The organism is Histidinibacterium aquaticum (genome assembly GCF_008710275.1).
Taxonomy (GTDB): Bacteria; Pseudomonadota; Alphaproteobacteria; order Rhodobacterales; family Rhodobacteraceae; genus Oceanicola; species Oceanicola aquaticus.
Map to the genome: position 1 here is coordinate 1 of NZ_VYQE01000005.1, position 54,125 is coordinate 54,125.

Annotated in this window: 55 protein-coding genes and 1 tRNA gene (1 of these 56 running past the window's edge); 19 read left to right on the forward strand and 37 right to left on the reverse strand. The window is 66.6% G+C overall.

Annotated features, from left to right (window positions below; translation table 11 throughout):
• Nucleotides 1-302: 302 nt before the first annotated feature.
• The 18 genes from F3S47_RS15345 to F3S47_RS15430 form a co-directional block, all read right to left on the reverse strand.
• Nucleotides 303-920 (reverse strand): Crp/Fnr family transcriptional regulator, encoded by a 618-nt coding sequence (locus F3S47_RS15345; protein WP_223877847.1) that lies wholly within the window; start codon nucleotides 918-920, stop codon nucleotides 303-305.
• Between the two features lie 1,104 nt (nucleotides 921-2,024).
• Entirely contained in the window at nucleotides 2,025-2,255 is a 231-nt protein-coding gene (locus F3S47_RS15350) for a DUF1328 domain-containing protein (RefSeq protein WP_150446186.1), read from the reverse strand.
• A 1,451-nt stretch (nucleotides 2,256-3,706) separates the two neighbouring features.
• The gene (locus F3S47_RS15355; RefSeq protein WP_150446187.1) at nucleotides 3,707-6,382 is read right to left on the reverse strand and encodes a hypothetical protein; all 2,676 of its coding nucleotides are present in this window, start codon (nucleotides 6,380-6,382) and stop codon (nucleotides 3,707-3,709) included.
• Complete coding sequence (locus F3S47_RS15360; RefSeq protein ID WP_150446188.1) at nucleotides 6,382-7,785, reverse strand: hypothetical protein; 1,404 nt, start codon at nucleotides 7,783-7,785, stop codon at nucleotides 6,382-6,384. The genes F3S47_RS15355 and F3S47_RS15360 overlap by 1 nt, the downstream gene beginning before the upstream one ends.
• On the reverse strand, nucleotides 7,778-8,170 hold the full coding sequence (locus F3S47_RS15365) for a hypothetical protein (RefSeq protein WP_150446189.1): 393 nt from the start codon (nucleotides 8,168-8,170) through the stop codon (nucleotides 7,778-7,780). Before F3S47_RS15365 ends, F3S47_RS15360 begins: the two co-directional genes overlap by 8 nt.
• A gap of 33 nt (nucleotides 8,171-8,203) precedes the next feature.
• Nucleotides 8,204-8,428, reverse strand: a complete 225-nt coding sequence (locus tag F3S47_RS15370) for a hypothetical protein (RefSeq protein ID WP_150446190.1) — start codon at nucleotides 8,426-8,428, stop codon at nucleotides 8,204-8,206.
• Complete coding sequence (locus F3S47_RS15375) at nucleotides 8,425-8,643, reverse strand: hypothetical protein (RefSeq protein WP_150446191.1); 219 nt, start codon at nucleotides 8,641-8,643, stop codon at nucleotides 8,425-8,427. The genes F3S47_RS15370 and F3S47_RS15375 overlap by 4 nt, the downstream gene beginning before the upstream one ends.
• On the reverse strand, nucleotides 8,640-8,882 hold the full coding sequence (locus tag F3S47_RS15380; protein ID WP_150446192.1) for a hypothetical protein: 243 nt from the start codon (nucleotides 8,880-8,882) through the stop codon (nucleotides 8,640-8,642). The genes F3S47_RS15375 and F3S47_RS15380 overlap by 4 nt, the downstream gene beginning before the upstream one ends.
• Nucleotides 8,883-8,908: 26 nt before the next feature.
• On the reverse strand, nucleotides 8,909-9,394 hold the full coding sequence (locus F3S47_RS15385; RefSeq protein ID WP_223877848.1) for a DUF5681 domain-containing protein: 486 nt from the start codon (nucleotides 9,392-9,394) through the stop codon (nucleotides 8,909-8,911).
• Nucleotides 9,391-10,482 carry a bifunctional DNA primase/polymerase gene (locus tag F3S47_RS15390; RefSeq protein WP_150446193.1) on the reverse strand — a complete coding sequence of 364 codons (1,092 nt, stop codon included), beginning with the start codon at nucleotides 10,480-10,482 and terminating at the stop codon, nucleotides 9,391-9,393. Before F3S47_RS15390 ends, F3S47_RS15385 begins: the two co-directional genes overlap by 4 nt.
• A complete protein-coding gene (locus tag F3S47_RS15395; protein WP_150446194.1) occupies nucleotides 10,479-10,709 on the reverse strand; it encodes a transcriptional coactivator p15/PC4 family protein in 231 nt (76 codons plus the stop codon). Before F3S47_RS15395 ends, F3S47_RS15390 begins: the two co-directional genes overlap by 4 nt.
• 97 nt (nucleotides 10,710-10,806) lie before the next feature.
• On the reverse strand, nucleotides 10,807-11,193 hold the full coding sequence (locus F3S47_RS15400) for a hypothetical protein (RefSeq protein ID WP_150446195.1): 387 nt from the start codon (nucleotides 11,191-11,193) through the stop codon (nucleotides 10,807-10,809).
• Between the two features lie 106 nt (nucleotides 11,194-11,299).
• Nucleotides 11,300-11,485, reverse strand: coding sequence for a helix-turn-helix transcriptional regulator (locus tag F3S47_RS15405; RefSeq protein WP_150446196.1), 186 nt, complete (start codon nucleotides 11,483-11,485; stop codon nucleotides 11,300-11,302).
• 83 nt (nucleotides 11,486-11,568) lie between these two features.
• Nucleotides 11,569-12,204, reverse strand: a complete 636-nt coding sequence (locus F3S47_RS15410; protein ID WP_150446197.1) for a hypothetical protein — start codon at nucleotides 12,202-12,204, stop codon at nucleotides 11,569-11,571.
• Nucleotides 12,204-12,488: a helix-turn-helix transcriptional regulator gene (locus F3S47_RS15415; protein WP_317978265.1), complete on the reverse strand. Its 285-nt coding sequence runs from the start codon at nucleotides 12,486-12,488 to the stop codon at nucleotides 12,204-12,206. The genes F3S47_RS15410 and F3S47_RS15415 overlap by 1 nt, the downstream gene beginning before the upstream one ends.
• Nucleotides 12,485-13,720 carry a tyrosine-type recombinase/integrase gene (locus tag F3S47_RS15420; RefSeq protein WP_150446199.1) on the reverse strand — a complete coding sequence of 412 codons (1,236 nt, stop codon included), beginning with the start codon at nucleotides 13,718-13,720 and terminating at the stop codon, nucleotides 12,485-12,487. The genes F3S47_RS15415 and F3S47_RS15420 overlap by 4 nt, the downstream gene beginning before the upstream one ends.
• 352 nt (nucleotides 13,721-14,072) lie before the next feature.
• Nucleotides 14,073-15,137 carry a hybrid-cluster NAD(P)-dependent oxidoreductase gene (locus F3S47_RS15425; RefSeq protein WP_150446200.1) on the reverse strand — a complete coding sequence of 355 codons (1,065 nt, stop codon included), beginning with the start codon at nucleotides 15,135-15,137 and terminating at the stop codon, nucleotides 14,073-14,075.
• A gap of 5 nt (nucleotides 15,138-15,142) precedes the next feature.
• Nucleotides 15,143-16,378: an aromatic ring-hydroxylating oxygenase subunit alpha gene (locus F3S47_RS15430; protein ID WP_150446201.1), complete on the reverse strand. Its 1,236-nt coding sequence runs from the start codon at nucleotides 16,376-16,378 to the stop codon at nucleotides 15,143-15,145.
• 139 nt (nucleotides 16,379-16,517) lie between these two features.
• On the opposite strand from F3S47_RS15430, the gene F3S47_RS15435 reads away from it, so the two are divergent.
• Nucleotides 16,518-17,399 carry a LysR family transcriptional regulator gene (locus tag F3S47_RS15435; RefSeq protein ID WP_150446202.1) on the forward strand — a complete coding sequence of 294 codons (882 nt, stop codon included), beginning with the start codon at nucleotides 16,518-16,520 and terminating at the stop codon, nucleotides 17,397-17,399.
• Nucleotides 17,400-17,401: 2 nt separating this feature from the next.
• Here F3S47_RS15435 and F3S47_RS15440 read toward each other — a convergent pair whose 3' ends face one another.
• A complete protein-coding gene (locus F3S47_RS15440) occupies nucleotides 17,402-18,040 on the reverse strand; it encodes a TetR/AcrR family transcriptional regulator (RefSeq protein WP_150446203.1) in 639 nt (212 codons plus the stop codon).
• A gap of 115 nt (nucleotides 18,041-18,155) precedes the next feature.
• On the opposite strand from F3S47_RS15440, the gene F3S47_RS15445 reads away from it, so the two are divergent.
• Both F3S47_RS15445 and F3S47_RS15450 read left to right on the forward strand, forming a co-directional pair.
• Nucleotides 18,156-20,192, forward strand: coding sequence for an NADH:flavin oxidoreductase (locus F3S47_RS15445; protein ID WP_150446204.1), 2,037 nt, complete (start codon nucleotides 18,156-18,158; stop codon nucleotides 20,190-20,192).
• 122 nt (nucleotides 20,193-20,314) lie between these two features.
• Nucleotides 20,315-21,637 carry a UDP-glucose dehydrogenase family protein gene (locus F3S47_RS15450; protein ID WP_150446205.1) on the forward strand — a complete coding sequence of 441 codons (1,323 nt, stop codon included), beginning with the start codon at nucleotides 20,315-20,317 and terminating at the stop codon, nucleotides 21,635-21,637.
• 134 nt (nucleotides 21,638-21,771) lie between these two features.
• Here the strand turns inward: F3S47_RS15450 and F3S47_RS15455 are convergent, their stop codons facing one another.
• Together F3S47_RS15455 and eutB are read right to left on the reverse strand one after the other, a co-directional pair.
• Nucleotides 21,772-22,755 carry a cyclodeaminase gene (locus F3S47_RS15455; protein ID WP_150446206.1) on the reverse strand — a complete coding sequence of 328 codons (984 nt, stop codon included), beginning with the start codon at nucleotides 22,753-22,755 and terminating at the stop codon, nucleotides 21,772-21,774.
• Entirely contained in the window at nucleotides 22,748-23,746 is a 999-nt protein-coding gene (eutB, locus tag F3S47_RS15460) for a hydroxyectoine utilization dehydratase EutB (protein ID WP_150446207.1), read from the reverse strand. Before eutB ends, F3S47_RS15455 begins: the two co-directional genes overlap by 8 nt.
• Before the next feature lie 158 nt (nucleotides 23,747-23,904).
• Between eutB and F3S47_RS15465 the strand changes: the two genes are divergently transcribed.
• The 4 genes from F3S47_RS15465 (at nucleotide 23,905) to F3S47_RS15480 (ending at nucleotide 28,006) form a co-directional block, all read left to right on the forward strand.
• Nucleotides 23,905-25,452 (forward strand): alkaline phosphatase, encoded by a 1,548-nt coding sequence (locus F3S47_RS15465; RefSeq protein WP_150446208.1) that lies wholly within the window; start codon nucleotides 23,905-23,907, stop codon nucleotides 25,450-25,452.
• Nucleotides 25,453-25,609: 157 nt separating this feature from the next.
• Nucleotides 25,610-26,029 carry a hypothetical protein gene (locus tag F3S47_RS15470; protein ID WP_223877849.1) on the forward strand — a complete coding sequence of 140 codons (420 nt, stop codon included), beginning with the start codon at nucleotides 25,610-25,612 and terminating at the stop codon, nucleotides 26,027-26,029.
• Nucleotides 26,022-26,699, forward strand: coding sequence for an ABC transporter ATP-binding protein (locus tag F3S47_RS15475; protein ID WP_150446210.1), 678 nt, complete (start codon nucleotides 26,022-26,024; stop codon nucleotides 26,697-26,699). Before F3S47_RS15470 ends, F3S47_RS15475 begins: the two co-directional genes overlap by 8 nt.
• Nucleotides 26,696-28,006, forward strand: coding sequence for an FtsX-like permease family protein (locus tag F3S47_RS15480; protein WP_150446211.1), 1,311 nt, complete (start codon nucleotides 26,696-26,698; stop codon nucleotides 28,004-28,006). The genes F3S47_RS15475 and F3S47_RS15480 overlap by 4 nt, the downstream gene beginning before the upstream one ends.
• Here F3S47_RS15480 and F3S47_RS15485 read toward each other — a convergent pair.
• Nucleotides 28,003-28,956: a LacI family DNA-binding transcriptional regulator gene (locus F3S47_RS15485; RefSeq protein ID WP_396280116.1), complete on the reverse strand. Its 954-nt coding sequence runs from the start codon at nucleotides 28,954-28,956 to the stop codon at nucleotides 28,003-28,005. The genes F3S47_RS15480 and F3S47_RS15485 overlap by 4 nt on opposite strands.
• Before the next feature lie 184 nt (nucleotides 28,957-29,140).
• Here F3S47_RS15485 and F3S47_RS15490 point away from each other — a divergent pair.
• From F3S47_RS15490 to F3S47_RS15500, 3 genes are all read left to right on the forward strand, one after another.
• Nucleotides 29,141-29,217, forward strand: a tRNA-Arg gene (locus F3S47_RS15490).
• Nucleotides 29,218-29,291: 74 nt separating this feature from the next.
• Nucleotides 29,292-30,200 (forward strand): AEC family transporter, encoded by a 909-nt coding sequence (locus tag F3S47_RS15495; RefSeq protein ID WP_150446213.1) that lies wholly within the window; start codon nucleotides 29,292-29,294, stop codon nucleotides 30,198-30,200.
• 138 nt (nucleotides 30,201-30,338) lie between these two features.
• Nucleotides 30,339-31,049 (forward strand): Crp/Fnr family transcriptional regulator, encoded by a 711-nt coding sequence (locus F3S47_RS15500; RefSeq protein ID WP_150446214.1) that lies wholly within the window; start codon nucleotides 30,339-30,341, stop codon nucleotides 31,047-31,049.
• Here F3S47_RS15500 and F3S47_RS15505 read toward each other — a convergent pair.
• The 3 genes from F3S47_RS15505 to F3S47_RS15515 form a co-directional block, all read right to left on the reverse strand.
• A complete protein-coding gene (locus F3S47_RS15505) occupies nucleotides 31,024-31,698 on the reverse strand; it encodes a sensor histidine kinase (RefSeq protein ID WP_150446215.1) in 675 nt (224 codons plus the stop codon). The two genes, F3S47_RS15500 and F3S47_RS15505, sit on opposite strands and share 26 nt — an antisense overlap.
• Nucleotides 31,699-31,797: 99 nt before the next feature.
• Complete coding sequence (locus F3S47_RS15510; RefSeq protein WP_150446216.1) at nucleotides 31,798-32,502, reverse strand: winged helix-turn-helix domain-containing protein; 705 nt, start codon at nucleotides 32,500-32,502, stop codon at nucleotides 31,798-31,800.
• Nucleotides 32,474-32,755 carry a hypothetical protein gene (locus F3S47_RS15515; RefSeq protein ID WP_150446217.1) on the reverse strand — a complete coding sequence of 94 codons (282 nt, stop codon included), beginning with the start codon at nucleotides 32,753-32,755 and terminating at the stop codon, nucleotides 32,474-32,476. Before F3S47_RS15515 ends, F3S47_RS15510 begins: the two co-directional genes overlap by 29 nt.
• Nucleotides 32,756-32,914: 159 nt before the next feature.
• On the opposite strand from F3S47_RS15515, the gene F3S47_RS15520 reads away from it, so the two are divergent.
• From F3S47_RS15520 to F3S47_RS15535, 4 genes are all read left to right on the forward strand, one after another.
• Nucleotides 32,915-33,487, forward strand: a complete 573-nt coding sequence (locus F3S47_RS15520) for a hypothetical protein (RefSeq protein WP_150446218.1) — start codon at nucleotides 32,915-32,917, stop codon at nucleotides 33,485-33,487.
• Nucleotides 33,488-33,619: 132 nt separating this feature from the next.
• Nucleotides 33,620-34,249 carry a ribonuclease HII gene (locus tag F3S47_RS15525; RefSeq protein WP_150446219.1) on the forward strand — a complete coding sequence of 210 codons (630 nt, stop codon included), beginning with the start codon at nucleotides 33,620-33,622 and terminating at the stop codon, nucleotides 34,247-34,249.
• Nucleotides 34,250-34,336: 87 nt separating this feature from the next.
• Complete coding sequence (locus tag F3S47_RS15530; protein ID WP_150446220.1) at nucleotides 34,337-35,440, forward strand: site-specific DNA-methyltransferase; 1,104 nt, start codon at nucleotides 34,337-34,339, stop codon at nucleotides 35,438-35,440.
• Nucleotides 35,441-35,572: 132 nt separating this feature from the next.
• The gene (locus F3S47_RS15535) at nucleotides 35,573-36,208 is read left to right on the forward strand and encodes an NAD(P)-dependent oxidoreductase (protein ID WP_150446221.1); all 636 of its coding nucleotides are present in this window, start codon (nucleotides 35,573-35,575) and stop codon (nucleotides 36,206-36,208) included.
• A 3-nt stretch (nucleotides 36,209-36,211) separates the two neighbouring features.
• Here F3S47_RS15535 and F3S47_RS15540 read toward each other — a convergent pair whose 3' ends face one another.
• The 3 genes from F3S47_RS15540 to mutY are packed head-to-tail and all read right to left on the reverse strand — an operon-like array spanning nucleotide 36,212 to nucleotide 39,454.
• Entirely contained in the window at nucleotides 36,212-37,141 is a 930-nt protein-coding gene (locus tag F3S47_RS15540; protein WP_150446222.1) for an NADP-dependent oxidoreductase, read from the reverse strand.
• Nucleotides 37,142-37,200: 59 nt separating this feature from the next.
• Nucleotides 37,201-38,334, reverse strand: coding sequence for an alkane 1-monooxygenase (locus F3S47_RS15545; RefSeq protein WP_150446223.1), 1,134 nt, complete (start codon nucleotides 38,332-38,334; stop codon nucleotides 37,201-37,203).
• Between the two features lie 58 nt (nucleotides 38,335-38,392).
• A complete protein-coding gene (gene mutY / locus F3S47_RS15550; protein ID WP_150446224.1) occupies nucleotides 38,393-39,454 on the reverse strand; it encodes an A/G-specific adenine glycosylase in 1,062 nt (353 codons plus the stop codon).
• Between the two features lie 64 nt (nucleotides 39,455-39,518).
• On the opposite strand from mutY, the gene F3S47_RS15555 reads away from it, so the two are divergent.
• Both F3S47_RS15555 and F3S47_RS15560 read left to right on the forward strand, forming a co-directional pair.
• A complete protein-coding gene (locus tag F3S47_RS15555) occupies nucleotides 39,519-40,031 on the forward strand; it encodes a DUF721 domain-containing protein (protein WP_223877850.1) in 513 nt (170 codons plus the stop codon).
• Between the two features lie 39 nt (nucleotides 40,032-40,070).
• Nucleotides 40,071-40,817 (forward strand): DsbA family protein, encoded by a 747-nt coding sequence (locus F3S47_RS15560; RefSeq protein WP_150446225.1) that lies wholly within the window; start codon nucleotides 40,071-40,073, stop codon nucleotides 40,815-40,817.
• Nucleotides 40,818-40,875: 58 nt separating this feature from the next.
• Here the strand turns inward: F3S47_RS15560 and lpxK are convergent, their stop codons facing one another.
• The 7 genes from lpxK to F3S47_RS19465 all read right to left on the reverse strand — a co-directional run bounded on the left by lpxK (nucleotide 40,876) and on the right by F3S47_RS19465 (nucleotide 48,661).
• On the reverse strand, nucleotides 40,876-41,862 hold the full coding sequence (gene lpxK / locus F3S47_RS15565) for a tetraacyldisaccharide 4'-kinase (protein ID WP_150446226.1): 987 nt from the start codon (nucleotides 41,860-41,862) through the stop codon (nucleotides 40,876-40,878).
• A complete protein-coding gene (locus F3S47_RS15570; RefSeq protein WP_150446227.1) occupies nucleotides 41,862-43,028 on the reverse strand; it encodes a 3-deoxy-D-manno-octulosonic acid transferase in 1,167 nt (388 codons plus the stop codon). Before F3S47_RS15570 ends, lpxK begins: the two co-directional genes overlap by 1 nt.
• 5 nt (nucleotides 43,029-43,033) lie before the next feature.
• A complete protein-coding gene (locus F3S47_RS15575) occupies nucleotides 43,034-43,279 on the reverse strand; it encodes a DUF4170 domain-containing protein (protein ID WP_150446228.1) in 246 nt (81 codons plus the stop codon).
• A gap of 58 nt (nucleotides 43,280-43,337) precedes the next feature.
• Nucleotides 43,338-44,120, reverse strand: coding sequence for an inositol monophosphatase family protein (locus tag F3S47_RS15580; RefSeq protein WP_223877851.1), 783 nt, complete (start codon nucleotides 44,118-44,120; stop codon nucleotides 43,338-43,340).
• Nucleotides 44,107-45,453, reverse strand: coding sequence for a TldD/PmbA family protein (locus F3S47_RS15585; RefSeq protein ID WP_150446230.1), 1,347 nt, complete (start codon nucleotides 45,451-45,453; stop codon nucleotides 44,107-44,109). The genes F3S47_RS15580 and F3S47_RS15585 overlap by 14 nt, the downstream gene beginning before the upstream one ends.
• A gap of 66 nt (nucleotides 45,454-45,519) precedes the next feature.
• On the reverse strand, nucleotides 45,520-47,064 hold the full coding sequence (locus F3S47_RS15590; protein WP_150446231.1) for a DUF2125 domain-containing protein: 1,545 nt from the start codon (nucleotides 47,062-47,064) through the stop codon (nucleotides 45,520-45,522).
• Nucleotides 47,065-47,143: 79 nt separating this feature from the next.
• Nucleotides 47,144-48,661 (reverse strand): DUF2125 domain-containing protein, encoded by a 1,518-nt coding sequence (locus F3S47_RS19465; RefSeq protein WP_191090214.1) that lies wholly within the window; start codon nucleotides 48,659-48,661, stop codon nucleotides 47,144-47,146.
• A 127-nt stretch (nucleotides 48,662-48,788) separates the two neighbouring features.
• Here F3S47_RS19465 and F3S47_RS15600 point away from each other — a divergent pair, with 127 nt between their 5' ends.
• Nucleotides 48,789-49,538 carry an SDR family oxidoreductase gene (locus F3S47_RS15600; protein ID WP_150446422.1) on the forward strand — a complete coding sequence of 250 codons (750 nt, stop codon included), beginning with the start codon at nucleotides 48,789-48,791 and terminating at the stop codon, nucleotides 49,536-49,538.
• On the opposite strand, the gene F3S47_RS15605 is transcribed toward F3S47_RS15600, so the two are convergent.
• Nucleotides 49,535-49,846 carry an HNH endonuclease family protein gene (locus F3S47_RS15605; protein WP_150446232.1) on the reverse strand — a complete coding sequence of 104 codons (312 nt, stop codon included), beginning with the start codon at nucleotides 49,844-49,846 and terminating at the stop codon, nucleotides 49,535-49,537. The two genes, F3S47_RS15600 and F3S47_RS15605, sit on opposite strands and share 4 nt — an antisense overlap.
• Nucleotides 49,847-49,886: 40 nt before the next feature.
• Between F3S47_RS15605 and F3S47_RS15610 the strand changes: the two genes are divergently transcribed.
• Nucleotides 49,887-51,089: a TIGR03862 family flavoprotein gene (locus F3S47_RS15610; protein ID WP_150446233.1), complete on the forward strand. Its 1,203-nt coding sequence runs from the start codon at nucleotides 49,887-49,889 to the stop codon at nucleotides 51,087-51,089.
• Here the strand turns inward: F3S47_RS15610 and F3S47_RS15615 are convergent.
• Nucleotides 51,052-51,966: a glutathione S-transferase family protein gene (locus tag F3S47_RS15615; protein WP_150446234.1), complete on the reverse strand. Its 915-nt coding sequence runs from the start codon at nucleotides 51,964-51,966 to the stop codon at nucleotides 51,052-51,054. The two genes, F3S47_RS15610 and F3S47_RS15615, sit on opposite strands and share 38 nt — an antisense overlap.
• Nucleotides 51,967-52,204: 238 nt before the next feature.
• Between F3S47_RS15615 and F3S47_RS15620 the strand changes: the two genes are divergently transcribed.
• Nucleotides 52,205-54,125 carry the 5' portion of a YjbH domain-containing protein gene (locus F3S47_RS15620; RefSeq protein ID WP_150446235.1) on the forward strand. The gene runs 200 nt beyond the window's last position, so the window shows 1,921 of its 2,121 coding nt (coding positions 1-1,921); it begins with the start codon at nucleotides 52,205-52,207; its stop codon lies beyond the right edge, outside the window.

The following is a 54,125-nucleotide window of genomic DNA, read 5'->3' on the forward strand; positions in this document are numbered from 1 at the left end:
GAAGAAAGGGGCGAGCTTGGCCATCTGCTCGTCGCTCAGCCAGAAAAGATCGCTCATGTCACCGCTCCGTTTTCAGAGCCGTGAATCACGCCGTACAGCGACGATCAATGGATCCTGACCCTAGGCACTTGCAGCATCTTGAACCTGGCGAAGGCAGATGAGCTCTCACCGTTTCGTCATCTTGCTCACCTAGGGCCACGTTCAGTGGGCGCTCATGCCAGTTCCCAAAGGTACGGCGTGCTTCCAATACTGCGGCGCGTCACGGGGCGTAAATTCAGCAATGCAGCAATGGCATGGCCAGCCTATCTCGCGAGTGGCACGCCCGTGAGCCGCTGATATTCCGCTTCAGGGACGCCATACATATCGGCACAGACTTCCTTGAGACCATCGCGATCAAGTATCCTGAGTGAGCCCCCGCTCGATTTTGTCGTACCGGCGTGCTCAAGCTCGTTCAGGGCAACGGTGACACCTGCCCGCCGGGCTCCGATCATGACCGAGAGAAACTCGTGGGTGAGCGGGATTTCATCACCATCCATACGGTCATGGCACATGAGCAGACAGCGGGCGAGCCGGGCAGAAAGCTTGAGTTTCCCGTTCGCCAAGACGGTGTGGGACGTCTGAATTTGGGCAGCTTGAACGTATCGCAGCAGGGCGTTGCGAAAGGTGGAGACTTCCATGGCTTCCCTGATGCGGGCGCTCTCGATGCGGTTCGCATGCCCCTCCACCTGGACTTCGGTCTTGTTCGGTGAACAGGAGTCTCCCATGACGACCATCATTCCGGTGAGACTCTCCCTTCCGATAATGCCCGCTTCAATTTCATACTCTCCCCGCCGGGACTGGACGACTATCGACAGCAGCCCCTCTTCCGGAAAGTAGACATATGGTATTGACTGCTGGGGTAGCTCGAGCTTCTGCGCCATGGTTAGAGCCACTGGCTCAAGGTGCGGCGTGAGAAGTGCCAGATGCTCAGCAGGCAACTCCGAGAGCACTTGATTTCTGTATTTTATTGGTCCCATTGGCCTTCCGAGCCTAGGGGCAACAGCACATGGCTATCAGCCGACCGCGCCCATGCAATCTACGGTCGATGAGTCCGCAGGTAGCTTGATCGTTCGCCTAATGACAGGGACGGGAGTCTTCTCCGGGCCGTCAGGGTACGGTTGTGTACATAATCTCTGTGCAGTCTCGATAAGTCCGCATGGGACAACAACGTGTTCGCTAGTCTTGAACGGTCGCTGAAGCTTGGTTCCAGTGTGCTCAAGCCCTCTTTGCTGCCACCTATGTCGGGCAGCTTTAGCAGTGGCGTGACGCCATTTGCCGTCTCTCCTAGAGCTCAGAGTCACGACAGTTGGATCGAGGTGGGCTCTTCCAAAAGAACCAATGACGCTTTCGTCTAGGACTCTGAAAATCTTGTTTCCGGGCTCAGCACCTCAAGCGGTAGCACCATCGGGAGTCTACTTCGAACGGTGTCCGGCTTGGTCCAAAAAGCCAATAGAGCCGTCTGAGGTATTGGCCTTGACGCAACGACGTCACTAGCCCGACACTGAAAGCTAGGTGGTTCGTGGCGATCATCAGTCGCTCCGTTGGGAACGGCGCGGGGCGGGCAATACAGAGGACGACAAGAAGTGTTCGATTCCCAGGGTGGGAGCAATCCGGGATGGGACGAGCGATGCAGCATCTGCGAGGACTCAGGGCAGGTAGTTGTTGCAGTTCCGATTATCCGCCTTACTGGACCACGATACGCTGTTCTCCTCTGCCGCAAGTGGTTCTTTGCATGTCACGCGAGAGAAGGTACGACATGCGGCCGAAATTTGCTTTCCGCGATGGTAACCCTCGTGCTGTGCGAGGGGCGAGAGTCCCTCGACGTGGCGCCAGTGACCTCTTGTCCGCTCTGTCCGCCTACCGGAAGCGACTAAGCACAACGATAGTCAGAACCCGATTTGCCGCTTTCAGGCTGGCGTATGGCACGCTGATGCCAGGGGCCAAACCACAGCCAAAGTTGCCATAGGCGTCGAAAGCGGTGAGGTTCAACCGGTCTCGGATTCCAAGGGCGCGCTCTCATCATCGGTGTGGGATCTCATGTCTTTCCGCTGTCGCAGCGACGCGATGCGTTGAGCCAGGAAGACGAAGATGAATAGTCCGGCGTAGACTGCAGCGATCAGCCTGCCCGCAGTCTCGGTGGCCCCACCGACGATCCCGCTGAAGCCGAAGACCGATGCGATTGCTGCAGTAAGGAGGAAGGTGACCTTCAGTCCCATATCGGTGCTCTCGCAACCCAGTAGACTTGGCGCGACAGCGCCGTCAGAGCGGAAGACGTTTAACAATGAGCTAACGCACGGCGCCTATAGTGGCCACTGCGACCTTTGTCCGATACCGCACAATCGACGCGGGCAAGGCCGCTTCACGTTGGGAGAACGTGTTGGCCATCGCTCGGTGGAGTTGCACGCTCCCGAACATCTTGTCGGACTCGCTGAAGCCGGAACCTAGCGAGTGCTGGTATGGCCATGACAAGCATGGTGTGATGAAGTCGATCTGTCCGAGGTGTGCTGCATGATTCGGCAGCCCGTCATGACCCAGCACACATCCGCTAGCGGCGCCGGGCAACCTTGACATGGTCTGTCTGCGACTTGTCTGACCCTGGTTCAGTTACATGGTTGATCGGGAAGAGGTTCACTGACCATCCATTTTCCTTGGGGGGAGGAGGAGAACGAAGCGGCCGACAAGTTGGAATGAGAGGAGCGATCACTAATGCCACTTTCATGGATGGAACATCGACCGCCGGACCGAGTCTTTAGCCGCTGCGAGCAGGCCACTGCCGAGACGCCCATTGGAGCAATCACACTCGAATGGCGAAGCTGGAGAGAGAACGACAGCCCTTCTGGCGAAATGCCTTGGGGGGAACTCGTTGTTGGGTCGGATCTCGAAGATGCGAAGGACAAGGCACAGGCGGCTTGGGACCGAATGATGCCAAAACTAGCTGAATTCGCGACTCTGCGTAGTGTCGAGGCCGAAGGAGCAACGAGACAGAAGAGCAGGCAACTCCAAAAGCTTGGGATGGGAGAGACTCCGGCCGAACTCGCAGAGAAAGTTGAGGGAATCGTCAACGCTGAAGGTTTTCAGCTCGGAGCTCTATCTTTCCATCAATCCTCTGGTCGGAAGGTCCTGACCTACAATTTTTGCGACTACGACAAATGGGAGACCACGCCGCTGGATGGGGACAGAGAAGTTTTCACAACCCCTATTAGGTCACGGAAAGCCAGTGTCGAATAGGCTGTGATCAAGCAGCCTTACTCCGGGAGGTTGAGACCATGTTTCCCTCCGGCCTATCTGTGCGAAGTCGAAGCCTGTGATCCATCCGCCAAGTCGAATTCGGGACAAGCCTGGATGAACGCCGCGCCGCTCTCGATCCGGCGGAAGTAGAAGGCTGTCGCGTCGCACCCGAAGCTCTTCGCGGTGCCTTGTGCGAACTCCCCGGAACCGACGTTTTCACGGCACCACCGGATGACGTCGTCTAGGCGGTTGCCGAGCCCGGTGTGCGGAACGACTATCTTGATCCGGATCGGGAAAGACAGGTCATCGCGCTGGCTGGACGGTATCGTGCGGCGAGTCATCAGAGTGCCTAGATGTGAGTGACGAGCCAGCAAACTGCCGTCACTCAGTGCCCTAGCCAAGCCGCACGTCGCGCCAGCCAAGCGCGTGCTTGCCCTCCCTACTTGATCTGAAGCTCCTCAAGGTTCTCGCTTCCGTTATCACCCACGCCACTGGCGACCACGCCACCCGCCAGATACGGCAACAGCCTCGGCATTACGTCCCGCTGGAGCCGGATCGAGTTCGCCTCGGTGAGCAGTGCCCTGAACATCTCCGGGTCCTCCACTGCATCGGCAAGGATTTGGGAGGACTTGTCCGTGAATAGCCGGAACGCGATTTCCCCCGCCCGGCCTGAGAAGATGTTGGCGGTCTGAAGACTGCCACCCATTGAGCCACCGGCCACCTCGCCGCCGAGACGGGCAGCCTGCACCCGGGCTAGGATTTCGAGCATCCGGCTTGTGGGAGCGCCCGAGAGCGTCGATCCGACATCGGCGGCATCGGTCCGCGCACGCTGAACGCGGGTGATCTCCTGGGCAATGCGCTGGAGCCGTCCCCGCTCTGCCGGGCTCAGTATGACGTTCATGGCGCGCGCCACCTGTGGATCGGCCAGCCGCGCGCTCAGTAGCTCGCCCTGAAGGCCTGTGCGCCCCTGCCGGGTTGCCGTCGATCCAGAGATCAGGAAATCAGCAAAAGACCCTTTAAGACCTGCCAGAGCCTCCCCGCTCGTGTCTTTGCGGGCCGCGTTGACAAGGAGTCGCGCATCCCGCGCGGCGTTGGGCGACGAGATGACCGCCTGGAAGGCTTGCTCTGGAGGACTGTCCAGATACCGCCCCAGGGCGCTCTGTCGGTTGTTCCGGCTCTGCCCAATGACATCGGCGATCCTTCCGTTGATACGCTCCGCGCTCTCGCCGTTGCGGATGGCTCCGAGGATTTCGTCTCGCAGGTCGGGATACTGGTTCAGGAGCGCCTGGTTGTCACGGAAGAAGCGGCGCGCCACCGGGAACGACCAGTTGCCGCTGGGGTCCTGGACCGCCTGCTGGAAGCGGTCCTTCACGTAGTCCTGGATCGCGGCCTCTGCCTGTCGACCGTCGCGCCCGTCGAAGCTGGCCGCCCGGTTGAGGTCACGGCTGGCGACGGCGGCTCCCTGTCGCCCCTGCCGCACGGTCCTGTCGAGCGTCATGGACGGATCAACTCGCGTGTCGCCGTCGATGGTGCGGGTCAGGATGTCGCCAACCGGCCCTTGGTCGAAGGTCTCGTGCAGCGCGGCCGAGTAGGCGCGTGCCTCGTTGATCGACTGCCCGATGCGCGTGCCGCCATCCACGGCCCCAAGGTCCTTGAGGACCGCGTCGGCGAGCTGGTTCGCGATGCGCGCCCGGTTCTTGTTCTGGTCGGTCCCGGCCATGGCGCTGCGGGCAACGCGGCGAAGCTCGGAGTAGAGGCCGTGCATCTCGGCCACCGTCTCGCTCTCGCCGAAGCCGCCCTCGTCCACGAGAAGCCTGCGAGCCACCTCGGGCATGTCGTTCTGCTGGGCTCGAGGAATGGTCTGGGCGAACTCCTGCGCCAGCTCCCGCGAGTAGGAAGTGTCGACGGTGGCCCCGCGCGGCACGGCATCCCAGAGTTCCCGCTCGCGCATCCTGGCGCCTTCCAGGGCCCGGTCGATTTCCTGTCGCACGATGGTGGAGTTCGTGCCCTCACCGGCCTGGTTGCCGAGGGACTGGATGCGGCGCTCGGCTTGGTCGAGCGCGTTCGCGGCGTCCTGGCGTAGACGCGTCGCGAAGTTCTGCCGCCGCTCTGTCAGGAAGCGCCGGGCGTCCTCGGTGTTGCCGCCCAGGTCCGAAACCTCCTGCTCAGCGCGTTGCGTGGCCTCCCGAGCGCGCTCGTCCATGCGGGCCCTGACGGTTGGGCTTTGCTCAACGGCAAGGCGCTCCAGACCCAGCATGTTCGGATCGCCCGTCTGCTGTGCCGGGGAGAGGCCAAGCGGGTTGTCGTTGGTCACCCGTCCGGCCAGTTCCTCGGCCCGCTCTTCGCCCCCGGCGAGGTTCTTCATGCGGCCCCGGGCAATCGCACGGGCACCGGTCGACGTGTAGGGCGCCATGGAGGACGTGAGCGCATCCGTGGCGCGCCTGGTAAGGGTTCCAGTGGGTCCATGCATCAGGGCCGCTCGTGCGCCCTGTAGCGCCCCCAGAACGCCGAGAGGGGCAGCAATGCCAGCGACGGCCTGCCCGGTAGAGCCAGCCCCCGTGTCTTCAGCAACCTGCTGCGCCCCCTGGGAGACAGCACTTGCGCCGACCTCGGCCGTTGCCCCGCCGGTGGTGCTCATGGACCTGAACATGTCGCTGCCGATCCGCCCCGCCGTGCCACCTGCACCCGCGAGCAGCTGCCCGAGCTTCGCGATGGGAACAATGGCCGCCATGCCCTCGCCAGCCCCGCGCTGCATCGCTTGCCACGCGGTGTCGGTGTCGCCCTCGGCAACCCCGATCCCGAGGCTACGCATTCCCTCGGCCGTGTTGTCGAACGGGTTGAAGACATCCCCGAAATTGGCAACGCCCCGGTTGAACTCCGCCATGACGCCGTTGTTGTCGGGGCGGCCACGGGCCACGACCCTCTGCGCTTCCTCTGCCGAGATGACTTCGGGCCGGTCTCGTCGGCCCGGGCGTTCGGGCAGGCTACTGGAGCGCCCGGCTACCCCCAGTTGCTGTGCGATTTCCTCGACGGTGCGCTCCTGCTCGGCGGGCGACAGGCTCTTGAAGTTGTCGTCCACGGTGACGGTCTGGTCTCCAATTGTCAGCTCGGCCATCAGTTCACACTCCACTCGATGCCGGAAGAGGTGCGCCCCGAGGTCTGGGGCTGCCCGCTGCCGCTGTTCAGCGCCTCGTCGAGCGCCTTGTAGTCTTCGAGGAGGGGGACGAGCCCATCCATGGCCGAGCGCGCTGCCTGGCGCTCCTGCGCGTTATAGCTACCGGGATTGTCGATCACCCGCTGGGCGGACTGCATGGCGCGCTCAATCTCGCGACGCATGTTGGCAATCTTGTTCCGCGCGCGGTCGCGGCCGGTGGCAATCTGGCCCGGCCTGACGGTCAGCTCATCGATCATCTCGCGGGTGAGGTTGGACGGTCGTCCCGGCCATTCCGCAGAGAGGGTCTGCACGGTGCGCGTGGCGAGGCTGTCGAGCATTTGCGCGCCCCGGTCGATCCGGGCGCTCGGCTGGCCGACCCCGATGCTGTCGAAGAGCGTGTTGATGATGCCCGCACCCATGCCGGAGAAGCCAAGGGCTCCCTCGACATTGGTGTCGTCAAAGGCATCGCTGGCCTCGACGTTAGTGGGTCCGGGCTGGCCCTGAACGCCCCCTGCGGCGGGCTGGATGACCTGCCCTGTGGTGCGGTCCACGACGAGACCGTCCTGGGTCATGTCGTATTGACCGTCCGCCAATTTGATCGCGGTCGCTCGATCGGCACCGAGCGTCGACATGTAGTCGGTGATCTTGGTCTCCCGGGCATTGGGGTCCTGGGGCGCTCCCTCCGGGTTACTCGGCGTGCCGTAGGTGTAGCCCTTGGTGGGGTCGTTCGGATCGTTCCAATAGGCACCAGATGGCAGGTTGGTTGTGCGGTCGGACATGGAGGCAGAGCCGCCGCCAATCGCGCTCTCGACGGCCTCGATTTCCCCTGTGAGACCGCCGATGATCACGCCCCGCTGATCCCAGGGACGCCAGTTGTCGCCGAGGATTTCCCGGCCGGTGGATGCCCAGTCTTCCGGGGACCGGATGCCGACCAGCTGAGCCGCGATGCGCTTTCCTTCCTCGGCCTCCGCCTCCAGGCCCGCGATGTTCTCACGCAGGTCCAAGTCGCGGAGGGCAATCTCCATCTCGCGGCGGGATTGCTCCCGGCTGACGCGGAACTGCTCTCGAGCCAGTCCAATCCGCTCGTCGGTCTGCCCAATCTGGCGCTCGGCCTGATCGATGCGCCGTCCGTCGTTGTACATGCCGTGGAGCACGTTCACCGCCTGGAGACCCTGTGGGCCTGCGGCGAGGAGCGCGTTCATCGCCTCTGGGTCCCCTTGCATCGCGGCTGCGCCATGCTGGGGGAGGAGCTCAGCGAGGGCGTTGCGGTTGCGCTGCTCCTGGACCTGCTGCCCAAGCGCCAGCGAGTTCGCGTAGCCGGTCATATAGGACTCGGCGAGGTTCGGAAGTCGGATCTCATTCATGGCTTTCGCCTTTCTGGTGCTGCTCGATGTGTTGCCCGTTCTGGGTCTTGAGGTCGGCCATCGCGGAAGCGAGGAGGTCGTCGGTGATCTCCTCGTCGTCCAGGACGGCTTGTGCGATTGCGGGGACGCGCCCGGTCAGGAAGGTCTTCAGGTCGTCTCCAGAGAGCTCTTCCGCCGGGCCCGATATGTCTGCCGCCGCGTGGGCACGCATGACGAAGCCGAGTTCGGCTTCCCCGTCTTCGGAGCTGAATTCGCCCCATGGAGCATGGATGCGAGCCAGGCGGCTGGACTTGTCCATGTTCACGACGCGGACGTAGATGGTCGGCATCCGGAACTCTTGGCCCGACTTGGCTTCAAGGTTGGTGAGACGGCGGGTCAGCGTCATGGCTGGCTCCTCGTGGGGCGCGGGGTCTGGTGTTCAAAGGTCAAAGCAATCGGCCTCCAACACCGCGATAGAGCGCCCCAGAGCTGCGGCGCGGTCGTGGAAGTCCGAAGTGCTCTCGCCCGGCTGCCGGGTCAGCCTCTCGCCCTTCGCGAAGGCCTCGATGTATTCGGGCTCGTCCTCGCCGATGCTTTCGACGAACAGCAGCACGAGGCCGCCGCTGGACTGCTCAAGCTTTTCCAGTCTGCTGCTCAGTCTCATGCTTCCAGCTCCTCGCAGACGCGGCCGAGGTAGGCGGTCGCGGTTTCGTCGGGCTGGCGGACAGGCATGGGGCCCGGAAGCACCTTCCGGGTTTCACTGGACCGAGCGGCAACGGCATCGAGGTACTCAGCGAGACGTCGGCGTCCCTCGCCAGGCTCCGGGACGCTGTGCGGCGTCTCTGCTTCGAGGTTGGTCAGTCTGCGTCTCAGGATCATGATCGGCCTCCATTCACTCCGATGCGGGAGGTGCTGGCGGCGACCGAGGCGAGAAGCTCGTCCAGGTCGCCGAGGAACATGAGGTGCGGGTGTCCGGCATCGCGTGTCGCCAAGAGCATCACGTCGTGCGGTTCAGCGATGTCGGCTCGAAGAGCATCGACCTCGCGATCCCGTTCGGTCTCGTTCATGCCGATGGGGTGGGCGACGATGGCGGTCAGTCCGGGTCGGTTGCCTTCCATCCGAGCCAGTCGTTTCGAGAGCGGGTTCATTTCTTGGCCTCCAGTGCAGCGATGCGCTGCTCGATGTCGGTGATCTCCAGCGTCTTCCGGTAGCCCTCCACCAGCACCATGACCGAGGCGGCCTCGGCTGGGGTCAGCTCCCCCTCGGAGACGGCCCTCAGGACAGCGGAGGCGGCCTCTGCGGCTTCCTGTGCGTTGGTCATGGGCGGCAAGTCGAACTGTACCGGCGCGTCCTTTTTCGCGGGCGCGATCCGTTCCAAGCAGAGACGGAGGGCCGTGGTGTCGCCATCGAGGGCAAGCTCGACTGCCTTTCGGGTCAGACCCTCGGCCTCGCCCTCCAGAAGCTCTTCGACGGCGCGGGTGATACGGTGGCGAGCGCCAGCGGGCCGTCCGGGATTGCCGGGTGCAAAGGTGCCGTCCGGGTTACGGCGATCCGTAGTCGAGCCGTTGTTACGGTCGGCGGGAGCACGGCAAAGCTGGTTGCGGCGGATCTGCAGCACATATGTAATCAATAAACCCCCTCCCCCTGTGCAGGGCGTAGCTGAGAGACGTTGCTTGCGAAGGCGATGGCGGGGTGAAGGCGCTTCAAGCGGTAAGACCGAGCGTGATGAGCGGCCCTGTGGCGGCTCGCGACCTCCAAGAGACCTGCTCCTTCGAGAGAGCGCCGAGCAGCGAGGAACCGACGCTCCGACAGGTCGGTCCGACCGGCGTCACGCATGCCCTTGAATGAGAGCGCGAAGGTCTTCCCGGCGATATGGCCGTGAAGCGTGACGAACAGGGCGATGGCGTCAGAGGCGTTCGGATACTCGGCCAGCAAATCCAAGGCATAGCGATGCACTCGGAACTCGCTGTTGCGGCCCATGTAGACCCTCCCCTCCAGACGGCAGGCCCACGCCCAGTCGGCAATCCTGCGAAGTTCCTCGTCAGGGATGCTGGCGGGGTCCTCGCACTCGTCGTCGCGGATGAAGGCGAGGTTGCCAAAGAGCTCGTCGGGGTCATCGACAGTCTCGACCATCTGGATCGCGACGACGCTGAGCGCATAGTTGCGCGTGCCTTTCTCGATCCCATGGCTACGTTGCTGTTGGCTCCGGGTCGGCAGTCGAAGCTCGGGCAGCCGGTCGGCGGCCAGGTCACCCTCTGCCGGGAAGTAGCAGCCGCCATCGCTCCGGACCGAACCTGGCCCGGCAACGTAGGCGTTCGCGCCGCGCTTGATGTCGACCGGAAGGCCTTCCTTGCGGAGGTTCGGAAACTGACCGGCCCCGCTGGCTCGGTAGTAGAGGTGCCGACCGCGCGGCGTGCGAACGTGGACGGGAGACCCGCCGAAGCGCGCCTCCATCTTCTCTATGAGCCCGGGGTCATCCACGTCGCAGTCGACCACCGCGAGGCCACCCAGTCGGATGCCGTAGCAGGTGGAGCCGTTGCGGTGCATCGGCGCGAGGATGCGCTTCAGCGGCAGCCGGGACTTGCCCTTGAAGCCGATGATCGGGCTCTTGCCGTCCTCCCCGCCACCGAGGGGCAGCAGGGAGTAGCCTGCTTGGTGCAGGCGCGCCATCTCGTCAGACGGGATGGCAGACGGGACGAGGCGAGGAAGAGCGGTCATGCTGCGTCCTCCCTCGACTCGGGCTGGGCCTCCTGCGCTCGCCGCAGGGCATTCAGCAGCTCGGGCAGAAGCTCCGCCTTGAAGGCGATGCCTTGCTTTCCTGGCCTCATCTCGTCCCCCGCGTCGTAGAAGACGCGGAGGTTGATCATGTCGTGTCCCTTGTATTCGTCGCGGGACACGCGCAGCTCTTCGCGAGCGTTCTTGCGGATGCTGGCAAGGACGGTCATCGGCACCGCCCTCCGAAGGCCAGTTCGGCCACGGCGCGAGCCGCAGGTTCGGAAAGAGCGTGACGCTGGCGGAGATGGCGGACGCGCTGATCATGGGTCATGCCGCCTCCGCCGTCTTGGGAGCCTGGGCGCCGAGGGTCTCGACCTGGGAGTGGAGCACGTACACACCATAGCGGCTGGGCGGGTCGTTGGTGTCGTCCTCGAAGAAGAGCGTCTCGATGTCGGCGCCGTGCTCTCGCTTGAGGACGTACACAACGTCGGACAATCTGACCGGCGAGGCGCAGTAGAGCGGCGAGCGTCGCAGGGCTTCGAGCACCTGCCGGTACGTGGCCGAAATGGCGCTTGTGGTCTCGTTGCCCTCGCGGTCGGTCAGCCTGTAGAGCCCGGCCGCGCGGGTGTTCGGCAGGTCCTTCCTGCGCATGATCCAGCGCGTGTCCGAGGGAGGGTGGATGCCTCTGGATTCCTTGAGTATTTCTGTGGTCATTCTGCTCGTCCTTGTTGATTGGACGGGCGGACTGCGCTATATCTCCTGTACCGCTACACGAGAATTGCGCCCCCGCCGCCCGATCCGGGTTGGTGGGGGTTTCTCGTTAAGCGGCGGCCGGTTGGCGGGCGTTCAGCCAGGCGACTATGTCGCCCTCACGCCAGGCCACGGCGCGGCGACCGATTTTCACGGGTTTCGGGAATTCGCCGCGCGCCATCATGTCGTAGATCGAAGAGCGGCTGAGACCGGTCATCTCTTCGACGGCGGGGCGGCGGTAGACTTGGCTGGGCATATCGAGGCGCTCCAAGGCGGTTTCGGCATGCCTTGGAAAATACGGTGCGCCTGCGCTCCATTCAGGTGCACCGCTTCAGGAGATCATGCCCCCAAATCGTCGTCCTCATTTTCGGAGAACGCACCCGCTACGCGAAGCCGCTCCATCTCATGGGCTTCCCACTTCTTGTGAGCGCGCTTCACGGTGTCCTCACTTACGTTAAACCTCTCCGCAACAATCGCATGGGCCTCCGACTTGGATATGCCACCGGCATCAGAGGCGCCTGCTCCGAGATAGGCTGCGATGGCTGCGCGAGCCAGCTGCCGTTCGCGCAGGATGTTTTGGAGCCTCTCTCGCTTCGGCTTCTTGCCTTGCCCGTGGCCTTCGAGATTGAACGCTTCGCCCATCGTCATACCAGACGGGCCTTCCAAATACTTAGCCCAAGCGTTGACGAGCATGTTCAAGACCGGAACAGGGATCATGACCCCTTCTTCACGCCATTGCTGGATTGGGTGATGCTCCATTATCGCCTCGTTCGTGAATCCGTGCTCGCTGTAGAGCGTGGCAATAGCCTGAAGGATCTCGAACGACGCCATCTCGTCTGGGATTTCACCTTCCTTCGAGGCGCCGAGAAGGTAGATGGACTTGGAGTTGTAGGCCTCAAGCGGCCAGTAGTACTCATCCCTCTGACGATTAAGAAACGCTTCGGAAAGCTTGGGTGGTGCTGGTCTTCGCCCCATCAATAGGTCCCCTCTGAACGCTCTGAGGCAATACTAGCGACCCAAATGCGGAGGTCGCCTTCACGCCAGGCGACCGCGCGCCGCCCGATCCTGACGGGCTTGGGGAACTCGCCCCTTGGCATCATCGAGTAGATGGTTGAGCGGCTGAGCCCCGTAAGCCTTTCGACCTCGGGACGGCGGAGCAAGCGTTCGGTCATGTGAAATATCCTCTTCATCAGAACAGGACCGAACCTAGAGCAGCGCGATTTAAGCTGCTTAAAAGCTTGGCGGAAATTCCGGGTCATCGCATGGCCACCACGTTGTCCGTCGCGGCTTCGACCGACTCGCCCTCGGTCACCATCGCTGCCCAGCGGTCGAGCACGCGCCTTCGATCAACGAGCTTGTGGGCCCGGTTGTAGACCCGAGCCACGGTGCTTGGTGCCGATCCTGTGGCGGAGTGATTCAGCACGCGATCCACGACGGCTTCGTCCTCGCCCGCTTCGACCATCGCCGTGGCGAAGCCGGTTCGGATGTCATGGAAGCGCCACGGCTCGAAGTCTGGCCCGAGCAGCTTGTCCAGCCGCGTCTTGACCTTGCTGAAGCCGGACACCGGCGTCCGCCCCGTGGTCGTGAAGAGCAGCTCTCCCTTGCTCTTGTCTCTCAGCGCTTGCAGCTCGCGAAGTGCCGGAGCGGAGAGGTGCACGATGTGCTCCTTCCTGTTCTTGACCGCTGTCGAGCCGTAGACGAGCGCACTTCGTATTAGGTCCACGTCCCTCCAACGAAGCTTGGCGATTTCGCTCCTGCGTTGCCCGGTCAGGACGATCAGGCGGAGAAGGGGCCCCCAGAGTGGCCCCATGTCGAAGGTCGCCTGATAGATGGCCCGAACCTCTTCGAGCGAAGGTGTCCTTTCGCGGGGCAGCTCGTTCACGGCATTGGCCAGGCCGACGCCAACGTGTTCGCTGAGATAGCCGCGCTGCCAGAGGAACTTGCCGAAGTGGGAGAGTGCCGACTTCATGCGGTTCGCCCGGACATGCGCTCCTTCTCCCGCCTTCCGGTCGATGGCGTGTTGGAAGAGCTGGCGCGTGAGCACCGTCACTGGCTCGTCCAAAACCTCCCTCAAGGCTTCCTGGATTGTTCGGAGGCGCTCATCGCCGCTCGACAGGTTGGATAGATGCAGGTCGTGGTACCTGTCCGCGACCTGACGAACCGACAGGGTCTGCTTCCGTCTCTCCTCCTCGGTCTTCTTCGCCTCGGCGGCTTGAGCCACCCGGTCGATTCCATGGCTGGCTTCGAGGGCAATCTCCTGCGCCGCCAGACGGGCCATCTTGAGCGACATCGGTGGGTAGGTGCCAAGCGTGTGCTTCCGCTTCGGGCCGCCTCTCACGCGTTTCTCGAACTGCCAGACCTTTCGGCCGGTCGGATAGACCCGCAGCCGAAGCCCTGGCTGGGCCTCATCGGCTATCTCCAGCCTCTCATCGCCCTCGACCTTCACGCTCTGAACGAACGTCTCGGTCAGCCTCCTCCTCAATGTCTTCATCCAATGCTCCTGCCTTCAAATCTGGCGGTTCCGCTCGGCCTTTCTGGCTGGGGGACTCTCGGGGGACAAAGCCACTCGGCTTCCCTCGGAACTCGCAGGACCAACCTAGACGCCGAGAGGGCCTAGGGCAACTACCTGAAATTAAAGACTTGTGAATGGCTTAGGGCATTTCTGGGCCTGTCTCGGAACATCTCGGAACGGACAGGAAGAGACAGAAAAATGCCGGGCCCGGTGACTTTTAATCAGTGGGTCGCAGGTTCGAATCCTGCACGGCTCACCACTGAAACCTCCGATTACCCATCTTCGACAAGCGCGAATGCGATGTCTCACGCCGGCTACACCGGCACGCGCCTCAGGCTTCGATCGCCACTTTCCCGATTGGGTTGGAGCAGCAGGCCAGAACGTAGCCCTCGGCGATGTCCTCTTCCGTGATGCCGCCGTTGTGGACCATGTGGATCTGGCCCTCGGTCTTGCGGACCTTGCATGTGCCGCAGACGCCGAAGGTGCAGCCGGAGGGGATGACGAGACCGGCCGCTCGGGCGGCGCCGAGGAGGGTTTCGGTCTCGGCGCATTCGACCGACTTGCCAGAGAGCGAAAACTCCACCTGCGCCTTGGCCGAGTCGTCGAGGGTGACGCCCTCGGGAAAGGCGTCGGTGGCGCCGACGGGGGCGTGGAAGCTTTCCTGGTGGTAGCGGTCCATGTCGAACCCCAGGCCCGCGAGGGCGTCGCGGACGGCCGTCATGAAGGGCTCGGGCCCGCAGCAGAAGACCTCGCGGTCGAGGTAGTCCGGGGCGGCGAGGCCGAGGAGGAGCTGGTTGAACTGGCCGCGATACCCCGTCCAGGGCTGGTAGCGGTCCGTCTGCTCCACCATCCAGGCCAGCTCGATGCCGGTGATGCGCGAGGCCATGTGCTCCAGCCGCTCGCGGAAGATGATCTCGGAGGGGCGGCGGGCGCAGTTGATGAAGACGATGTCGGGGTCGCGACCGGCGTCGTACATGAAGGTCGTCATCGACATCATCGGGGTGATCCCCGAGCCGGCCGAGATGAAGAGGTACTTGGAGGCCGGGTGGTCGAGGTGGGAGAAGGTGCCGCCGGGCCCCGCCGCCTTGAGCCGGACGCCGGGGCGCAGGTTGTCCAGCATCCAGCGCGTCCCGAGAGAGCCTTCCTGCGCCTTCACGGTGATGGTGAGCGAGGTCGGACGCGAGGGCGAGGAGGAGACGGTGTAGGTTCGGTGGAGCGGGCCTCCGGGCACCGGCAGCTCGAGGGTGATGAACTGGCCCGGCCGGTACCGGAAGAGCGCACCCGAGGGGGCCTGGAAGGTGAACGTTACCACGTTCGGCGCCTCGGGGAGGAAGGAGACGCACTCCAGCGGCTCGTCGTCGGACCAGAAGGCGAGCGTCGGGGTGAAGGCGTTCATGACCGTCACTCCGCGGCCACGGCGCGGGGCGCGAGCTCCCGGCGCAGGGTCTGAAGGTACCAGTCGACGAACTGGATGACGCCATCCTCCATGACCGGGCTATAGGGCCCGGGGACGTAGGCGGGCGAATTGATGCCGAGCTGGTTGTCCTCGACGATCTGCCGGTCCTCGTCGTTGGTCGCGATCCAGACCTCGGTCAGCCGATGGATGTCGTAATCGACTCCCTCGACGGCGTCCTTGTCCACGAGCCAGGTCGTCGCCACCTCGGTTTCCTGCGGGCCGATGGGTGTGACCCGGAAGGTGAGAGAGATGTCCGGGAGGAAGTGGTTCCAGGTTGACGGGTAGTGGAACTGCAGCAGCGTCCCCGCATCCGGGACAGAGACCCGCCCGAGCGGGCGGCGGGAAGCGGGCTTGAGGTCCATCGTGTAGCTGAGGGCGTTTTCCTGCAGTGGCGTCCGGGCGAGCCGGTACTGGCCGGCAAAGCCCGCCATGGCGAACCGGGAGGGTGCGCCCGCGGCCTCGCACTTGTCGAAATGGCGTTGCAGCTGCGGCGGGACCGATCCGTCGGCCGAGACGCCGGCGACGGCGGGGTCGAGAGGGAAGGACCGGCAAAGCGCGGGATGCGTGCCCGCGCAGTGGTAGCACTCGCGGTTGTTCTCCCAGACCAGCTTCCAGTTGCCTTTCTCGACGATGGTCGAGCTGTAGGCCACCTTGGCGCGGTGCAGGTCGTGCACCTCCAGGTAGGGGCGGGCGAGGTCGGCGAAGGCATCGAAGTCCGGCGGATCGTCCGCAAGGCAGATGTAGATCAGGCCCGCGAGTTCGCGCAGGTGAACCGGCCGGAGGTTGTGCTTCGAGGGATCGAAATCCGGCCCCATGTCGCGTGCCCAGATCAAGCGGCCGTCCAGCTCGTAGGTCCACTGGTGATAGGGGCACACGAGCTTGGCGACATGGCCGTCGCGCGCCTTGCAGATCACCGAGCCCCTATGGCGGCAGGAGTTGTGGAAGGCGCGGATCTCGCCGTCGGCCCCCCGGACGAGAACGATGTTGTAGGCGCCGATCTGCAGACGGGCGTAGGAGCCGGTCTTGGTCAGCTGGCAGGCCGGGATCGCGTAGAGCCAGTCCCGGTAAAAGATCGCCTGCAGGTCGTGCTGGTAGATGTCGGGGTCGGTATAGAAATCCCGCTCGAGCGAGTGCCCCGGTTCGTGCCGCGCCAGCAGGTCGGACAGGTCTTGGCTCGTCATCTGGATGCCTCCGCGACAGGTTATCTCACCTGTCGCGATGACCGGGGCGGGGAAGGCTATCAATAGCAAAAAAAGTCATCTTGGGTTACATTGATTCACCTGTCCTCTTCGCGGCACCGAGTGGCTGGAAAGCGACACCATGACCCGACCCTATGATCTTCCCTCCATGAGCGCGCTCGTCTGTTTCGAGGCGGCTGCCCGGAATCTGAGCTTCAAGGAAGCGGCGACCGAGCTGAACGTCACGCCGGCGGCGGTCAGCCACCAGATCAAGCGGCTCGAAGCAGACCTCGGCACACCGCTGTTCCGGCGGCAGCACCGGGGCGTCGACCTGACGGAGACCGGGGCCTATCTCTTCGTCGCGCTCCAACGAGGGTTCGAGGGGATCTCGGAGGCGGTGAGGGAGGTCCGCTACCCGGGGGAGGCGGAGGACGTGGTGATCCGGGCCACGACAGCCGTAAGTGCCTTCTGGCTGACGCCACAGATCACCGCCTTCTGGAAGGCCCGGCCGGACATCATCGTCTCGCAGATCGTCAGCGATGTCGCCGTGCCGACCGGCCGCGCCGATCTCAGCATTCACTACGGGATGCTTCCGGAAGACGATCCCGCGTGCATCCCGCTCTTCCATGACGACATAGTTGCCGTGGGGACGTCCGACTTCGCCGCCGCACGAAGGGTCTCCACCCTCGCCGACCTGCGCCGGGTGCCCCTGATCCATGTCGTCGCCGAAGGCACCGACTGGACCGGCTGGGCCGAGTGGCTGAACCACTTCGCGGAGGAGCCGCCCGCCGAGCGTGGGATCGCGGTCAACAATCACATGATCGCCCTGCAGCTGGCGCGCGACGGGGCAGGGGCGGTGCTCGGCTGGACCGGGCTCATCGGGCCGCTCCTGGAGTCGGGCGACCTCGTGGCACTGACGCCGGAGCGGATGCCCTCGCCCCAGACCTTCTACCTGCAGACCCACGAAAGGGCCTCGTCGCTGGCGCGGGTCTTCCGCGACTGGCTCGTCGCCTCGCAGCGATAGGCCTAGTCGGCCGGCCTGTAGTCGTGACGGGCGTGGAACCGCGCCAGTTCGTTCTCCGTGGCGGTCTGCCCGGTGAAAGTCTTCACGTAAGCCGGCATCCGCGGCATCCGCACCTCGAGGCTCTCGCGGATCTGCATCGAGATGTAGCCGATCTGGACGAGATAGACTGTCCGCGCCCGCACGTCCGCCTCCTCGGGGTCGTAGCCGAAGCGCGCGAACATGGCCCGGATCGCGTCCAGCCGCCGCTCGTCGGCCGCGGCCACGCGCGCCGTCACGGCGTCGGACCGGTGCGCCCAGCCGCGCACCGCCATGTCGAAGCGCGGCTCGAAGCGGCCCTCGTCGAGAAAGACGCTGATGACGTTCAGCACGGCCTCGGCGATGGTCTCGGCGTAGGCCTCGCAGCCGCCGACGAGGGCCTCGGTGTTCGACCTGTCCCAGTCTTCGAGCAGCGCGTCGAGGATCGCGGCGCGATCCTTGAAGAACCAGTAGAAGCTGGTCCGCGACAGGTTGAGCCGCGCGGCGAGCGGCTGGACCTTCACCGCGTCGAGCCCGGACTCGAGAAACGCGGCCCTGGCGGCATCGAGCCAGACCTCGCGCGATCCGCGCCAGCCCTTCTGATCCTGGATGTCGACCTCTTCCATTCGGGCAGCCTATCCGCAGGGCCCCGGAGCGACAACGCGAAATAGACATCGAAGAACGGATTATTGACACAACTGAACATTTTGTGGAATCGCTGCGTCAGCCAAGGAGGCCGCCATGTCGAACGACCCTCTCCTCCAGCCCTACGAGCTGAAGCATCTGACACTGAAGAACCGGCTGATGATCACCAGTCACGAGCCCGCCTACCCCGAGGACGGGATGCCGAAGGAGCGGTACCGCGCCTACCACGCGGAACGGGCGCGGGCGGGGGTGGCCCTAACCATGACCGCCGGTTCCGCGAGCGTTGCGCGGGACAGCCCGCCGGTGTTCAACAATATCCTGGCCTGGAAGGACGAGGTCGTCGGCTGGATGAAGCAGCTTACCGACGAGTGCCATGATCATGGCTGCGCGGTGATGATCCAGCTCACTCACCTCGGTCGCCGCACCCGTTGGGACAAGGCGGACTGGCTGCCGGTCGTCTCGGCCAGTCACGAGCGCGAGCCGTCCCACAAGGCCTTCCCGAAGATCGCCGAGGACTGGGACATCGCCCGCATCATTGAGGACTACGCCGATGCGGCGGAGCGCATGAAGGAGGCCGGCCTCGACGGGATCGAGCTTCAGGCCTACGGGCACCTGATGGACCAGTTCTGGTCGCCGCTCACCAACACGCTCGAGGGCCCCTACGGCGGAGATCTCGACAACCGGCTGCGGTTCACCTTCGATACCCTGGCCGCCATCCGCGAGAGGGTGGGCCCCGATTTCATCGTCGGCATCCGCTACACCGGGGATGAGGACCTGCCCGGAGGCCTGACCAAGGCGGACGGCCTGGAGATTTCGCGCCGGCTCAAAGCCTGCGGGATGATCGACTTTCTCAACGTGATCCGGGGGCACATCGATACCGATGCCGGGCTGACGGACGTGATCCCTGTGCAGGGCATGCGCAGCGCGCCGCATCTCGACTTCGCCGGAGAGGTGCGGGCCGAGACGAAGATCCCGACCTTCCATGCCGCCAAGATCCAGGATGTCGCCACCGCCCGCCACGCCATCGCCAGCGGCAAGCTCGACATGGTGGGCATGACGCGCGCCCACATGGCCGATCCCCACATCGTCGCGAAGATCATGCGCGGAGAAGAGGACCGCATCCGCCCCTGCGTCGGCGCCAACTACTGCCTCGACCGCATCTACCAGGGGGGCATGGCCCTCTGTCTGCACAACCCGGCGACGGGCCGGGAGCTGGAGCAGCCGCATTTGGTGCCGCAGGCCGGGACCCGGCGCCGGGTGGTGATCGTGGGCGCGGGCCCGGCCGGGCTAGAAGCCGCGCGGGTCTGCGCGGAGCGCGGGCACGAGGTGATCGTGCACGAGGCCGCCAACGACCCCGGCGGCCAGGTCCGCCTCACGGCCCAGACGAAGCGCCGGCACGAGATGATCCAGCTCGTGCAATGGCGGTTCGAGGAATGCACGCGGATGGGGGTGACCTTCCGCTTCCACAGCGTCGCCGACGCCGACACCGTGCAGGCGGACGCCCCCGACGTGGTGATCGTGGCGACCGGCGGGCTGCCGCACACCGAGGTGCTGGAGGAGGGCGATGCGCTCGTCGTCTCGGCCTGGGACATCCTCTCCGGCGACGTCGCCCCGGGCGAGAATGTGCTGATCTACGACGACGCCGGGGACTATGCCGCGCTCCAGGCGGCGGAGGCGATCGCCGCCACCGGCGCGAAGGTCGAGCTCGTGACCCGCGACCGCAACATCTCCTCCGAGGTCATGGCCATGTCGCTGACCCCTGCCATGCGCGAGCTGCAGAAGCGCGACGTGACCTTCACCGTCACCTGGAAGCTCGACGCGGTGCGCAGGGACGGCAACGCGCTCACGGCGACGCTCGGAAGCGACTACGGCGGGGTCACGCGCGAGCGGCGGGTCGACCAGGTCGTGGTGAACCACGGCACCCGGCCGCTCGACGACGTCTACTTCGAGCTGCGTCCGGCCTCCACCAACCAGGGCGAGGTCGACTACGAGGCCCTGGTCGAGGGGCGCGCGCAGGAGGTCCGGCGAAACCCCGAGGGCACCTACCAGCTCTTCCGCATCGGCGACGCGGTCGCGGCGCGCAACACCCACGCGGCGGTCTACGACGCACTGCGGCTCTGCAAGGTCCTCTGACGGGCCTCGCGTTGTTGCGGTGGCACCATCCGTCCCAACCGGCCCGCGAAGACTGCTTGTCGCTTGCGTTGCGGCCTGCCCTGAGAGAAAGAGCCGCACGGCGAAATCGAAGGGGTTAGGCCATGAAGATTGCGATGATCGGAACGGGGTACGTCGGGCTCGTCTCTGGCGTCTGTTTCTCGGATTTCGGTCACGACGTCGTCTGCGTCGACAAGGACCCGGGCAAGATCGACCGGCTGAACCGCGGCGAGATCCCCATCTTCGAACCCGGCCTCGACCGGCTGCTCGACAAGAACGTCGAGGCGGGGCGGCTCTCCTTCACGCTGGACCTCGCGCCCGCGCTGGACGGCGCGGATGCCGTCTTCATCGCCGTCGGCACGCCCACCCGCCGCGGTGACGGCCACGCCGACCTCAGCTACGTCATGGCGGCGGCGGAAGAGATCGCGAAGACGGCCACCGGGCATATCGTCATCGTCACCAAGTCGACCGTGCCAGTGGGCACCAACCGCAAGGTCGCCGAGACCGTGCGCGCGGCGAACCCGGACCTCGACTTCGACGTGGCCTCGAACCCCGAGTTCCTGCGCGAGGGCGCGGCGATCGACGACTTCATGCGCCCGGACCGGGTCGTGGTCGGCGTCGAGACCGACCGCGCCGCCGAGGTCATGTCCGGAATCTACCGCCCGCTCTACCTGCGGGACGCACCCATCGTGACGACCGACCTCGAGAGCGCCGAGATGATCAAGTACGCGGCGAACGCCTTCCTCGCGACGAAGATCACCTTCATCAACGAGATCGCCGCGCTCTGCGAAAAGGTGGGCGCCGACGTCAAGGAAGTGAGCCGCGGCATGGGGCTCGACAACCGCATCGGCAACAAGTTCCTGCACGCGGGCCCCGGCTACGGGGGTTCCTGCTTCCCCAAGGACACCAAGGCGCTCGCGCGGATCGGGCAGGAACACGCCGCGCCGATCTCGCTGATCGAGACGGTCATCAAGGTGAACGAGGACGTGAAGCGCCGGATGATCGAGAAGCTCTCCGAGCTCTGCGGCGGCTCGTTCAACGGAAAGCGCATCGCTGTGCTGGGCGTGACCTTCAAGCCGAACACCGACGACATGCGCGACGCGCCGAGCCTGACCATCGTCCCGGCCCTCGTCGGCGGCGGGGCCGAGGTCCGCGTCGTCGACCCGCAGGGCAAGTCCGAGGGCGAGCGCCTGCTGCCCGGCGTGACCTGGCACGACGATCCCTACGCCGCGGCGGAGGGTTCCGACCTGCTGGTGATCCTGACCGAGTGGAACGAGTTCCGCGCCCTCGACCTGGGCGAGATCAGGGGCCGCATGGCCACCGCCCGGTTGGCGGACCTGCGCAACATCTACTCCGCCCGCGACGCCGCCGATGCCGGCTTCGAGACCTATGTCTCCATCGGCCGGCCGGATCACGCTCCGGCCTGATCCCTCTTCTGGGGTCAAATATTCCTCGGGGGAGTCCGCGCAGCGGACGGGGGCAGACAGCCCCCTCCCGCCCGGGGATCGCCGGAGGCGAGCGCCGGGCTGACCGAGCGCGGCCGAAAGGCCGCTCCATGTTCTCAGGAGGTGACGCGTGTCCCGCCGCCCGACGCGCGCAGCGCCGCGAGCGCGCGGGTCGCTATGGCTGTGTCCTGCGCGCCGGTGCCCGTCAGGTCGCAGATGGTGATCTGCCTCGGATCGGTCCGTCCCGCGGCGCCTGCCACGACGGCGCCGAGTTCGATCGGGTCCTGCAACATGAGCCCGGCGGCCCGCGCCGCGCGCAGCTCTCCGAGGGCCGCGCACTGGCTGGCACTGTCGGCGACGTAGAGATCGGCCGCGGCCAGCGCCCCGGGCTCCAGTTCCGACTTGCCCGCCTGGTCCGATCCCATCGCCGTGACGTGCAGGCCCTTGTGGAGCCATTCGGCCCGCAGGACCGGCTCGGTCGCCGGGGTCGTCGTGACGACGAGCTGGGCCTGCGACACTGCCCGTTCGGGGTCGGTGACCACTTCCGCCTCGACGCCGGTGGCCTGGGCGATGTCACGGGCGCAGGCGGCGGCCTTGGCCGCGTCGCGGCCCCAGACGATGGCTCTGTCGTAGGGCCGGACGAGGTGGACTGCCTGCATCTGCAGCCGCGCCTGGACGCCGGTCCCGAGCACCGCGGCGACGGCGACATCCTCGGGCGCCAGGTGACGCGCGGCCACGGCCCCGGCGGCGGCGGTGCGCAGATCTGTCAGGTAGCCGTTGTCGAGAAAGACCGCCTGCGCGAGCCCCGTCGTCGCCGAGAAGAGCATCATCAGCCCGTTGAGGCTCGGCAGGCCGATCTTCGGATTGTTGAAGAAGCCGGGACTCACCTTGATGGCGAAGCCTTCGAACCCCGGGAGATAGGCTGTCTTGACGTCCACCTCCCCGTTCACCTCCGGCAGGTGCATGGACATGACCGGCGGCATGACCACGCCCTCTCCGGCCAGTGCGCGGAAGGCCGCCTCGACGACCTCCACCGCTTCGATGTCCAGCGGCAGGAGGCGGCGCAGCTCCTCTTCCGTCGCGATGACGATGTCACTCATACCTTCGGCCCTCGATAACGTAGTCTCCCAGGGTAATGCTCTGCCCCGTCACGATACGGGTGAAGAGATCCATGTCGCAATTCCGGCCCGTGATGACGGTCGCGGTCGGACCGTCGAGAGTGATCTTGCCCGCGAGGAGAGCGGAGATGCCCACGACGCAGGCGCCCTCGGCGACGATCCGGTCTTCCCAGTAGAGCGCCTGCATGGCGCGATAGATCTCCTCCTCGGTCACCAGCAGCGTCTCGTCGAGCAGGTCGCGGCAGAGCGCGAAGGAGAGGCGGTTCTGCGCGCCGATGCCGCCGCCGAGGGAATCCGCGAGGCTGGGCACCTCCTCGACCTCGACCGGGTGCCCCGCGCGGATCGACAGGTACATCGCCGCGCCACGGTCCATCGAGAGGCCGACGATCCGGATGTCCGGCCGGATCGCCTTGGCCGCCAGGGCGATCCCGCCCGCGAGGCCGCCGCCCGAGAGAGGCACGAGAAGAGTGGTGATGTCCGGCCGCCGCTCGAGGATCTCGAGCCCGATGGTGCCCTGTCCCGCGATCACCGCGGCATCGTCGAACGGCGGGATCTCGGTGAGGCCCTCTTCGGCGACGAGACGGTCCGCCTCGATCTGCGCGTCGTCCTGGCTGCGGCCGACGATGCGCACCTCCGCGCCGAGGGCCCGGATGCCGTCGACCTTCGTCTGCGGCACGAGTTCCGACATGCAGATCACCGCCCGCACGCCGCGTGCCCGGGCGGCGTAGGCCACGCCGCGCCCATGGTTGCCGGTGGAACAGCAGGTCACGCCTGGCGTGTCCTCCGGCAGGGAGGCGACCGCGTTGAGCGCGCCGCGCAGCTTGAAGGCCCCGATCGGCTGCATGTTCTCGAGCTTGAGCAGGACCTCCTGCCCGGTCAGCCGTTCGAGGAAGGGTGACGGGACGAGGGGCGTGTCGGTGGCGGTGGGGCTGATGGCCCGGCGGGCGGCGTAGATATCGGCAAGAGAAAGCATGTCACATGATATGACCTACGCGAGGATTCGGAGAAAGCCTGCTTCGCGGTTGCCGCCACGGAGGGGCGGCTGTCACTCAGCCGTTGCAAAACCGTCAAGCAGCTTTGACCCTTCGTCCCTAACCCCGGAGCGGCAATCCGATGCTCAAGGGGGACCCCATGAAGACCATCTCCGTATCCGCCGTGGCGCTCCTCGCCGCGGGCGCCGTCTCTGCCCAGGGCCTGCCTCAGGCCGACAGCGACTGGTTCGTCGCGGGCGAGACCACGATCCAGGAAATCCTCGATCGTCAGCCCAATACCAACACCGCCCGGAACGTCATCCTCATGGTCGCGGACGGCAACGGCGTGGGCACGAACTACGCCACACGGCTCTTCATGGGGCAGCAGGAAGGCGGTCTCGGCGAAGATTACGTCCTGCCCTTCGAGACGACCGACTGGGCCGCGGCGCTGGTCAAGACCTACAACATCAACGCCCAGACCCCCGACTCCGCACCGACCGCCGGCGCGATGAATACCGGCGTCAAGCAGCGCTTCAACCTTATCAACCTCGGCGAAGAGGCGATCCACGACGACTGCTCGACCGTCGAGGGCAACGAGCTCACGCTGCTCTCCGAGATGATGACCGAGGCGGGCCGCTCGGTGGGGATCGTCTCGACCGCCCGCGTCACCCACGCGACCCCGGCGGCCGTCTACGCCAAGACCGCCAACCGGAACTGGGAGGACAGCGTTCCCGAGGACTGCACCGCGCAGGCGGACATCGCGACCCAGCTGATCGACGCCATGGAAGCCGGCATCATCGACCTCGCCATGGGCGGCGGCGCACGTCACTTCCTGCCCGAGGGCACCGACGGCGGTCGGCGGACCGACGGCGTGAACCTCGTCGAGCGGGCCACCGGTCTCGGTGCGCAGTGGGCGACCAACACTGAAGAGTTCGAGGGGCTGACCCTAGACGGCGAGACCCCGATCCTCGCGCTCTTCGAGGACAGCCACATGCAGTACGAGTATGACCGGACCGACGAGCCGTCGATCTCGGAGATGACGGCCGCGGCCATCGAGTACCTGTCGCAGAACGAGGAGGGCTACTTCCTCGAGGTCGAGGCGGGCCGGGTCGACCACGCCAGCCATGCCGGCAACCTGTTCCGGACCCTGACCGACGGTGCCGCCTTCATGGAGGCCGTGGCGACCGCCGACGAGATGACCGACGACAGCGACACGCTCATCATCGTCACCGCCGACCACGAGCACGCGCTGGCCTTCAACGGCTACTGCGGCCGGGGCTCGGACATCACCGGTCTCTGCTACGGCATCGCGCAGGAGGGGATCGAGCACACCGACGAGCCGAACCTCGGCTCCGACGGGCTGCCCTACACAGTGGCCGGTTTCCTGAACGGCGCGGGCTCCGTCCTCGTCGAGCAGCTGCCGGAAGAGGGCGAGACCGAGGCTCCGACCGAGACCGAGACCGGCGAGGCCTCGCCGGAAGAGAGCGCGCCGATCTACTCCGGGTCGCGGTCCGAGCTGACCCAAGAGGAAGCGACGGACCCCGACTACCTCCAGCAGGCGCTGATCCCGATGTCTTCCGAGACCCACTCGGGCGAGGACGTGGCGGTCTATGCCAAGGGTCCCTTCGCCCACCTCTTTGACGGGACGATCGAGCAGAACGTGATCTTCCACGTCATGAACCACGCGGCGTTCAAGTCCGCCGAGTGATCGGCAACACTCACTCTTGGGGAGGGGCCGTCAGCCGGGCGGCCCCTTTCGCCTTTCCGGGCTTGTCATCGAAACTTCACCCAGAGGGCCGTTCTGCGCCCTGCACGGAGCTTCCGAAATGCCGTATATCCGATCCCAGATGAATAGGAGGATGGACATGCTGCGACGCACCTTCCTGACCGCCGCCGCCGCGCTGCCCCTCGCGGGCCGGGCCGTCGCGCAGACCGAAGACGCGCCGATCAAGCTGCGCGAGCTCTACGAGGGCCGCCAACTCAGCGCGCTGGGCGAAGATCTGCTCGGCGAGCGGATCACGGTCGAAGGCTACATGGCCCCGCCGCTCAAGGCCGACTCGCAGTTCTTCGTGCTGACCAAGATGCCGATGGCCGTCTGCCCGTTTTGCGAGACCTCGGCGGAGTGGCCCGACGATATCGTCGCGATCTACACGAAGCGGACGGTGGACGTGATCCCCTTCAACGTGGGCATCGACACCACGGGCATTCTCGAGTGGGGCGAGTACCGCGACCCCGACACCGGGTTCGTCTCCATGTTGCGGCTGACCGACGCCACGTATGGATAACGGACTATCGCTGTCGGTGCGGGATCTGACCGTCGCGGGCGACCGGGGGCGGTCGATCCTCTCGCTGGACCGGCTGGTGCTCGAGCCCGGCGTGGCGCTCGGGGTGCAGGGCCCGTCGGGAGCCGGGAAGTCGACCTTGATCTTCGCCCTCGCGGGGCTTGCCGCCAGCGCCACGGGCTCGGTGCGCTGGGGCGAGACGGACCTGCTGTCCCTCTCTGCGCGCCGCACCGCAGCGTTTCGCGCCCGAAACATCGGCCTCATCTTCCAGGACTTCCTGCTCTTCGATGAGCTCGGCGCGGAGGACAATGCCTCTGTCCAGTCGCTCTTCGCGCCGCGCGGCAGGCGTCCGGGACTGCGGGAGCAGGCGGGCGCGATGCTCGACCGGCTCAAGGTTCCGAAGGCGAGCCGCACCGTCGCGAGCTATTCCGGCGGCGAGCGTCAGCGGGTCTCCGTCGCGCGGGCGCTGGCGCATGAGCCCGCCATCGTGCTCGCCGACGAGCCGACCGCGAGCCTCCATCGCGCAGCCGCCGACGCGCTGACCGACGACCTGCTCGCCGACGTCCGCGCCCGCGGTCGCACCCTGATCGTCGCGAGCCACGACGAACGCCTGCTTTCGCGGATGGACCGGCGTTTGCATCTCGCCGACGGCACCGTCCGGGAGGCGGCATGAGGGACCTCTGGCTCGACCTCTCCGCCACGACGCAGGACGCGATCCTGCTTGTCGCGCTGCTGCTGCCGGGCGCCATCCTCGCCGCGCTGCTGCTTCGCGGATTTGCGCCGGGGCCGCTGGTGAGGGCGCTGCTCTGGCGGTTCCGCTGGGCCAACGCCGTCTTCGCTCTGCTCATCGCCATCTCCGTTGGCTCCGGCCTTGCACTCATCGCGCAGGAGCGCGGCCTGAGGCAGGGCACCGCGCAGGCAGCGGACAAGTTCGACATGGTAGTCTCCGCGCCGGGGTCGGAGCTGACCATGATGTTGGCCGCCGTCTTCCTGCAGGCGACCGATGCGCCGCTGCTGGACGGCGAAACCTACCAGGAGATCGCGACCCACCCGCGGGTCAAGATCGCGGCGCCGCTGGCCTTCGGGGACAGCTACGAGCGCGCGCCGGTGGTGGGCACGATCGCCGATTTCGTGACCTACCTGTCGGACGGAGAAATCGAGGGGCGAATGTGGACCTCGACCTTCGAGGCCGTCGCGGGTGCGAATGCCCCGGCCGGGATCGGCGACAGCTTCGTGCCGGCCCACGGGCACGGCGACTCGGCCGAGGAGGGCGCCCACGGCGACGCCTTCACCGTGGTTGGGCGTCTTCCGCCCACGGGCTCGCCCTGGGACAACGCGATCCTGATCCCCGTGGAGGCGGTCTGGGCGGTCCACGGGCTCGCCGACGGGCATGCGCCCGACGCGGAGTCCCGCCTGGGCCCGCCCTTCGATGCGCGCTACTTCCCGGGGACTCCGGCGGTGGTCGTGCGGGCGGAAAGCCTCGGAGCGACCTATGCGCTGCGCTCGGAGTTCACCCGCGACGCGGAGACCATGGCCTTCTTCCCCGGCGCGGTCCTGTCGGACCTCTACCGGATCATGGGCGACGTGCGTCAGGCCATGTCGGCGCTGACTCTGGTGACGCAGGCTCTCGTGGCGATCTCTGTCCTTCTTGGGCTCTTCATCCTGTCACGACTTTTCCGAAGACAGCTTGCGCTGCTCCGGGCGCTGGGGGCGCCGCCGCGCTTCATCATGGCGGTGATCTGGTCCTACGCCGCGGCGCTGCTCGCCGCTGGCACGGCGCTGGGCATCGGGCTGGGCTACCTCACTGCCGCCGTGCTCTCGCGGGTCGTCACCGCGCGGACAGACATCCTCGTACAGGCAAGTCTCGGCTGGACGGAGATGCATCTCGCCGCCGGGTTCCTCTCGGCCATGCTCGTGCTCTCGCTGGTACCTGCCTGGTCGGTCCTGCGCGCGCCGGTGCTGTCCGGGCTGAGGTCCTAGCTCCGGGTTAGCGTGTCGCCGAGGGTGACCGTGGGCTCGAGCTCTACCAGTTCGGGCTCGAGGTCGCCCTCCTGCCGGTCGAGGATCATCTGCGCCGCGCGTTCGCCGATGGTGCGGCGGCAGGCGTCCATCGTGGCGAGCTGGCGGGGCAGACCGTCCAGCAGCTCCACCCCGTTGAAGCCGGCGAGCCCGATCTGGCCGGGCACGTCGATGCCCCGGTCGAGCAGGTAGAGAAGTCCGCCCGCACCGATCATGTCGTTGGAATAGTAGATGAAATCGAGGTCCGGTGTGCGCGAGAGCATCTGGTGCGTCAGCTCCCGGCCCTTCGCGAGAGCCGAGCCACCCGAGTAGAACTCCTGGTCGGCGATCTCGAGGCCCGCCTTGCCGAGTTGCCGGGTGAAGCCCTCGAACCGTTTTCGGGCGCGGTGATCCAGCGGCATCTTGGTGCCCACGAAGCCGATGCGCCTGTAGCCCGCCTGGAGGATCGCCTCGGCCATCTGGCGGCCCGCCCGCCGGTGGGAAATGCCGACGCAACAATCCACCGGCTCGCCGTCGGTATCCATGATCTCGACCACGGGGCAGCCGGCGCGTGCGAGCATCGCCTTGGAGGCATCGGAATGCTCGACGCCCGCGATGATGACCCCGGAGGGCCGCCAGGAGAGCATCTCGAAGAGGACCTTCTCCTCCTTGTCCTGCCGGTAGTCGGTCACCCCGACGACGGGCTGCAGCGGGGTCGTCTCCAGCGTTTCCGAGATGCCGGAGAGGACTTCGGGGAAGACCATGTTCTTGAGCGAGGGGATGACCACGGCCACGAGATTCACACGGCTCGAGGCGAGGGCGCCCGCGATCTTGTTGGGGACGTAGCCGAGGCGCTTGGCGGCCTCCTGCACGCGCAGCCGGGTCGCCTCGCTGACGTCGCCCTTGTTTCGCAGCACGCGGCTAACTGTCATCTCGCTGACCCCCGAGGCTTCGGAGACATCTCGGAGGGTCAGGGGTCGGCGGGGGGGCTTTGGCACGTCGGGAGTCCTCGGGGTCGGTCAACGCAGTGTTACTCTGCCCGCCCGCCGGTGTCCAAGCGGAGCGTTCCCGTGCGTTGACCCGTGCGTCAAAGCCGGGCAAAGACGAGGACGGCGCGGCCCCGTGGCTCAACTGGATAGAGCAGCCCCCTCCTAAGGGGCAGGTTGCAGGTTCGAATCCTGCCGGGGTCACCATCGCCTCACCTCCTCGACGGCGGCCGGGCTTCCTGCGAGAACCGGGGGCGGGCGAAAAGGGACGGCCGACCGACATGCTGGTGATCACGATCTGGCCGATCTTCGCGCTGATCTGCCTGGGCTACGTCCTCTTCTGCATCGGTTTCCCCTCCGAGAGCTTCTGGGCGGCGGCAGAGCGCCTCAACTACTTCGTCCTGTTTCCCGCCCTTCTGGTGTCCAGCCTTGCCGAGGCCCCGGTCTACGACCCCGCCGTGCTTCGCCTCGGGGCCGCGGCGATCGTGACGATCCTCCTGGGCGCCGCAGCCGTGGCCCTGTTCCGCCGGATCCGGCCCATGCCGGCGCGGCGCTACGGGCCGGTCCTCCAAGGTGTCGTCCGGTTCAACACCTACCTCGGGCTGTCCATCCTCGCCGTGCTCGCGGGATCGGAGGGGATCGAGCGCGCCGCGATCTACCTGGCGGTCTCGGTGCCGCTCGTGAATGTCCTGGCGATCCTCGCGCTGAGCGGCGGTGAGGCGTCGCGACATCCGCTGGACCTGCTGCGGACGGTTCTGACCAACCCGCTCATCCTCGCGTGCCTGATGGGTGGCGGCCTGGCCCTCGCGGGGATCGGCCTGCCGCTCGGCACCGGCGATTTCCTCTCGCTCCTGGGGCAGGCGAGCCTGCCGCTGGGTCTGCTCTGCGTCGGCGCGGCGCTGAGGCCCGTGTCGCTTCGCCGGGACGTGGTGGCGCTCCTCGGGACTGGCGCGGCCCGGCTCCTTGCGATGCCCGCGCTCGCGACAGCGGTCGCCGTCGGGCTCGGACTGTCCGGGGTGGAGGCCCTGGTCCTCGTCGTCTTTTCCGCCGTGCCCACGGCTCCGTCGGCCTACGTCCTGACCCGCCAGCTGAACGGCGACGCGAGCTTCATGGCCGGGATTGTGACCTCCCAGACGATTGCGGTCATAGCGACCTTGCCGCTCCTGCTTCTCGTCGGTCCCTTCGGGTAGCTACGTCAGACTCGGGCGGTGCGTGCGTTCCGCACTGCCATGTGATAGGACACCGCCATCGGTCATAGAAAATCCTAGGGCATGGCCGGCTGAGAGCCGCCATTACGTGCTCTTGCCCCGAGGCGAGAGAGGCAGAACATGGCGTCTTCATTCCGAAATCTTCTTCTTGGCGGCCTCCCGCCGGATCAGCTCGCCCTCCTGACGCCGTACCTCGAACCCGTCGAACTCACTGTTTTTCAGAAGATCGAACTGCCCCGGCAGCCGATCCGGCATGTCTACTTCCCGGAGAGCGGCCTGCTGTCGGTGATCGCGAAGTCCCGAAGCGGCGACCAGGAGATCGAGGCCGGGCTAATCGGGCGAGAGGCATTGTCGGGCGCCATGGTCGTCATGGGCAATGACCGGTCGCCTCACCAGACCGAAGTTCAGATCGGGGGAGCCGCCCACCGGATCGAAAGCGACCGGCTGCGCGAGGCGATGAAGGACGATGAATTGCGGACGATCCTTCTACGCTACGTCCAAGTCTTCTCGATCCAAACAGCTCATACCGCGCTCGCCAACGGGCGCCTCAAGCTGGAGGGGCGTCTCGCCCGGTGGCTGCTGATGTCTCACGACCGTCTCGAGACGGACGAGATCGAACTGACCCACGACTTTCTGGCCCTGATGATCGGCGTTCGCCGCGCGGGGGTCACCGTCGCAATCCACGCGCTGGAGGATGCCGGGCTGATCCGTGCCGGACGCGGGGCAATCACCGTGATTGACCGCGAGGGGCTTAAGAAGGCGTCCGACGGCGGCTACGGCGTCCCCGAGGCCGAGTACGAGCGGCTTACCGGGGTGGCCTTCGGAAGCTGAGGCGGACGACCGCACCGCTGTCATTGCGGTAGGACAGATCACCTCCGAGCCCCTCGGCGAGGGAACCGACGATGTGCATTCCCATGCTGTCGGGCGCGCTTCCGTCGAAGCCCTCCGGCAGGCCAGGCCCCGTATCGCGGACCTCGAGAAAGAGGTGAGTCCCGTCCGAACTGCCGATCTCGACGCTGATGCAGGCGTCAGGGTCGCTCCCGTGGGCGTGTTTCACCGCATTCAGGCAAAGCTCCGTTACGATCACGGCGATGTCGGTGGCCGCGTGTCCCGTCACCTCGGCGGGGCACCCCCGGACCTCGATGCGGGTGCCGAGGCTCTCCGTTATCCGGGCGGAGATGCTTCGGAGGAAGGAAATCAGCTCGACCGGCGCGCCGGGCTCGAGCGAGTAGAGGTGCTTGTGAAGGAGCGCGATGCCGTCGATCCGGGCCGAGGCTTCGAGGAGGGCCTCCGAGGCTTCGGCCGTCGCCACTTGCCGCCGCTTGTGACGAAGCATCGCCGCCACCATTGAAAGGCTGTTGGAAACCCTGTGGTTCGTCTCGGCGATGTAGACGTCTGCCCCTGTCGACTCGTCTTTCGATGAAGGGACCGTCTTTGTGGACGGTTCACTTTCTGCCGAGGACGCCGGGGGTTTTGTCATGGGTCCAGGATACGCGCAGGGCCAGCTTGCAGACCACGGCTAAGCTGGTGCGATAACGCACCACGGCGTCGTTTGTCGGCGGCGCTGCGCTACCGCGGGTCAGACCATCCGGATGACGCCCTTGTCGATCGCGAGCATGTAGCCGCGCCGGGCGATGTTCTTGACCAGCAGCTCGGACATCATCTGGTTGCCGAGAGAGTCCCTCAGCCGCTTGATGCGCGTGGCGCCGGCGGCTTCGTCGCAATCGGCCTCGGACCGGCCGGAGATCACCGCCTCGATCTGGGCGCCGGTCAGGACCTCGTCGTCGAGGCGGGCCTCCGCGAGGACACCGAGCGTCTCCATCGCGGCGGCGGTCAGCTTGAACTCGAAATTGTTGAGGTAGACGAGGTTGCTCTGACGCGAGATCGTCAGGGTGTTCACCTCGATGCCCTGGCGCTCGATCTGCCCCATCCGACGGTTGAGCGCGATCAGCATCACCAGGAACACCACGGCCGCGATCAGCAGGCCGGTGGCGAAGACCAGCAGCACGAAGATGACGAAGCGGTAGCTCGTCAGCGTCTCGGAAAACGCCGTGCCGGATTGGGCGAGGATCTCCAGGAGCCGGATCTCGGCCTGGCCGGTCAGATCGCTATTCTCGATGAAGAGGCGCTCGACACGGGCATTGAAGGCGTTCGCGTCGGGAAGATTGATGAAGAGCAGGACCGCCGCCGTCCCGAGGATCAGGACGATGGCGACGATGCCGGCTGTGACGACGCGGGTCCCCGCGACACGGGTCTCAGTAGCGGAGGTAGTTATTTCCCGCATCGTCTCTCCTCGAGTCGGCCCCGTCCTCGTCGAAGGTGTCCAGCACCTCGAGAAGCTGCCAGCCGGCCTCGGACAGACGGTCGTTCAGCTGTTCGGACGCGTTATCCACACTACACGAGCCTTCGATCTCTGCCACACCGTAGTGCAGGCGCAAGGGGTCGTCCCGCTTGGCCTTGTAGTCGGCAAAGCACTCGGCGGCCGCCGGCAGGGCGGTCAGGGTGAGGATCGCAAGGGCGAGGAGGATGCGTGTCATGGGTCGCACCCTCCGCTTGACCGGGGCTGCTAGTCAATAACCTCCGCCGTCCGGGGCCGGCTAGGGGATAGCGCGGGCCCGTTATTGTCTGCCGGTTCGGGTCGGCGCCAGGTCTGGGGCATCACAGCCCGTCCGCGGGCCCAGACGAAAGGAAACCCGATGTTCCGGAAGATGACCGCCTTCGCCCTCTCCGGGGTCCTCGCGACGACATCCCTCCTCCCGAGTGTGGCAGCGGCGAACGAACTCACGACCCAGAACACCCAGCGCGAATGGACCCAGCAGGATACGATCGGCGCGATCCTTTTCGGTCTCGGCGCGCTTGCCGTCGTCAATCAGCTCTCGAAGGACGACGACGATGATGATGACGACGACGACAAGAAGAAGCGCGAGGAGGCTCGCGACGATCGCGATGACCGCGACGTGCAGGTTCGCCCGGGCCGCGGGCACGGCCGGGACCATGCGAACCGCGGTCATCGTGACCAGCGTGGTCGTCACGAGGGGCGCAGGTTCGATCCCTATGCCATTCCCGGGCGCTGCCTGAGAAACATCAACCTCGCGGATGGCGGAAGCATCCGGCTCTTCACGCGCAACTGCCTGCGCGAGGCGGGCGTCCGCGTCCAGCAGCTGCCGGATGTCTGCTACCGCCGAGTCGAGGGGCGTCAGGGACACACCCGTCACGGCTGGGTGCCGCGCTGCCTCGGACGGCAGGGCTATTACCGCGTGGATTACTGAGATCGGACGGCAGGTGTGCATCATCCCCAGTCTCCGTCGCGCCTGCCTCCGCGGCGCGGGAGGGTCATCCCCCCTCCCGCGTCACCTTATTTCCTGTTGCGCTGACCACGGCGCGCGGGGCAGATGTCGGGCATGTCCGACGCCCCAGATTTCGCATTCGTCATCGCAGCTCAGCAGCGCGGATTTATTCGCGTCGCTGGCGTCGATGAGGTGGGCCGCGGGCCTCTCGCCGGGCCGGTGACGGCGGCGGCGGTGATCCTCGACCCGGCCCGGATTCCTGCGGGCCTGGGGGACAGCAAGACGCTCACCGCCCCAGTCCGCGAAGAGCTCGCCGCCGAGATCCACCAGGTGGCAGAGGTCGCCATCGCGCACGCTTCCGTCACGGAGATCGACGAGATCAATATCCTCCAGGCCAGCCACCTGGCGATGTGCCGCGCGATCGAGGCGCTCGGCGCGGATTTCGCCGTCGTCGACGGCCCGCACCTACCCCGCGATCTGCCCTGCCTGGGCGAGGCGGTGGTCAAGGGAGACGGCCGGTGCCTGGCCGTCGCGGCGGCCTCCATCGTGGCCAAGGTGGCCCGCGATGCGCTCATGGTGGACTTGGCGCAACAGCATCCCGGCTATGGCTGGGAGACGAATATGGGCTACGGCTCGAAGCGTCACATTTCGGCACTTCAGGATCTCGGGCCGACCCCACACCATAGGCGAAGCTTCGCTCCGGTCCACAATATCCTGTGTCGAGAGGAAACCGTAACCTCTTGAGTCATTAAAGTTTTTGACAGCGAATCGCCTCTGACTCATCTTGGAGTCCAACCAAGAGCGGGACACCCGCCGGGGACGAGGCAGACCATGACGAAGACAAAGACCAAGAGCGCCGCGGCGCTCCCTCTCGGCACGATTCTGGCCGGTGACTGCATCGAAGAGATGCGCCGGCTCCCCGACGCTTGCGTCGATCTGATCTTTGCCGATCCGCCCTACAACCTTCAGCTCCGCGGTGAGCTCCACCGTCCCGACAACTCGCGCGTCGACGCGGTCGACGACGAGTGGGATCGGTTCACCGGGTTCGAGAGCTACGACTCCTTCACCCGGGCCTGGCTCTCCGAGGCGCAGCGCCTGCTCAAGCCGGGCGGGGCGATCTGGGTCATCGGCTCCTACCACAATGTCTTCCGGCTCGGGGCAGAGCTTCAGAACCAGGGGTTCTGGATTCTCAACGACGTCGTTTGGCGCAAGTCGAACCCGATGCCGAACTTCCGCGGCAAGCGCCTGACCAACGCGCACGAGACGCTGATCTGGGCTTCGAAGTCCGAGGGCTCGAAGTACACCTTCAATTACGAGGCGCTGAAGTCCCTGAACGATGGCGTGCAAATGCGCTCGGACTGGGTGCTGCCTATCTGCACTGGCCATGAGCGACTCAAGGACGGCAGCGGCAGCAAGGCCCACCCGACGCAGAAGCCCGAGGCGCTACTTCATCGGGTGCTCGTCGGGACGACCAACCCCGGCCACGTCGTGCTGGACCCCTTCTTCGGAACCGGGACCACGGGCGCTGTGGCCAAGATGCTTGGCCGTGAGTGGATCGGCATCGAGCGCGAGGCGGCCTACCGCGAAGTGGCCGAAGCGCGTCTCGCGCGAGTGCGCAAGTACGACCGCGACAGCCTCGCCGTCTCGACCTCCAAGCGAGCGGAGCCGCGCGTTCCCTTCGGCCAGCTGGTCGAGCGCGGGCTGCTGCGGCCGGGCGAGGTGCTGACCTCGATGAAGGGCAAGACGGCCAAGGTGAGGGCCGACGGCACCCTCGTCGCCGAGGACGTGAAGGGCTCGATCCACCAGGTGGGGGCCCACCTGGAAGGCGCGCCCTCCTGCAACGGCTGGACCTACTGGTCCTTCAAGCGCGACGGAAAGCAGGTCCCCATCGACCTCCTGCGCCAACAGATCCGTGCGGAGATGACACAAGGTTAAGAGACCGCCGGTGCCTGCGGCGAACCCGCAACGGCACTACCTGGCCCCGCTGTGCCCTTCCGGGACGGCGGGGCTTTTTTGCGTTCGGCTCTGAGCTACCTGTGAATTGGCAAAGCGCCGGGAGTATTCGGCATGCATCTACTCGTCATCGGAGCGAGCCGCGGCATCGGTCGCGCAGTGGTCAGGGAAGCGCTGAAGCGAGGGCACCGGGTGCGCGCCTTCGCGCGGAGCGCGCGGGAGATGAAACCGGAGCCGGGGCTGGAGCCCTGGACGGGAGACGCGCTCCGTCCGGCCGACGTGGCCGCCGCTCTGGATGGCGTGGACGCCGTGGTTCACGCGCTCGGCGTGCCCAAGGGCCTCGGCTTCGTCACGCGGCCGGTGACGCTCTTCTCGGCGTCGACCCGGATTCTCGTGCAGGAGATGCAGGTCGCCGGGGTCCGGCGGCTCCTCGCCGTCACCGGGTTCGGGGCGGGGAACTCGCGCCCGGCCTTGGGGCGGCTTCTCGACCTGCCGTTCACGGCGATCATGGGACGGGCCTATGCCGACAAGGACAGGCAGGAGCGGATCATCGAGGAAAGTGGACTGGACTGGACGATCGCCAGACCGGGGTTCCTGACCGACAGCCCGACCCGGGGGCGGTACAAGGTTCTGCTCGAACCGAAGGACTGGCGCTCGGGCATCGTCTCTCGCGCCGACGTGGCGCATTTCCTCGTCGGCGCGGCGGAGACCGGCGCCTACTCTCACCAGGCGCCGGTTCTCATCAAGTAGAGCCTATCGCACGGTCAGCGCGATCTTGCCCTGGACGTGCTGGTTTTCGAGCGTGTCCTGCGCCTTCGCGGCCTCCTCCAGCGGGAAGGTCTGTGACACGTTGGTGCGCAGGGTTCCTTGCGAGAAGGCCCGGCCCATTTCCTCGAGCTGCGTGCCGTTGGGCTGCGTCATGAAGGCCGTGGCCGTCACGCCGTGCTTTTTCACGGTATCCTCGTCCGGTCCGCCCAGCGTGCCGACCAGCCGGCCGCCCTTCGTGAGGCATGCCAGAGACCGCTTCTGGGTGTCGCCGCCGATGGTGTCGAGGACGAGGTCGAGGTCGGTCGCGATCTCCTCGAAGTTCTCCTCACGGTAGTCGATCACGCGGTCCGCGCCGAGTCGCTCGAGCATCTCGCCGTCCTCGTCGGCGCGCGCGGTGGTGAAGACCTCGCACCCTGCGGACTTGGCGATCTGCACCGCCAGGTGGCCGACGCCGCCCGCACCGCCGTGGATCAGGACGCGTTGCCCGGAATGCATCTCGCCGTGTTCGTAAAGACCCTGCCAGGCGGTTAGCCCGGCGAGCGGCAGCGACGCGGCTTCTTCCCAGGACATGCCTTCGGGAATGGCGGCCGCCTCGTTCGGGCGGACGATGACGTGCGTCGCGTAACCGCCGCGGCCCGGGGGGACCATGGCGTGGACGGTTGCGCCGGCATTGAAGCTCTCGACGCCTTCGCCCACGGCGTCGACGACGCCGGAGACTTCGCCGCCGGGGACGAGGGGCAGCTTGTCCTCTCCGACCGGCGGGAATTCACCGGCGCGGATCTTGTAATCGACGGGGTTCACGCCGGCGGCGTGGGTCCGGACGAGCATTTCGCCCGGGCCCGGCTCGGGTGTTTCGAGGTCTTCCGGTTTCAGTCGGTCCGACGGACCGAATTCGTGGATACGCATGGCGAGCATATTGGTCTCCCGATGTCTGGATGTCGGGAGGGCAACGGCCCGGAGCCGGGGGCCGTTCCTCAGCGGGGCAGAGGCAATGTGCCGCTCTTGTAGGGCGCCCAGTCTGTGATTTCTGGGTAGAAGGTCTGCCGCCACTTGCGGACCTTCGGGTTCATCACGCGGCGCCAGAGCGGGGGGATCACGGCTATGAAGGTCATGGTCATGTAGCCGTAGGGCAGCTGCGGCGCGTCGTCCTCGGAATAGGTCTGCAGCAACGGGAAGCGGCGGTCGGGCTTGTAGTGGTGATCCGAGTGACGCTGAAGGTTGATCAGCAGCCAGTTCGAGGCCCTGTGCGAGGCGTTCCAGCTGTGGCGGGGCAGGACGTGCTCGTACTTTCCGTCCCCGAGGTGTTTCCGCGTGAGGCCGTAGTGCTCGACGTAATTGGTCAGCTCCAGCGTCCAGACCGCGACGCCGGCCTGAACGAGTAAGAGCCCGATGCCGGACCATCCGCCCAGGATTGCCGCAAGCCCCAGCATCGCGGCCTGCAGCGCCCAGTAGCGCCAGAAGGGGTTGGTCCGGTGCCACCAGGGCAGCTTGCGCCGCGCGAGCATGGCCTTCTCGGCCGCGAAGGCCGAGGCGAGACACTGGGGGAGAACGCGGAAGTAGAACCGGTGAAAGCCCTCGTTGTAGCGGGCCGTGACCGGATCGCGCGGGGTGCCGACGTAGCGGTGATGGACGAGCAGGTGCTCCGACCGGAAGTGCGAGTAGAGCACCATCGCGAGCAATATGTCCCCAAGCCAGCGCTCGAAGCGGTTCCTCTGGTGCAGGAGCTCATGCGAATAGACGATTCCGATGGTGCCCGAGAGGACGCCGGTCCCCACGAAGACCATGATCTTCTCGAGCGTGTTCAGATGCGCGGCCTGCGGAACGTAGGCCAGCAGGCCGAAGATCAGGACGAACTGCACCGGGGCCCAGATCATGGTGATGAGCCGATACCAGAAGAGCTGGTCTTCGCCCGTCTCCGGATCGGCGTTCTCCTCGTTCAGGCCCGAAAGCGCGTCGACGATGGAATAGAGATACCAGGTGACCACGGGCGCGAGGAGCACCGTCCAGCCGCCGTAGACCGCCCCGATCACCGGCAGGGGCACCATCGCCAACGACAGCCAGAAGGGCAGGGCGTTCGACAGGCGCGCGACCTGTGGAGGGGACAGCATTGGGTCGGACCTTTACCGCTCGATCTTTCCGGCAAGGTAACCCCCGCGAACCACCCGCTCAATCGGGCAGAAGGACGCTGCGCCCGAGATCGAAGACCTTTCGCATCAGTGTCGGCAGATCGGCGGGGCGGAACCGATCCGGCGGCAGGAAGTCTCCGCGCTCCGGCTCCGAGCCGAGGGGGACCTCCGCAACCTCGATCGACAGCCGCAGGTGGAAGTGGGTGAAGGTGTGACGGGCCTCGACCCCGGCGCTGCGCCAGTCCGCCTCGATCGGCGGCGCGGGCGTGGGGCTGTCGCCCCAATCGCTCGTCGGCCAACCGAGCATGCCACCGAGCAGGCCGCTCTCGGGCCGGGTCTCCAGAAGCCAGGCGCCGTCGGCGCGGCGGGCGACATAGGCGATGCCGTGCCGCGTCGGCTTGGCTTTCTTCGGGGCCTTGCGCGGGAGATCGGCGGCGATGCCCTCGGACCGGGCGCGGCAGGGCTCGCGCCAGGGGCAGATGCCGCAGGCCGGGCTCCGGGGCGTGCAGATCGTCGCGCCAAGGTCCATGACCGCCTGGGCGTAGTCGCCGGGCCGGTGTTCGGGCGTGAGCGCCGCAGCGAGGGCCGTCAGCTCTCCCTTGGCCTGCGGCAGAGGAAGCCCCACCGAGTGGACCCGCGCCATGACCCGCTCGACGTTGCCATCGACAACGGTCGCCGGCTCGTCGTAGGCGATGGCCGCGATGGCGCCCGCGGTGTAGGGGCCGATCCCGGGCAGGGCCTTCAGGCCCTCGACGGTCTCCGGAAACCGCCCGCCGAGTTCGCCCGCCACGACGCGCGCGCATTTGAGAAGGTTGCGGGCGCGGGCGTAGTACCCGAGGCCCGCCCAGGCCGCCATGACCTCCGCGTCCTCGGCGGCGGCGAGATCCTCCACGCTCGGCCAGCGCTCCGTGAAGGCGCGAAAGTAGTCGCGCGCGGCGGCCACGGTCGTCTGCTGCAGCATGATCTCGCTCAGCCAGACGCGATAGGGATCCGGCCGTTCGCCCGCTGCCCGCGCCGCCGGGCCGGTGCGCCAGGGCAGGTCGCGCGCATGGCGGTCGTACCAGGCCAGCAGTTCGGAGGGATCGGCTCCAGCGTCACGCATTCTTTATGCCTCCTGCCAAACCGCCTCTGGTTCCTGCGCGCTCTTTCTCTACACTGCGAGCACCATGACCGAGACCCGCCGCGACAGCACAACACGGGGATTTGCACGGGCCTCCGGCCTGATGCAATCGCGCATTCGGGCCGCCTCGCAGTCTCGCGGCTTCGCGGTTTCGCGGTTGCTGACCCATTGGGAAGAGGTCGCAGGGGCCGAGATCGCCGGGCAGTGCCGTCCGGTTCAGATCACCTACGGCCGGCAGGGTCTCGGGGCGACTCTGGTGCTGCTGACGACCGGGGCGCAGGCGCCGATGCTCGAGATGCAGAAGGAGCGGATAGCGGAACGGGTGAACGCCTGCTACGGCTACCGCGCCATCACCAAGATCCGCTTCACCCAGACCGCGCCCACCGGTTTTTCCGAAGGGCAGGCCCGCTTCGCCTCCGCTCCGAAGCCCGCGCCCGCGCCGCCGCCCCCCGAGGTCCGGCACGAAGCCGCCCGCGCCGCGGACGGGGTCTCCAGCGAGTCCCTTCGGCTTGCTCTGGAGACGCTCGGCACCAATGTGCTGGGCAAGCGGCGGAGCTAGAAACACATTCACCACAGTCACCTAACCGAAAGACGAGACATGAAACGCACACTTGCCATCGCAGCCCTCGCGCTCGCCTTCATCGCGGGCGGGACCTGGCTCCTGAACACGCGCACCATGCCCGACGGCACGACCCAGATCGTCGGCGGGGCGGCTCTCGCTCAGTCCGAAGAAAGCAGCGAGGCGGAGGCCGAGAACACGACCGAAGTGCCGGAGAATGAGGGCGGAGACGAAAGCGCCGAAAACGCGGAGATGGATACCTCGTCCATCGCTGAGATGACGCTCGGCGAAGAGGACGCGCCGGTGACGGTGATCGAATACGCCTCGTTCACCTGCCCCCACTGCCGCGACTTCCATCAGAACCTCTATCCCGAGCTGAAGTCCGACTACATCGACGAGGGCCAGGTGCAGCTGATCTACCGCGAGGTCTACTTCGATCTGCCGGGTCTCTGGGCCTCGATGGTCGCGCGTTGCGGTGGCGAGATGCGCTTCTTCGGCCTGGTCAACATGATCTACGACCAGCAGTCCGAATGGGTGCAGGGCGAGGGTGCCGACATCGCCGAGAACCTGCGGCAGATGGGTCTGTCCGCCGGCCTGACGCAGGAGCAGGTCGATGCCTGCTTCAGCGACGGCGAGAAGGCCCAGACGCTTCTGGCGTGGTTCGAGGAGAACCGCGAGGAGGACGACGTGAACTCCACGCCGACCTTCATCATCAACGGCGAGAAGTTCGAGGGCAACTGGTCCAGCGAGCTGATGCCGGCGATCGACGCCGCGCTCGAGGACTGATCCTCGTCCATACCTCACGGTGAGGGGCGGGCCTTCGGGACCGCCCCTTTTTCGTGTCTCAGAGCCGGGCGAGGATGGCGTCGATCCGCTCGGGCTCGTCGAACTCGAGACGGACGGGCAGGGTCAGGACCTTCGCCCGGAAGCTCGGAGGCAGGCGGACTGCGTCCTTTTCAGTGGTGACGAGCTGCGCTCCCGCCGCGAGGGCGTCGCGTTCCAGCCGCGCCATGAGGGCGGGCGTCAGCGGTTGGTGATCCGACAGAGGCACTGCCCGCAGGATCTCCGCCCCAAGCCTGCGGAGCGTCGCGAAAACCTTGTCAGGCTGCCCGATCCCCGCGAAGGCCATGACGCGCATTCCGGCCCAGGGCATCCCGGTCTGGAGGGGTTCGAGCCGGGCGGTGAGGTGCGGCAGTCGGTTCGGCAGCTCTCGGCCCCACTGCGCTCGGAACCGCTGCTGCGCCGTGGCCTCCCCGATGGAGAGGAGAAGATCGGCGCGCGCCAGCCCGGCCTCGACCGGCTCGCGCAGGGGGCCGGCCGGCAGGCAGAGGCCGTTGCCGAAGCCCGTCGCCGCATCCACCACGACGATCGACAGGTCTTTCTCGACGGCGGGGTTCTGGAAACCGTCATCGAGCAGAACGGCCTCCGCGCCCCCCTCGACAGCGGCGCGCGCGCCCGCCGCCCGGTCGCGGGAGACCCAGACGGGGGCGAAGGCGGAAAGCAGAAGCGGCTCGTCTCCGACATCGGCGGCGTCGTGGTGCCGGGGATCGACCCGGACGGGTCCTTCCAGCGTGCCGCCGTAGCCGCGCGACACGACGTGGACGCTGCGGCTACTCCACCGCTGCAGAAGGGCGATGACCGTGGGCGTCTTGCCGGTACCACCGGCGTTCAGGTTCCCGACGCAGACGACCGGGACCGTCAACTTCGTGCCTTGTCCCCGGGCAAGCCGTCGAGCCGTGGCAGTCGCATAGAGACGTCCGAGGGGCGACAGGAGCCGCGCCCTCAGTCCCGGACGGGAGGGGTCACGGCGCCAGAAGGAGGGATCGGGCATCAGTAGGCTCCGGCGGCATCGAGGGCGTCGATGAGAAGCTCCATCAGCCGGTTGGTCACGTCCGCGCCCGAGGACAGCGACGACCATGCGGCATGCGCCAGCAGCGCCGCGCGGTCCGGTGCGAGAAGCTCGGTCACGGCGACACCGAGCGTGGCGCTGTCGCTCACGCGCTCCGCCGCCCGGGCCTCTGCCAGCCTCCGGTAGGCCAGCCCCCATGGCATGGTCCCGGGCCCGTGAAGGACGGCGGAGCCGAGGGCCGCGGCCTCGTAGGGGGACCGGCCCCCGCCTTCGGTTAGGGTGCCGCCCATGAAGGTCATCGGCGCGAGGCGGTACCAGGCGCCGAGCTCGGACTCGCGGTCGGCGACCACGACCTCCGTACCCTCCGGCACCTCCTCCTCCACCGACCGGCGGACCGTGCGCAGACCGAGGTCGTGCAGTGTCTCTGCCATCTCCTCTCCCTCCGCGGGATCGCGCGGCATGATTGCGAGCAGCAGCCGGTGGGAGCGGCGGCTCGCCGCCTGGTGGGCCTCGGCCAGCAGGGGGAGTTCGACCATCGGGGTCGCCGGCGCGAACCAGATTGGCCGGGTGCCGACCTCTTGGGCGATGCGGGCGCGCTGGGACTCGCCGCCGGGGAAGGCGACAGCGCCCTCGGTCAGGGGGCCCGTGACCGAGATCCTCCCGTCCTCGAGGCCGAGGCGTCTCAGGCGGGCGGCGGCATCTTCGTCGACCGCAAGGGCCTGGCGGAAATCGCGGACGAGCCCGCCGCGCCGGGCCCGGGCCAGCCATCCGCTCCGGTTAAGGGCGAGGTCCCGCGCGTCGGCGTCGGCCAGAAGCCTCGCGATACCGCGCGAGTCGACCTCGGCCAGAAGCTGGCCCAGCAGGCCGCCCTGCATCCAGAGTACGACGTCGGGCCGGACGTGGTCGAGGAAGGCCCGGGCCGCCGAGGTGGAGTCATGCGGCGTATTCACCTCGATCAGGGGCTCCGGCACGCGGATCGGATCGCCGGTCACCATGAAGCTGGCGCCCACGTCCTCCTGCGCCATCCTCTGGGCGAGGGCGGCGACCGCGTCCATATCCGTCTGCGGTGCGGCGTGAAGCCAGACGACCGGCCCCGGCGGGCGGGGCGGCAAGGCGAGGGTGCGCTCCCCCCGGCGCGCCATCGCCATGACGGTCAGGGATCGAGTTCTTCGGTCGGCGAGGCGGCGGTCTTCTCGTCGCGCAGGCGATGGAGATGGGCGATGAAGTAGCGCGTGTGGGCGTTGTCCACGGTGCGCTGGGCCTCGGCCTTCCAGGCGTTGTAGGCGCTCTGGTAGTCGGGAAACATCCCGACGATGTGGATTTCATCGACGTTCTTGAACTGGTTCTTCGAGGGGTCGACGAGCTCTCCGCCGAAGACGAGGTGTAGGCGCTGCGACATGGGACTCTCCTTCGGTTTATGCGGCGCGGACCTTAGACCCGGCACTCTTGCGGTCAAGCTAACGGTCGCGGGCCAGACGGTCCATGAGGGCCCGGTGCATCGCGCCCCCGGCCGCGACGACGCCGTCGTGCTGCGGGATCGGGTTGTTGAAGCGGAGCGGATGCCCCGCCTGGTCGGTCACCGTGCCCCCGGCCTCGGTGACGATCAGGCTGCCCGCGGCCACGTCCCACTCCCAGGTCGGGCGCAGGGTCAGCATCGCGTCGAACCGCCCGAGGGCGACGAGGCACATGCGGTAGGCTAGCGACGAGCGGAAATGACGCTCGAACCCCGGTGCGCCGCGATGCCAGTGGCGCTGGTCCATGGTCGGGGCATTGGCCAGGACCTGCGCCCTCTCGATCTCGGTCTGATCGGAAGTGCCCAGCCGCGCGTCGTTGAGCCAGGCACCCTCGCCGAGAACGGCGGTGTAGGTCGCGCTCCTGAGCGGCAGGTAGACGACGGCGGCGGTGATCTGGCCGCCCCGGGCCACGGCGATCGAATGGGACCAGTCGCGTCCGCCTTCGAGGAAGGCGCGCGTCCCGTCTATCGGATCGACGATGAACTGCGCGCTGGTGGCCGTGCGGTCGGTTCGTGCGACGCTCTCCTCCGACAGCCAGCCGTAGTCAGGCCGGGCCGTCAGGAGCCGGTCCTTCAGGTGGGCGTCGACCGCGAGGTCGGCCTCAGTCACCGGGCCCTGCGCATCCTCCTTTTCCCAGACTGCTGGCGCTCCCTGGTGGAACCGGCGGGCGATCTCGCCGGCTTCCTGCGCCGCTTCGACCAGGAGGGGGAGATCACTCCCCGGCAAGCGTGAGCCCCTCGACCAGAAGCGAGGGCACGACGCGGCCGAGGTGGGTGCGCGCATCGTTCGCCGGACGGATGCGGCGCAGCATGTCACGGAGGTTGCCAGCAATCGTGACCTCGTTCACCGGGTAGGCAATCTCGCCGTTCTCGACCCAGAAGCCCGAGGCGCCGCGTGAGTAGTCGCCGGTGTTCGGATTGATCGTCGAGCCGATCATCGAGGTGACCAGAAGGCCCGTGCCCATCTCGCGGATCAGGTCCTCCCGCGTCCGGTCGCCCTGGGTCAGCGCCAGGTTCGAGACACTGGGCGACGGCGGGGAGGAAGGACCGCGGACGGCGTTGCCAGTGCTTTCCATCCCCAGCTTGCGGGCGGTTGCGAGATCGAGCGTCCAGGTCGTGAGCACGCCGCTGTCGACGATTGCGCGCCGGGTGGTGGCGAGACCCTCGGCGTCGAAGGGCCGCGAGCCGGGCGTGCGCAGGCGGTGCGGGTCCTCGATCAGGCTCAGGTCGGCCGGCAGGACCTCCTCGCCCATCGCGTCGCGGAGCCAGCTGGAGCCCCGGGCGATCATGCTTCCGTTGATGGCCGAGACGAGGTGGCCGATCAGTGAGGAGGAGATGCGCTCGTCGAAAAGGACGGGATAGGCACCGGTCTTCGGACGGCGGGCGCCGGCGCGGGCCGCGGCGCGCTCGCCGGCGGTGCGGCCGATCTCCTCCGGGTCGCGGAGGTCGGACTGGAAGATGCGGCTGTCGAAATCGTAGTCGCGCTCCATCCCGGTGCCTTCACCGCTGATCGCGACGCAGGACGTGCCGCGGTCGGAGCGCTCGTAGCCGCCGGAAAAGCCGTTCGTCGCGGCGAGATGCAGGCGACGCCGTCCGTAGCTGGCCGAGGCCCCCTGGACCTGGCTCACGCCCTGAACCGCGAGTGCGGCGGCCTCGGCGCGCCGCGCGTCTTCCTCGAGCGCCTCGGGATCGGGCTCAGCCGCGGGGTCGAAGAGCTCCAGCCCGTCGGCGTTCCGGCGGTCCGACAGGAGGCTTGCTTCGGCCAGGCCGATATTCGGGTCCTCCGGCGCTTCACGTGCCATGGCGACGGCCCGCTCCGCCATTTCCTGCAGCACCGCCTCTCGGGTGTCGGAGGCGGAGACGCAGGCCTGCCGCTTTCCGATCAGGACACGAAGCCCGATCTCCACGCCTTCGGAGCGCTGCGCCTCTTCCAGAACCCCACCCCGCACGTCGATCGAGACCGAGGTGCCCTCCACCGCGAGAGTGTCGGCGTCATCCGCGCCGGCCGCCTTGGCCGCGGCAAGGAGCTGGTCGGTCAGGACGGCGAGATCATGGGCCATGGAGTTCCTTTCGGCGGCGGTCGGGAGCACCCGGGAGGTAGTCCCTGCCGCCGCCGGTCGCAAGGATCAGCGGACCCGCATACCGTTGACGAGGACGTTGCCCTCCGGCGTCACCTCGACCCGGCTCTCGAGCACATCCTCCCCGGTGACCTCTGTCACCATGCCCAGACCGAGGCGGAGGCCGGTCAGCTGCTCCTGCGGGACGAGTCCCATCTCGGACAGCGTGTCGATCAGCCCGTTGAGGCCGGTCACCTCCATCCGGGCGCTGCCCTCGGGACGCGGGCCCGGCGCGAAGGTCTCGCGGTCGCTGAAGTCGAGCGTGAAGGCTCCGGACCCCGCGAGGCTGACGCCCAGCGCCGAGAACGCCAGTTCTGGCAGCGCGATGGACCCGAGTTCGACCGGCATCTCCTCGGCTTCCGCGGCTGCCATCATGGCCTCGATGTCGAGCAGGTCTTCGGTGATCGTCAGCTCGGCGAGCAGCTCAAGCTTCAGGGAGGCCGGATCGCGGGGCAGGCGGCTTTCGGGGTCGAAGAGGCGCCAGATCTGGTCGCCGATCGTGACCTCCTCGAGGGTGATCGAATACCCCGCCTGCTGTGCCTCCTCCGAGGCAAGGAGCGGGATCACGGCCGATCCCCGGCCGCTGGCGATCTGCGCCGAGATATCGAGCGGCAGGCCCGGGATGCCGCCGTAAAAGACCGAAACGTCTTCGACCGAGCCTTCGACGTCCAGGCCCGTCTCGTCGAACACCACCCGGGCCGCGTTGCGGCCGAACTCGGTGGTCTGGACCGTTGCAGGCATGTCGGAGGTCAGCGTTTCGCTCGATTGCTCCGAGCCGATCGTCTCGGTCTCCATCCGCAGGGACAGACCGGAGCGAAGGCCCTCCGCGAGGTTCATGTAGTCGACGCCGCTTTCCGGGATCGAGATAGTGATCTCGGCCCGGGTGGACTCGCTGCCGCCGGTCGTCGTGCTGCGGCCCTCTTCGGGCAGGACGATCGCCGTGGAGTAATCGGAGCGTCCCGTTTCCGAGACGGCCTCCAGACTCATCGTCCCGTCCCGGCGGACGAGGCTTTGGGTCCCCTGGGCATCCTCGATCGTGACCTCCAGCGAGAAGTCCTCGACCGCCTCCGCAGCGTCTTCATCGCCCTCGATGGTCATGTCGGCGACCGAGACCGTGACCCTGTCAGTGGAACTCTCGATCCGGAGGTCGTTCGCCGTGCCCGAGGCGACGGCTGTGGAGCCGGTCATCCCGACCTCGAGCGTCATGTCGAAGTCCGCGGGTTCGGGCTCCTCGACCGTAGCGGAGACGCCGACTTCCATGGTTTCGGGATAGAGGATGGAGACGCTCCCGTCCTCCTGCTCCACGAGATCGAAGCCGTCGACCGTCATGCGGAAGGAGCCGTACTCGGCAGGGATCGGCGCGGTCATCACGATGTCGCCCACGGTGAGTGTCTGACCGGAGCGGTCGAGCGTCGCCTCGACATCGAGACCGAGGGCCTCGGTATAGGCCTCGTAGGCGGACCAGACCTCTTCGGCGGTGACATCGGCGAGACCGGCGCCCGGAACGGCGGCGGCGAAGGGAATGACTGTTGAGAGGAGCGTGCGGCGGATCATCTCTGGACCTCGTGTTGCAAAGAAAAGAGCCGCGCCGGTCCGGCGCGGCTCCCTTGTGCCAGCGTCTGGCGAGATCCTGTTACTGGATCCGCTGACCGTTGACGATGATGTGGCCCTCTTCGTTGATCTCGATGTTCGACTCGAGCTGGTCCTCGCCGACCTGCCGGGCGAACATGCCCATCATCATCCGGGCCCCCATGACCTGCTGTTCCGGCACCAGGCCCATCTCGACCAGGGTGTCGATCAGCTGGTTGGCCCCGGTGAGGCTGAAGGTGGCCGAGCCCTCGGGCGCGGGCATGCCCCCGAAGGTCTCAAGGTCGCTGTTGTCGAAGGTGAAGGCCCCTTCGCCCGTCAGCTGGGCGCCCGCCACGCTGACGTTGAGGTCGTTCAGGGTCACTTCCTCAAGCTCGCCCGGCACGTCGGCCATCATCATTTGCGGCATCTGGGCGGGGTCGAGCACGTCGAAATCGAGCGCCACCGCGCCGCTCAGGTCGAGGCTGACGGTCGCCGGCTGGTGGTCGAGCATGCCTTGCGGGTCGATCATGCTCCAGATCTCGTCGTTGATCGTGAGCTCGGACAGGAGCAGTTGCAGGCTGAAGGGCTCGGGCTCTTCGCTCGCGGCCAGGGGAAGGTCGATACCGTAGCTGTATTCCGCCATCGAAATCTCGACGGGGAACGGCACGCCGCCGCCCTGGAAGGACACCGAGGGAGCCGTCGCGCCCCCGGAGTAGGCGAAACCGCTCTGCGAGGCCATGATCGACATCTCGCCGCTTTCGGCGGAGGCCTCGCCCTGCATGGTCTCCGACTCTTCGGTGAAGCTGAAGGAGTAGCTCGACTCGCCGAACTCGTAGCCCGCGTCGATCGAGAGGCCGTCCACGAAGACGGTTTCGGGCGATTCCATGTCGACGTCCGTAGGCGCGTCGACGACGGCCTGCATCTGCAGTCCGTCGATTGTGCCGAGAAGCTGCATGGTCCCGGGACCGTCCGGCTCGGTGATGTCGACAACCGCGTTCAGAACGCCGGCAGACAGCGCGTAGTCGACGTGCCGGAGACCCTCGTCCTCGCTCACCGTGTAGGTGCCCTCGATGTCGGAGAGGGAGAACTCGACGGTGTTGACCTCGACGTCGGCCTCCGCGCCCTCGACGCTCTCGACGGCGATCGTGTAGCGGGCCGCGGAGATGTCGTAGACCATCTCCTCGGGGGTGCCGCTCACGATCAACTCAGACCCTTCCGACCGCGCAACCATCTCGACGGTCGCGGGGTCGCCGTAGGTCGGCGTCATCTCGAGCGTCATGGGTGTCTCTTCAGGCAGTCCGACCTGAACCGTGCCGTCGCCTGTCTCGGTGAAGGTCAGTTCCCCGATATCGACGGTGACGGTACTTTCCTCGTCGGTGAGGGTCATGACGATGTCGCTGACGGTCAGAGTGTCTCCGGACATCTCCTCGCTGCCGACCTCGAGAGAGGCCTCCCCGTAGATCGAGAGGTTATCCTGCCAGTCCTGCCAGACCTGTTCGGCGGTGACGTCGGCGATTGCGGGCGCAGCAGCGAAGAGCGCGCTCACGGCAACGGCACAGCCCGTCCTTTTGTAAACAGTCATCTCGAACCTTCCCTGTTTAAATCGGTTTAGAGGTTTCACGCACAGACTCGCTGGGTCAAGGTGAGGAAAACTCGACGTGACCCTAGTCGGTTACGAGATTCGAGCAAAGCAAGCATTGGGTGACAAGATGGAGATGTCGGACAAGGTCGTGCTCATCACCGGCGCCAGCCGGGGGATCGGCGCGGCGGCGGCGCACCGCTTCGCGAAAGCCGGCGCCAAGGTCGTTCTGCTCGCGCGGAACGGTGAAAGGGTCGCCGACGTCGCCGGCGAGATCGGTCAGAGCGCCCTGGCCGTCCCCTGCGACGTTTCCCGCTACTGGGAGGTCGAGGCCGCCGTCTCCGCGGCGGTGGACACCTTCGGCCGGCTCGACGTCCTGATCGGCAACGCCGGCCTGATCGAGCCCATCTCGCACATGCACGAGGCCGACCCCGAGGCCTGGTCCCAGGTCATCGACGTGAACCTCAAGGGCGTCTTCCACGGGATGCGCGCGGCCCTGCCGCACATGCTGGAGCAGGGAGAGGGTACGATCATCACCATCTCCTCCGGCGCCGCGCATGGTCCGGTCGAAGGCTGGTCGCACTACTGCGCGTCGAAGTCGGGCGCCTACATGCTCACGCGGATGTGCCACAAGGAATACGGCGAGCGGGGCATCAGGTCCCTCGGGCTGTCGCCGGGCACGGTCCAGACCGAGATGCAGCGCGAGATCAAGGCGTCGGGCATCAATCCCGTGAGTCAGCTCGACTGGTCGGATCACATCCCGCCGGAATGGCCGGCGGAGGCGCTGGTCTGGATGTGCGGACCGGAGTCCGGCGCCTGGCTCGGCGACGATGTGTCGCTGCGCGACGAAGAGATCCGGGCGAAGCTGAACCTATCCTAGCGCCTTCCGCGGCGCTTGCCCGGCACCTTCGACCGGAAGCCTGGCGGGCGCTTGCGGATCCAGCCGACGAACTTCGCCAGGCGGGGATGCTCGCGCAGCTTTTCCGGCGTGTCGTAGGACCGGGCCAGTTCCGCCTCCGTAAGCGTCGCGTGGATTTCGCTGTGGCAAATCTGGTGGAGCAGGACGGTCGGTCCGCCCTTCCCGCCCTTGAGCTTCGGAACAAGGTGATGGAGCGATTGCGGCACGTCGGGCGGGATCGGTCGCCCGCAGAGCGCACAGATCGGATCGGTGTCGGCTGGTCTGTCCAGAGCGCTTGCCCTTCGTTTCGCTGCGGGTCAGGAAAGTGGGATGTCAGAGCCTCAGGACAACCCCGACGCGCTGGTCGTCGGTGCTGGCCCGGCGGGCCTGATGGCCGCCGAGGTGATGGCGGAGGCGGGGCTCCGCGTCCTCGTGGCTGAAGGCATGCCGTCGCCGGCGCGCAAGCTCCTCATGGCGGGGAAGAGCGGGCTCAATCTTACGAAAGCCGAACCGATGGCGCGCTTTCTGGAGGCCTACGGCCCGCTGCCCGAGTGGTTTCGCGAGATCCTCGCCGCCTTCGGGCCGGACGAGGTCATGGACTGGGCGCGGGGATTGGGCCAACCGCTCTTCACCGGATCGACCGGACGGGTCTTTCCGAAAGCGATGAAAGCCTCGCCGCTCCTGCGCGTCTGGCTCGCACGGCTCGACGCGCACGGCGTCGTGCTCCGCAGGCGCTGGCGTTGGAGCGGCTGGGAGGGGAACGCCAGCCGGTTCGACACACCCGAGGGACCGAGGCTCGTCGAGCCCAAGGTCACCGTCCTCGCCATGGGCGGCGCCAGCTGGCGCCGTCTCGGGTCGGACGGCGCCTGGGCCGGGGCCATGCCGGAAGGCACGGTCGCGCCCTTCGCCCCGGCCAACGCGGGGCTGCGCGTGACGTGGTCTCGTCACATGACCTCTCACATCGGACGACCCGTGAAGGGCTGCGCCCTGACCGCCGGGCACGTCGTGAGCCGTGGCGAGTTCGTGATCTCCGAGCGCGGACTGGAAGGGGGCGGCATCTACGCCGTGAGCCGCTCGGTGCGGGAGGGCACGCCGCTGTTTCTCGACCTCGCGCCCGACCGCGATGTCGCCGAGCTACGCAAGGCCCTCTCCCGTCCGAGAGGCAAGGCAAGCCTCGCCAACCATCTCCGCCGGAGTGCCGGGCTCGATCCGGCGCGCCAGGCCATGCTCAACGCGTTCGGGCGTCCCTTTCCGGACGATCTCGCACCGCTCATCAAGGCTCTGCCGGTCAGGCACGAGGGCCTCCGTCCACTGGACGAGGCGATCTCCACCGCCGGCGGAGTCCGTCTTGAGGCTTTAGATGCGAATTTGATGATGCGGGGCCGTGAGGACGTCTACACTGTGGGGGAAATGCTCGATTGGGAGGCGCCGACGGGTGGGTATCTGCTCTCCGCCTGCCTCGCGACGGGCCGGCACGCGGGCCGGGCGGCGGCGCTCAGAGCGACCAGTCGACCTTCGGACCAGCGGGGATGATCCCGAGGGGGTTCCGAAGTTCGGACTTCGAGAAGTAGCCGCGCTTGTAGATGTCGAAATCGACGGTTCTGGCGACACCGGGCAGGTGGTAGATGTGCCGCGCGTAGCGCCAGAGCGCGGGATATTCGCTGAGCTTCCGGATGTTGCACTTGAAGGCGTAGTGGTAGGCGACGTCGAACCGCGCCAGCGTCGGGAACAGTCTCAAATCGGCCTCGGTGAACCGCTCGCCGCAGAGCCAGTCGTGGTGGGTGAGGCTCGCCTCGATGCGGTCGAGGGTCTCGAAGAGAACTTTCACCGCGGCATCGTAGGCGTCCTGGGTTTTCGCGAAACCGGCCCGGTAGACGCCGTTGTTGATCCGCTCGTAAATGAGCGAATTCCATGTATCGATCTCGCGCTCGAGACCCTTGGGGCGCAGGACGGGTGTGCCTTCGAAGCGGCCCAGCATCTGAACGATGTCCGCCGACTCGTTCGAGACGATCCGCTGCCTCTCCCGGTCCCAGAGGACAGGCACCGTGACGCGGCCCGTGTAGGGCTCGGGATGACGGGCATAGACCTCGTGCAGCGCCTCCACGCCGATTTCGGGGTCGGAATAGGGGCCGTCCGGATCGAAGACCCAGCCCTGGTCGGTCCTGTTCGGGCGGGCGTAGGAGACCGAAATTGCCTTATCGAGGCCCAGAAGGGCGCGGGTCAGCAGCGCCCTGTGCGCCCAGGGGCAATTCCAGGCGACGAAGAGGTGGTATCGGCCGGCTTCGGCAGGGTGGCCGGGTGTCCCGATCCATTCGCGGAGATTGGAAGGCTCACGCCTGAAGCTCCCGTCGGAGGCGGTCCGGGGACCTTCGTCCTCGACGTGGTAAACGCCCTCGACCATCACGCCCATGCTGTCACTCCTCGCCCTGTGCGGCATCGAAAGTCGCCGACGCGGGACGGTGCGGCGGCATCCGAAGGCCTCCCGCTTGGGGCACATGGACCGACGGCCCGCCACGGCAACCCGCCACATGCCGAGCGGCCCGTTCCGGCGGTCCGCCGCAAAATTCGTCTGCAGGCGCGCCCGACGGCTTCTCACTCAGGGTCTCTTGCATTAAGCACAACCCACTGGTTCGGGCCGGGGGACATGCATGCGCTTGAAAACAACGACCATCCTGGCGGGCGCGGCCACGCTGGCGGCGGCCGGGCTTCAGGCTCAGTCGGATTGGCGTCCGAGCTACACGCTATACGGTGATCCAGGTCTGATCGAGATGCCGTCGGGTGCCTCGGACCCGGACGGTCAGTTCTCGCTGACCTTCGGCGGGTTCGATCTTCAGCAGCGCGGTACGCTGAGCTTTCAGATCACGGATCGCCTCGGGGGCAGCTTCCGGTATTCACGCCTCGATGAATTCAGCGGCCCCGAAAGCGGCGCAACCTACGATCGCAGCTTCGACGTGCGGTTCCGCTTCCTGGACGAGGGACGCTATACCCCGGCGATGACTGTCGGTCTTCGCGATTTTCTCGGCACGGGGCGCTATTCCGGCGAGTACATCGCGGCGACCAAGACCTTCGGCCCAGACCTCCGCGTGACTGCCGGCCTCGGCTGGGGGCGCCTCGGGACCGAAGGCGGGTTCGACAACCCCCTCGGTGTCATCGACGACCGGTTCGAAGACCGGCCGCGGCAGGACGACGCCTTTTTCGAAGAGGGCGGTACGGTGTCGACGGAAGCCTTCTTTCGCGGGGACGCGGCCGTTTTCGGCGGTATCGAGTACCGCCTGACCGAAGAGCTTACGGGCGTCGTCGAGTACTCCTCCGATGCCTATGCCCGCGAGAGCCAAGCAGGGACCTATGACCCGGAGTCGCCCCTGAACTTCGGGCTGACCTATCAGCCGCGCGAGAATTACATCCTCCAGGCGGCCTATCTGAACGGCAACACCCTGGGCCTTTCTGCGACGTTCACCGTCAATCCGAACGACCGACCCACCTATGGCCGCCGTGACCCGGCCCCCGTGCCGGTGGCAGTCCGCGCGGCCGAGGTTCGCGCTGCGCAAACCTGGGACCGCGGCCGGTTGCCGGAGGCGACCCTGCGCCAGCTTATCGTGGATACGCTCGATACCGAGGGTCAGTCGGTGTCGGCGGTCGAATTGACGGACCGGCAGGTTCGGATCCGATACACGAACACGAAGTACCGGACCGAGGCGCAGGCTATGGGACGGATCACCCGGATCCTCACCCAGGCTTTGCCCCCGTCCATCGAACTCATCACGCTGGAGCCGGTTCGGGCGGGCATTCCGACGAGTAGCGCGACCTTCCGCCGTTCGGACATCGAGGAACTCGAGAACACAGTCGGCGCGAGCCAGCGGCTCTTCGAGCGGACGCAGTTCTCCGATGCCGCGAACACCGATGCGGGTCTCGTCGATGTGCAGAATGACCGTCCGCGCTTCGACTACGGGATCGGTCCATACATCACGCCGCGATACTTCGACCCTGACCAGCCGATCTCCGCGAGCATCGGCCTGCAGTTCTCGGCGGATTACTACATTCAGCCGAACCTCGTGGTGAGCGGTCTGGTCCGCCAGGAGGTCGTCGGTCCGGAAGACGAGGCCAGCTCCGGTTCGGCCCTCCCCCCGGTGCGAACGAATGCCGACCTTTATGGCCGCGACCGCAACCCGACCATCAACCGACTCCAGGTCGCGCACTACGGGCGACCCGCCGAGAACCTCTACAGCCGCGTCACGGTGGGTTACCTCGAACGCATGTTCGGCGGCCTGTCGAGCGAGCTCCTCTGGAAGCCCGTCGACAGCCGTCTGGCCCTGGGCGCGGAGGTCAATTACGCTCGGCAAAGGGACTTCGACGTTCTCTTCGACTTCCAGGACTACGACGTCTGGACCGGTCACGCGTCGGCCTACTACGATCTCGGCAACGGCTTTCATGCCCAGCTCGACGCTGGGCGCTACCTGGCAGGCGACTGGGGCGCGACGATCTCGCTCGACCGCGAATTCGCGAACGGGTGGAAAGTCGGCGCCTTTGTGACACGCACGGACGTGAGCTACGAGGACTTCGGGGAAGGGT

Coding starts and splice junctions, on each gene's coding strand:
- F3S47_RS15345 (WP_223877847.1), bottom strand. CDS start 920: ATGGCGCAGAAGCTCGAGCTACCCCAGCAGTCAATACCATATGTCTAC.
- F3S47_RS15350 (WP_150446186.1), bottom strand. CDS start 2,255: ATGGGACTGAAGGTCACCTTCCTCCTTACTGCAGCAATCGCATCGGTC.
- F3S47_RS15355 (WP_150446187.1), bottom strand. CDS start 6,382: ATGGCCGAGCTGACAATTGGAGACCAGACCGTCACCGTGGACGACAAC.
- F3S47_RS15360 (WP_150446188.1), bottom strand. CDS start 7,785: ATGAATGAGATCCGACTTCCGAACCTCGCCGAGTCCTATATGACCGGC.
- F3S47_RS15365 (WP_150446189.1), bottom strand. CDS start 8,170: ATGACGCTGACCCGCCGTCTCACCAACCTTGAAGCCAAGTCGGGCCAA.
- F3S47_RS15370 (WP_150446190.1), bottom strand. CDS start 8,428: ATGAGACTGAGCAGCAGACTGGAAAAGCTTGAGCAGTCCAGCGGCGGC.
- F3S47_RS15375 (WP_150446191.1), bottom strand. CDS start 8,643: ATGATCCTGAGACGCAGACTGACCAACCTCGAAGCAGAGACGCCGCAC.
- F3S47_RS15380 (WP_150446192.1), bottom strand. CDS start 8,882: ATGGAAGGCAACCGACCCGGACTGACCGCCATCGTCGCCCACCCCATC.
- F3S47_RS15390 (WP_150446193.1), bottom strand. CDS start 10,482: ATGACCGCTCTTCCTCGCCTCGTCCCGTCTGCCATCCCGTCTGACGAG.
- F3S47_RS15395 (WP_150446194.1), bottom strand. CDS start 10,709: ATGACCGTCCTTGCCAGCATCCGCAAGAACGCTCGCGAAGAGCTGCGC.
- F3S47_RS15400 (WP_150446195.1), bottom strand. CDS start 11,193: ATGACCACAGAAATACTCAAGGAATCCAGAGGCATCCACCCTCCCTCG.
- F3S47_RS15405 (WP_150446196.1), bottom strand. CDS start 11,485: ATGCCCAGCCAAGTCTACCGCCGCCCCGCCGTCGAAGAGATGACCGGT.
- F3S47_RS15410 (WP_150446197.1), bottom strand. CDS start 12,204: ATGGGGCGAAGACCAGCACCACCCAAGCTTTCCGAAGCGTTTCTTAAT.
- F3S47_RS15415 (WP_317978265.1), bottom strand. CDS start 12,488: ATGACCCGGAATTTCCGCCAAGCTTTTAAGCAGCTTAAATCGCGCTGC.
- F3S47_RS15420 (WP_150446199.1), bottom strand. CDS start 13,720: ATGAAGACATTGAGGAGGAGGCTGACCGAGACGTTCGTTCAGAGCGTG.
- F3S47_RS15425 (WP_150446200.1), bottom strand. CDS start 15,137: ATGAACGCCTTCACCCCGACGCTCGCCTTCTGGTCCGACGACGAGCCG.
- F3S47_RS15430 (WP_150446201.1), bottom strand. CDS start 16,378: ATGACGAGCCAAGACCTGTCCGACCTGCTGGCGCGGCACGAACCGGGG.
- F3S47_RS15435 (WP_150446202.1), top strand. CDS start 16,518: ATGACCCGACCCTATGATCTTCCCTCCATGAGCGCGCTCGTCTGTTTC.
- F3S47_RS15440 (WP_150446203.1), bottom strand. CDS start 18,040: ATGGAAGAGGTCGACATCCAGGATCAGAAGGGCTGGCGCGGATCGCGC.
- F3S47_RS15445 (WP_150446204.1), top strand. CDS start 18,156: ATGTCGAACGACCCTCTCCTCCAGCCCTACGAGCTGAAGCATCTGACA.
- F3S47_RS15450 (WP_150446205.1), top strand. CDS start 20,315: ATGAAGATTGCGATGATCGGAACGGGGTACGTCGGGCTCGTCTCTGGC.
- F3S47_RS15455 (WP_150446206.1), bottom strand. CDS start 22,755: ATGAGTGACATCGTCATCGCGACGGAAGAGGAGCTGCGCCGCCTCCTG.
- eutB (WP_150446207.1), bottom strand. CDS start 23,746: ATGCTTTCTCTTGCCGATATCTACGCCGCCCGCCGGGCCATCAGCCCC.
- F3S47_RS15465 (WP_150446208.1), top strand. CDS start 23,905: ATGAAGACCATCTCCGTATCCGCCGTGGCGCTCCTCGCCGCGGGCGCC.
- F3S47_RS15470 (WP_223877849.1), top strand. CDS start 25,610: ATGCTGCGACGCACCTTCCTGACCGCCGCCGCCGCGCTGCCCCTCGCG.
- F3S47_RS15475 (WP_150446210.1), top strand. CDS start 26,022: ATGGATAACGGACTATCGCTGTCGGTGCGGGATCTGACCGTCGCGGGC.
- F3S47_RS15480 (WP_150446211.1), top strand. CDS start 26,696: ATGAGGGACCTCTGGCTCGACCTCTCCGCCACGACGCAGGACGCGATC.
- F3S47_RS15485 (WP_396280116.1), bottom strand. CDS start 28,956: ATGACAGTTAGCCGCGTGCTGCGAAACAAGGGCGACGTCAGCGAGGCG.
- F3S47_RS15495 (WP_150446213.1), top strand. CDS start 29,292: ATGCTGGTGATCACGATCTGGCCGATCTTCGCGCTGATCTGCCTGGGC.
- F3S47_RS15500 (WP_150446214.1), top strand. CDS start 30,339: ATGGCGTCTTCATTCCGAAATCTTCTTCTTGGCGGCCTCCCGCCGGAT.
- F3S47_RS15505 (WP_150446215.1), bottom strand. CDS start 31,698: ATGACAAAACCCCCGGCGTCCTCGGCAGAAAGTGAACCGTCCACAAAG.
- F3S47_RS15510 (WP_150446216.1), bottom strand. CDS start 32,502: ATGCGGGAAATAACTACCTCCGCTACTGAGACCCGTGTCGCGGGGACC.
- F3S47_RS15515 (WP_150446217.1), bottom strand. CDS start 32,755: ATGACACGCATCCTCCTCGCCCTTGCGATCCTCACCCTGACCGCCCTG.
- F3S47_RS15520 (WP_150446218.1), top strand. CDS start 32,915: ATGTTCCGGAAGATGACCGCCTTCGCCCTCTCCGGGGTCCTCGCGACG.
- F3S47_RS15525 (WP_150446219.1), top strand. CDS start 33,620: ATGTCCGACGCCCCAGATTTCGCATTCGTCATCGCAGCTCAGCAGCGC.
- F3S47_RS15530 (WP_150446220.1), top strand. CDS start 34,337: ATGACGAAGACAAAGACCAAGAGCGCCGCGGCGCTCCCTCTCGGCACG.
- F3S47_RS15535 (WP_150446221.1), top strand. CDS start 35,573: ATGCATCTACTCGTCATCGGAGCGAGCCGCGGCATCGGTCGCGCAGTG.
- F3S47_RS15540 (WP_150446222.1), bottom strand. CDS start 37,141: ATGCTCGCCATGCGTATCCACGAATTCGGTCCGTCGGACCGACTGAAA.
- F3S47_RS15545 (WP_150446223.1), bottom strand. CDS start 38,334: ATGCTGTCCCCTCCACAGGTCGCGCGCCTGTCGAACGCCCTGCCCTTC.
- mutY (WP_150446224.1), bottom strand. CDS start 39,454: ATGCGTGACGCTGGAGCCGATCCCTCCGAACTGCTGGCCTGGTACGAC.
- F3S47_RS15555 (WP_223877850.1), top strand. CDS start 39,519: ATGACCGAGACCCGCCGCGACAGCACAACACGGGGATTTGCACGGGCC.
- F3S47_RS15560 (WP_150446225.1), top strand. CDS start 40,071: ATGAAACGCACACTTGCCATCGCAGCCCTCGCGCTCGCCTTCATCGCG.
- lpxK (WP_150446226.1), bottom strand. CDS start 41,862: ATGCCCGATCCCTCCTTCTGGCGCCGTGACCCCTCCCGTCCGGGACTG.
- F3S47_RS15570 (WP_150446227.1), bottom strand. CDS start 43,028: ATGGCGATGGCGCGCCGGGGGGAGCGCACCCTCGCCTTGCCGCCCCGC.
- F3S47_RS15575 (WP_150446228.1), bottom strand. CDS start 43,279: ATGTCGCAGCGCCTACACCTCGTCTTCGGCGGAGAGCTCGTCGACCCC.
- F3S47_RS15585 (WP_150446230.1), bottom strand. CDS start 45,453: ATGGCCCATGATCTCGCCGTCCTGACCGACCAGCTCCTTGCCGCGGCC.
- F3S47_RS15590 (WP_150446231.1), bottom strand. CDS start 47,064: ATGATCCGCCGCACGCTCCTCTCAACAGTCATTCCCTTCGCCGCCGCC.
- F3S47_RS19465 (WP_191090214.1), bottom strand. CDS start 48,661: ATGACTGTTTACAAAAGGACGGGCTGTGCCGTTGCCGTGAGCGCGCTC.
- F3S47_RS15600 (WP_150446422.1), top strand. CDS start 48,789: ATGGAGATGTCGGACAAGGTCGTGCTCATCACCGGCGCCAGCCGGGGG.
- F3S47_RS15610 (WP_150446233.1), top strand. CDS start 49,887: ATGTCAGAGCCTCAGGACAACCCCGACGCGCTGGTCGTCGGTGCTGGC.
- F3S47_RS15615 (WP_150446234.1), bottom strand. CDS start 51,966: ATGGGCGTGATGGTCGAGGGCGTTTACCACGTCGAGGACGAAGGTCCC.